At 62.9% G+C, this 57671-nt stretch carries 50 protein-coding genes (2 of these 50 cut by a window edge); 12 read left to right on the top strand and 38 right to left on the bottom strand.

Going from position 1 to position 57671, the window contains the following annotated elements:
- Both BC443_RS14785 and BC443_RS14780 read left to right on the top strand, forming a co-directional pair.
- On the top strand, positions 1-34 hold the 3' portion of the coding sequence (locus tag BC443_RS14785; protein ID WP_071232599.1) for a TRAP transporter small permease. 530 nt of this gene lie to the left of the window's left edge; only the last 34 of its 564 coding nucleotides appear in the window; the start codon falls outside the window, past its left edge; its stop codon occupies positions 32-34.
- 55 nt (positions 35-89) lie between these two features.
- Positions 90-1391, top strand: a complete 1302-nt coding sequence (locus BC443_RS14780; RefSeq protein ID WP_071232598.1) for a TRAP transporter large permease subunit — start codon at positions 90-92, stop codon at positions 1389-1391.
- A gap of 115 nt (positions 1392-1506) precedes the next feature.
- On the opposite strand, the gene BC443_RS14775 is transcribed toward BC443_RS14780, so the two are convergent.
- The 3 genes from BC443_RS14775 to BC443_RS14765 all read right to left on the bottom strand — a co-directional run bounded on the left by BC443_RS14775 (position 1507) and on the right by BC443_RS14765 (position 7012).
- Positions 1507-2436: a Gfo/Idh/MocA family oxidoreductase gene (locus tag BC443_RS14775; RefSeq protein ID WP_071232597.1), complete on the bottom strand. Its 930-nt coding sequence runs from the start codon at positions 2434-2436 to the stop codon at positions 1507-1509.
- A 214-nt stretch (positions 2437-2650) separates the two neighbouring features.
- A complete protein-coding gene (locus BC443_RS14770) occupies positions 2651-5629 on the bottom strand; it encodes an FAD-binding and (Fe-S)-binding domain-containing protein (RefSeq protein ID WP_071232596.1) in 2979 nt (992 codons plus the stop codon).
- A 111-nt stretch (positions 5630-5740) separates the two neighbouring features.
- Entirely contained in the window at positions 5741-7012 is a 1272-nt protein-coding gene (locus tag BC443_RS14765; protein WP_071232595.1) for an aminotransferase class V-fold PLP-dependent enzyme, read from the bottom strand.
- Between the two features lie 221 nt (positions 7013-7233).
- Between BC443_RS14765 and BC443_RS14760 the strand changes: the two genes are divergently transcribed.
- Positions 7234-7932 (top strand): GntR family transcriptional regulator, encoded by a 699-nt coding sequence (locus tag BC443_RS14760; RefSeq protein ID WP_071232594.1) that lies wholly within the window; start codon positions 7234-7236, stop codon positions 7930-7932.
- A gap of 10 nt (positions 7933-7942) precedes the next feature.
- Here BC443_RS14760 and mtgA read toward each other — a convergent pair whose 3' ends face one another.
- Positions 7943-8650 carry a monofunctional biosynthetic peptidoglycan transglycosylase gene (gene mtgA, locus BC443_RS14755; RefSeq protein ID WP_071232593.1) on the bottom strand — a complete coding sequence of 236 codons (708 nt, stop codon included), beginning with the start codon at positions 8648-8650 and terminating at the stop codon, positions 7943-7945.
- A 140-nt stretch (positions 8651-8790) separates the two neighbouring features.
- On the opposite strand from mtgA, the gene BC443_RS14750 reads away from it, so the two are divergent.
- Positions 8791-9612: an alpha/beta hydrolase fold domain-containing protein gene (locus tag BC443_RS14750; RefSeq protein WP_071232592.1), complete on the top strand. Its 822-nt coding sequence runs from the start codon at positions 8791-8793 to the stop codon at positions 9610-9612.
- A gap of 48 nt (positions 9613-9660) precedes the next feature.
- Here BC443_RS14750 and BC443_RS14745 read toward each other — a convergent pair whose 3' ends face one another.
- The 3 genes from BC443_RS14745 to BC443_RS14735 form a co-directional block, all read right to left on the bottom strand.
- A complete protein-coding gene (locus BC443_RS14745) occupies positions 9661-10602 on the bottom strand; it encodes an ABC transporter substrate-binding protein (protein WP_071232591.1) in 942 nt (313 codons plus the stop codon).
- 225 nt (positions 10603-10827) lie between these two features.
- On the bottom strand, positions 10828-11685 hold the full coding sequence (gene fghA / locus BC443_RS14740) for an S-formylglutathione hydrolase (protein ID WP_071232590.1): 858 nt from the start codon (positions 11683-11685) through the stop codon (positions 10828-10830).
- Between the two features lie 135 nt (positions 11686-11820).
- On the bottom strand, positions 11821-12930 hold the full coding sequence (locus BC443_RS14735; RefSeq protein WP_071232589.1) for an S-(hydroxymethyl)glutathione dehydrogenase/class III alcohol dehydrogenase: 1110 nt from the start codon (positions 12928-12930) through the stop codon (positions 11821-11823).
- Between the two features lie 183 nt (positions 12931-13113).
- Between BC443_RS14735 and BC443_RS14730 the strand changes: the two genes are divergently transcribed.
- On the top strand, positions 13114-14088 hold the full coding sequence (locus BC443_RS14730) for a LysR family transcriptional regulator (protein WP_083387434.1): 975 nt from the start codon (positions 13114-13116) through the stop codon (positions 14086-14088).
- A 47-nt stretch (positions 14089-14135) separates the two neighbouring features.
- On the opposite strand, the gene BC443_RS14725 is transcribed toward BC443_RS14730, so the two are convergent.
- The gene (locus BC443_RS14725; RefSeq protein WP_071232588.1) at positions 14136-14870 is read right to left on the bottom strand and encodes a Crp/Fnr family transcriptional regulator; all 735 of its coding nucleotides are present in this window, start codon (positions 14868-14870) and stop codon (positions 14136-14138) included.
- 151 nt (positions 14871-15021) lie between these two features.
- A complete protein-coding gene (locus BC443_RS14720) occupies positions 15022-16401 on the bottom strand; it encodes an L-serine ammonia-lyase (protein WP_071232587.1) in 1380 nt (459 codons plus the stop codon).
- A gap of 141 nt (positions 16402-16542) precedes the next feature.
- Here BC443_RS14720 and BC443_RS14715 point away from each other — a divergent pair, with 141 nt between their 5' ends.
- Positions 16543-17490: a LysR substrate-binding domain-containing protein gene (locus BC443_RS14715; protein WP_071232586.1), complete on the top strand. Its 948-nt coding sequence runs from the start codon at positions 16543-16545 to the stop codon at positions 17488-17490.
- Between the two features lie 39 nt (positions 17491-17529).
- Here the strand turns inward: BC443_RS14715 and BC443_RS14710 are convergent, their stop codons facing one another.
- From BC443_RS14710 to BC443_RS14685, 6 genes are all read right to left on the bottom strand, one after another.
- Positions 17530-18717 (bottom strand): CoA transferase, encoded by a 1188-nt coding sequence (locus BC443_RS14710; protein WP_071232585.1) that lies wholly within the window; start codon positions 18715-18717, stop codon positions 17530-17532.
- 125 nt (positions 18718-18842) lie between these two features.
- Positions 18843-19631, bottom strand: a complete 789-nt coding sequence (locus BC443_RS14705; protein ID WP_071232584.1) for an enoyl-CoA hydratase/isomerase family protein — start codon at positions 19629-19631, stop codon at positions 18843-18845.
- Positions 19632-19674: 43 nt separating this feature from the next.
- A complete protein-coding gene (locus BC443_RS14700) occupies positions 19675-20961 on the bottom strand; it encodes a TRAP transporter large permease (protein ID WP_170835891.1) in 1287 nt (428 codons plus the stop codon).
- Entirely contained in the window at positions 20958-21521 is a 564-nt protein-coding gene (locus BC443_RS14695) for a TRAP transporter small permease (protein ID WP_247643298.1), read from the bottom strand. The genes BC443_RS14700 and BC443_RS14695 overlap by 4 nt, the downstream gene beginning before the upstream one ends.
- Before the next feature lie 63 nt (positions 21522-21584).
- Positions 21585-22565, bottom strand: a complete 981-nt coding sequence (locus tag BC443_RS14690) for a TRAP transporter substrate-binding protein (protein WP_071232583.1) — start codon at positions 22563-22565, stop codon at positions 21585-21587.
- 428 nt (positions 22566-22993) lie between these two features.
- A complete protein-coding gene (locus BC443_RS14685) occupies positions 22994-23665 on the bottom strand; it encodes a GntR family transcriptional regulator (RefSeq protein WP_071232582.1) in 672 nt (223 codons plus the stop codon).
- 101 nt (positions 23666-23766) lie between these two features.
- Between BC443_RS14685 and BC443_RS14680 the strand changes: the two genes are divergently transcribed.
- Together BC443_RS14680 and BC443_RS14675 are read left to right on the top strand one after the other, a co-directional pair.
- Positions 23767-24231 carry a heme-binding protein gene (locus tag BC443_RS14680; RefSeq protein WP_071232581.1) on the top strand — a complete coding sequence of 155 codons (465 nt, stop codon included), beginning with the start codon at positions 23767-23769 and terminating at the stop codon, positions 24229-24231.
- Positions 24232-24322: 91 nt separating this feature from the next.
- On the top strand, positions 24323-24961 hold the full coding sequence (locus BC443_RS14675; RefSeq protein ID WP_071232580.1) for a hypothetical protein: 639 nt from the start codon (positions 24323-24325) through the stop codon (positions 24959-24961).
- A gap of 229 nt (positions 24962-25190) precedes the next feature.
- On the opposite strand, the gene BC443_RS14670 is transcribed toward BC443_RS14675, so the two are convergent.
- From BC443_RS14670 to BC443_RS14660, 3 genes are all read right to left on the bottom strand, one after another.
- A complete protein-coding gene (locus BC443_RS14670) occupies positions 25191-25856 on the bottom strand; it encodes a response regulator transcription factor (RefSeq protein ID WP_071232579.1) in 666 nt (221 codons plus the stop codon).
- Positions 25857-26243: 387 nt separating this feature from the next.
- Entirely contained in the window at positions 26244-28196 is a 1953-nt protein-coding gene (gene acs, locus BC443_RS14665; protein ID WP_071232578.1) for an acetate--CoA ligase, read from the bottom strand.
- Between the two features lie 257 nt (positions 28197-28453).
- A complete protein-coding gene (locus BC443_RS14660; RefSeq protein WP_071232577.1) occupies positions 28454-29032 on the bottom strand; it encodes a SprT-like domain-containing protein in 579 nt (192 codons plus the stop codon).
- A gap of 160 nt (positions 29033-29192) precedes the next feature.
- On the opposite strand from BC443_RS14660, the gene BC443_RS14655 reads away from it, so the two are divergent.
- Entirely contained in the window at positions 29193-29870 is a 678-nt protein-coding gene (locus BC443_RS14655; RefSeq protein ID WP_071232576.1) for a YecA family protein, read from the top strand.
- 27 nt (positions 29871-29897) lie between these two features.
- Here BC443_RS14655 and BC443_RS14650 read toward each other — a convergent pair whose 3' ends face one another.
- Positions 29898-31025: a phosphatidylserine/phosphatidylglycerophosphate/cardiolipin synthase family protein gene (locus tag BC443_RS14650; RefSeq protein ID WP_071232575.1), complete on the bottom strand. Its 1128-nt coding sequence runs from the start codon at positions 31023-31025 to the stop codon at positions 29898-29900.
- A 175-nt stretch (positions 31026-31200) separates the two neighbouring features.
- On the opposite strand from BC443_RS14650, the gene plsB reads away from it, so the two are divergent.
- Positions 31201-33621: a glycerol-3-phosphate 1-O-acyltransferase PlsB gene (plsB, locus tag BC443_RS14645; protein ID WP_071232574.1), complete on the top strand. Its 2421-nt coding sequence runs from the start codon at positions 31201-31203 to the stop codon at positions 33619-33621.
- Between the two features lie 25 nt (positions 33622-33646).
- Here the strand turns inward: plsB and BC443_RS14640 are convergent, their stop codons facing one another.
- From BC443_RS14640 to BC443_RS14595, 10 genes are all read right to left on the bottom strand, one after another.
- Positions 33647-34447, bottom strand: coding sequence for an ABC transporter permease (locus BC443_RS14640; RefSeq protein WP_071232573.1), 801 nt, complete (start codon positions 34445-34447; stop codon positions 33647-33649).
- A 12-nt stretch (positions 34448-34459) separates the two neighbouring features.
- Complete coding sequence (locus BC443_RS14635) at positions 34460-35347, bottom strand: ABC transporter permease (protein WP_071232572.1); 888 nt, start codon at positions 35345-35347, stop codon at positions 34460-34462.
- On the bottom strand, positions 35328-36464 hold the full coding sequence (locus BC443_RS14630; protein WP_071232571.1) for an ABC transporter ATP-binding protein: 1137 nt from the start codon (positions 36462-36464) through the stop codon (positions 35328-35330). The genes BC443_RS14635 and BC443_RS14630 overlap by 20 nt, the downstream gene beginning before the upstream one ends.
- 94 nt (positions 36465-36558) lie before the next feature.
- Positions 36559-37671, bottom strand: coding sequence for an extracellular solute-binding protein (locus tag BC443_RS14625; protein ID WP_071232570.1), 1113 nt, complete (start codon positions 37669-37671; stop codon positions 36559-36561).
- A 334-nt stretch (positions 37672-38005) separates the two neighbouring features.
- The gene (locus BC443_RS14620) at positions 38006-39118 is read right to left on the bottom strand and encodes a porin (protein WP_071232569.1); all 1113 of its coding nucleotides are present in this window, start codon (positions 39116-39118) and stop codon (positions 38006-38008) included.
- Between the two features lie 431 nt (positions 39119-39549).
- A complete protein-coding gene (locus BC443_RS18365) occupies positions 39550-40473 on the bottom strand; it encodes a ProQ/FINO family protein (protein ID WP_247643297.1) in 924 nt (307 codons plus the stop codon).
- Between the two features lie 123 nt (positions 40474-40596).
- Positions 40597-41139 (bottom strand): dihydrofolate reductase, encoded by a 543-nt coding sequence (locus tag BC443_RS14610; protein WP_071232568.1) that lies wholly within the window; start codon positions 41137-41139, stop codon positions 40597-40599.
- Entirely contained in the window at positions 41136-41930 is a 795-nt protein-coding gene (locus BC443_RS14605; protein ID WP_071232567.1) for a thymidylate synthase, read from the bottom strand. The genes BC443_RS14610 and BC443_RS14605 overlap by 4 nt, the downstream gene beginning before the upstream one ends.
- 113 nt (positions 41931-42043) lie before the next feature.
- Positions 42044-42850, bottom strand: coding sequence for a prolipoprotein diacylglyceryl transferase (gene lgt / locus BC443_RS14600; protein ID WP_071232566.1), 807 nt, complete (start codon positions 42848-42850; stop codon positions 42044-42046).
- A 172-nt stretch (positions 42851-43022) separates the two neighbouring features.
- Complete coding sequence (locus tag BC443_RS14595) at positions 43023-43814, bottom strand: sulfite exporter TauE/SafE family protein (RefSeq protein WP_139284336.1); 792 nt, start codon at positions 43812-43814, stop codon at positions 43023-43025.
- Positions 43815-44100: 286 nt separating this feature from the next.
- On the opposite strand from BC443_RS14595, the gene BC443_RS14590 reads away from it, so the two are divergent.
- A complete protein-coding gene (locus BC443_RS14590) occupies positions 44101-44874 on the top strand; it encodes an NRDE family protein (RefSeq protein ID WP_071232565.1) in 774 nt (257 codons plus the stop codon).
- Here the strand turns inward: BC443_RS14590 and ptsP are convergent.
- Positions 44865-47126 (bottom strand): phosphoenolpyruvate--protein phosphotransferase, encoded by a 2262-nt coding sequence (gene ptsP / locus BC443_RS14585; RefSeq protein WP_071232564.1) that lies wholly within the window; start codon positions 47124-47126, stop codon positions 44865-44867. The two genes, BC443_RS14590 and ptsP, sit on opposite strands and share 10 nt — an antisense overlap.
- 150 nt (positions 47127-47276) lie before the next feature.
- The gene (locus BC443_RS14580) at positions 47277-47777 is read right to left on the bottom strand and encodes an RNA pyrophosphohydrolase (RefSeq protein ID WP_071232656.1); all 501 of its coding nucleotides are present in this window, start codon (positions 47775-47777) and stop codon (positions 47277-47279) included.
- Between the two features lie 293 nt (positions 47778-48070).
- Between BC443_RS14580 and BC443_RS14575 the strand changes: the two genes are divergently transcribed.
- Positions 48071-48727 (top strand): HAD family hydrolase, encoded by a 657-nt coding sequence (locus BC443_RS14575; RefSeq protein WP_071232563.1) that lies wholly within the window; start codon positions 48071-48073, stop codon positions 48725-48727.
- A 190-nt stretch (positions 48728-48917) separates the two neighbouring features.
- Here the strand turns inward: BC443_RS14575 and rsd are convergent, their stop codons facing one another.
- The 7 genes from rsd to BC443_RS14540 all read right to left on the bottom strand — a co-directional run.
- Entirely contained in the window at positions 48918-49430 is a 513-nt protein-coding gene (rsd, locus tag BC443_RS14570) for a sigma D regulator (protein ID WP_071232562.1), read from the bottom strand.
- 66 nt (positions 49431-49496) lie between these two features.
- The gene (locus tag BC443_RS14565; RefSeq protein WP_071232561.1) at positions 49497-50051 is read right to left on the bottom strand and encodes a disulfide bond formation protein B; all 555 of its coding nucleotides are present in this window, start codon (positions 50049-50051) and stop codon (positions 49497-49499) included.
- Positions 50052-50169: 118 nt separating this feature from the next.
- Positions 50170-51738 (bottom strand): glutamate--cysteine ligase, encoded by a 1569-nt coding sequence (gene gshA, locus BC443_RS14560; RefSeq protein WP_071232655.1) that lies wholly within the window; start codon positions 51736-51738, stop codon positions 50170-50172.
- Positions 51739-52016: 278 nt separating this feature from the next.
- On the bottom strand, positions 52017-54395 hold the full coding sequence (locus tag BC443_RS14555; protein ID WP_071232654.1) for a Tex family protein: 2379 nt from the start codon (positions 54393-54395) through the stop codon (positions 52017-52019).
- Positions 54396-54636: 241 nt separating this feature from the next.
- Complete coding sequence (locus BC443_RS14550) at positions 54637-56220, bottom strand: phosphoenolpyruvate carboxykinase (protein ID WP_071232560.1); 1584 nt, start codon at positions 56218-56220, stop codon at positions 54637-54639.
- Positions 56221-56405: 185 nt separating this feature from the next.
- The gene (gene hslO / locus BC443_RS14545; RefSeq protein ID WP_071232559.1) at positions 56406-57278 is read right to left on the bottom strand and encodes an Hsp33 family molecular chaperone HslO; all 873 of its coding nucleotides are present in this window, start codon (positions 57276-57278) and stop codon (positions 56406-56408) included.
- Between the two features lie 100 nt (positions 57279-57378).
- Positions 57379-57671: the 3' portion of a S4 domain-containing protein gene (locus BC443_RS14540; protein WP_071232558.1), read on the bottom strand. The gene runs 100 nt beyond the window's last position; the window shows 293 of its 393 coding nt (coding positions 101-393); its start codon lies off the right edge, out of view — the gene reads right to left on this strand; it ends in the stop codon at positions 57379-57381.

Here is a 57671-nt window from a genome sequence, read left to right as displayed (position 1 = left end):
CCCCGGCGATAACGACGACTTCGGTGGCGAGTGATTCCTTCGCCTGCTGATAACGCCTCCAACAAGAATCTGAACCGAGGTATCGACTCTTGCTCACGCTCAGTCTAGTCACCCTGCTTACGCTGGCGCTGCTGCTCGGCGGCGGCGTATGGATCGCCTTCGCCCTGCTCGGCACCGGCTGGATCGCGCTGACCGGCTTCTCGAGCTTCGAGGTCGGCCCCATTCTCGCCTCCGACTTCTGGGGCGCCAGCTACGGCTGGGACCTGACCGCCCTGCCGATGTTCGTGTGGATGGGCGAGATCCTGTTCCGCTCCGGGCTTGCCGACAACATGTTCCGCGCGCTGTCGCCCTGGCTCAATCGCCTTCCCGGACGGCTGCTGCATTCCAATATCATCGGCAGCGGCCTGTTCGCCGCCGTCTGCGGCTCCTCCGCGGCCACCTGCGCCACCGTCGGCAAGATGACGCTGCCGGAACTCGAACGCCGCGGCTACAGCGAGACACTGGCGATCGGTACGCTGGCCAGCGCGTCCACGCTGGGTCTTTTGATCCCGCCTTCGATCATGATGATCGTCTACGGCGTGGTCACCGAGCAGTCGATCTCGCGCCTGTTCATGGCAGGCGTAGGACCGGGCCTTCTGCTGCTGGCGCTGTTCATGCTCTATCTGGTGATCTGGTCGCTGACCGCCGGCAAGCATGGCGGCGCGGGTCACGCCGAAGCCTCGATGCCCTTTCTCGACAAGGTCAGGAACAGCTGGCGCCTGCTGCCGCTACTGGTGCTGATCGGCGGCATTCTCGGCAGTATCTATGGCGGGGTCGCCTCTCCTACCGAAGCCGCCGCTGTGGGTGTAGTGCTGTCGATGGTGATCGCGCGCTGCAACGGTCACTTCGACAAGTCGATCTTCCTGGAGTCGATGTTTGCCGGGCTGCGCACGTCATGCATGATCGCGTTCATCATCGCCGGCGCCTCGTTCCTGTCGTCGGCCATGAGCTTCACTCAACTGCCGACCCAACTGGCCAGCGCCATTGCCGCGATGGGGCTGTCGCCCAACGTGCTGCTGGTGATGCTGACCCTGTTCCTGCTGGTGCTGGGCTGCTTCCTCGACGGAATTTCCCTGATCCTGCTGGTGACCTCGATCATCATGCCGCTGATCAACGCCGCCGGTATCGATCCGATCTGGTTCGGTATCTATCTGGTGATCGTGGTCGAGATCTCGCAGATCACGCCCCCGGTCGGCTTCAACCTGTTCGTGATCCAGGGGCTCACCGGCAAGAACATCTTCACCATCGCCAAGGCGACGCTGCCGTTCTTCCTGCTGATGCTGTTCGCCATCGTGCTGATGCGGGCGTTTCCGGAGATCGTGCTGTACCTGCCACAAGCCATGAACCGCTGACGCCGCGAGCCGCGTGCCGCGTGCCGCGAAGGACACGGTCCCCCGTGACGAAAAATGCCGGCGATAACGTCGCCGGCATTTTTCGCTCGAAGCTCGAAGCTCGAAGCCCGTCAGCCTACTCGACGAAGTCCTCCACCGTGTGCCGGTAGCCCAGCATCAGCGAGTCGGCGACGTGGCGGAACGGGCTGACATCGACATCCGAGCGGCCTTCGGCGATCAGGTCTGCGAAACGTTGGTAAAGCCCGGCGTATTCGGCATCCGGACCTTCTTCCTGCAGTTCGCCATCGATCAGCAGTCGTCTGCCGCCCGCTTCCAGCGTCAGCCGGCCGGCGTCGGTGTCGACATGGATCTCCCAGGTCGGCGGGGTGCCCTGCTGGCGAAAATCGAACTCGGCATGGATCGGTATGTCATCGCTATCGACGAAGTCCAGCGACGCGGCGATCGGCGTCTGGCGGTTCCCCGGCACCTGCAACTGGGCGTCGACCAGATGAAACGGCGTCGGCAGGATCTCGGTCGCGATCGACAGCGCATTGATGCCGGGATCGAACACGCCCATGCCGCCGGGCTGCCAGATCCACGCCTGCCCCGGGTGCCAGACACGCACGTCTTCCTTCCACTCGATATCGACACGGCGAATCCGGCGCTCTGCCAGCCAGCGCTTCGCTCCCGCCACGCCGTGGGCATGCCGGGAGTGCCAGGACGCGAACAGCGTCACGCCGTGGCGTTCGGCATCTTCGCGTAGCGTTTCGATTTCGGCCAGCGTCGCCGCGGGCGGCTTCTCCAGCATCACATGCTTGCCGTGGGCCATGGCCAGACGCGCCTGCGCCGTGCGGACACCGGCAGGGGTGCAGAGCGCAACTGCGTCGATTTCCGGGCCCTGGTCGAGCAGGGCTTCGAGGCTTTCGAAATTCGCCACATCGGGCACGGATGCGTTAGGGCTGGCGACGGCCGTCAGCTGGAGATGGGCGTCGTTATCGATCGCCGGATGATGCTGATCGCGGGCGATCTTGCCGTAGCCCACGATCGCGAGACGAAGGGTATCCATGACAGATCCTTGTAAAAAACAACCTTGAGATATCGCAGCTCGGCGAGACTCCTTCGACATAGCAGATAGACGATGACAGCGATGAGCGCCGAGACGAGGACGATCATGACATCGCGGGGAACCGGCTCCAATCCTTCTTTAGCCATGACGGTGGCCGGACTTGGGCATCCGGCCGATCACTGGCGCCGAGTCGGGCCTTGAAGAACACCTGGCCCTACTTTTTTTGATGGCGCAATGCCGCCTCCAGCACTTTCGCCACGTGCAGCGCTTCCCGTCCGGCGCCATCGAGAATCTGGTGTCGGCAACTGGTGCCGTCCGCCACGATCCAGGCGTCCTCCCCGGCCTCGCGAACCGCCGGCAGCAGCGAAAGCTCCGCCATCTGCTGCGAGGCTTCGATATGCTCCGCCTCGTAACCGAAGCTGCCCGCCATACCGCAACACGAAGAGACGATCGCCTCGACCTCAAGGTCGGGAATCCAGTTCAGCACCGTCATGACCGGCGTAAAGGCATCGAACGCCTTCTGATGGCAGTGACCATGGACCTTGGCTCGGCTGACCGCCAGCGGCTCGAGTGCCAGGTTCAGCCTTCCCGCCTGCTTCTCCGCGACCAGGAACTCCTCGAACAGCATGGCGGCTTCTGCCAGCCGACGAGCTTCGTCGCCAAAGCCCTCGTCATCAAAACCATAGTGCAGGAACTCATCGCGCAGCGTGAGCAGACACGAGGGCTCGAGCCCGACGATCTTTACGCCCCGGGCCACGAACGGCATCAACGCATCCAGGGTGCGACGCGCTTCCTGCCGGGCTCGATCGACACGACCGGCGGCCAGGTAGGTCCTGCCGCAGCACAGCGGTCGTTCGCCCTCACGGACATTGAAATGGACCCGATAATCCGCGGCTTCCAGCACGCGCCGCGCCGCACTAGCGTTATCGGCCTCGAAATAGTTGTTGAAGGTATCGACGAACAGCACCACCTCCCCGGCCGTCACCGAGGCGGGAGTTTCGTGCCGTGCCGCGCGCAGATAGTCACCGCTGAACACCGGTAGCGAGCGCGCCTCGGCGAAGCCCAGCCAGCGCTTGGCGCGCCCGCCGAGCCATGTCACGCGCTCCAGCCGAGAGGCAACACCGCCGACATGACGCATCCAGGGCGCGTAGCGCGGCAGTTCGGATACCAGCTTGTCTCGCCATCCCAGACCACGCTCCTTGGCCCGTGCGGCACGCGCCTCGATCTTGAACTTGGCCATGTCGACGCCGGTCGGGCAGTCGCGCTTGCAGCCCTTGCAGGAGACGCAAAGATCCAGCGCTTCGGCGACTTCGTCGCTGGCCAGGCCCTGATCGCCGATCTTCCCCGACAGCACCAGTCGCAGGGTATTGGCGCGGCCCCGCGTCAGGTGGCGCTCGTCGCGGCTGATCCGATAGCTCGGGCACATGGTGCCGGCGTCGAACTTGCGGCAATGGCCGTTGTTGTTGCACATCTCCACGGCCTTGGCGAGACCGTGGGCCGGATCGCCGCCGCTGCCGGGTTCGCCCAGCTCGCCACTCAGCGGATCGCGGGTCACGTCCCAGGCCGACCAGTCCAGCTCGGTCGCCACCGGAATGATCTGGTGATCGCTGGGAAAACGGAACAGCCGGGCATCGTCCATCTTCGGCGTATCGACGATCTTGTTGGGGTTGAAGCGATTGTCCGGATCGAACAGCCGCTTGATCTCGCCGAAGGCGGCGTTGAGCTCGGCTCCGAACTGCCACGCCACCCACTCGCCGCGACAGATGCCGTCGCCGTGTTCCCCGGAATAGGCCCCCTTGTAGCGGCGGACCAGCTCCGATGCCTCCTCGGCGATGGCGCGCATCTTGGCGGCGCCGCCACGGCGCATGTCGAGAATCGGCCGCACGTGGAGCGTGCCGACGCTGGCATGTGCGTACCAGGTACCCTCGGTGCCGTGGCGATGGAAGACGTCGGTCAGTTGCTCGGTATATTCCGCCAGATGTTCCAGCGGCACGGCGCAATCCTCGATGAACGATACCGGTTTGCCGTCGCCTTTCATGCTCATCATGATGTTGAGGCCGGCCTTGCGCACGTTCCACAGCGCCGACTGTTCGGCGCCGGTTTCCAGCCCGACGACGCTGTCCGGCAAGCTCAGGTCGCCCATCAAGGTCTTGAGCGCTTCCAGCTGGCGCAGCTGCGAGTCGCGCTCTTCGCCAGCGAATTCCACCAGCAACAGCGCGTCCGGACGCCCGATCAGCGACTTCTCCACCGTCGGCCGGAAGGCCGGGTTCTCCAGTGCCAGTTCGATCATGGTGCGATCGACCAGCTCCACCGCGGCGGGACCCAGCTTGACGATATGCTGGGTCATGTCCATCGCCTGGTAGAAGGTCGGGAAGTTGACCACGCCGAGCACCTTGTGCACCGGCAGCGGCGAGAGCTTCAGCTTGAGCCGGCGGGTGAAGGCCAGCGTCCCTTCCGAGCCGATCAGCAGGTGGGCGAAGTTGGCCCGCCCCTCGGCATCGTAGGGAATCGGGTTGCGGCAGTCGAACAGGTCCAGGTTGTAACCACCGACCCGGCGCAGCACCTGAGGATAGTGCTCGCGGATCGCTGCCGCCTCGCGATGGATAATGGCCGACACCGAATCGGCCAGACCCGCCAGCGTCGAGCCGGGTCCGATCTCGTCGAGAAAGCCGAAATTCGCCTCTCGCCCGTCCGCCAGCGTCGCCTCGAGCCCCAGCACGTTGTGGACCATGTTGCCGTAGCGGATCGAGCGCGAACCGCAGGAGTTGTTGCCGGCCATGCCGCCGAGCGTACACTGCGCCGAGGTGGAAACGTCCACCGGGAACCAGAGCCCGTGGGGCTTGAGCCAGGCGTTGAGATGGTCGAGCACCACGCCGGGCTCGACCGTGACGGTGCGCGCTTCGACGTCGAGATCGCCGATGCCGGTCAGCCAGCGGCTGGTATCGATCACCAGCGCCTCGTTGACCGTCTGCCCGCACTGGCTGGTGCCGCCGCCCCGCGGCAGCACCGGCGCGCCGACGTCCCGCGCAATATCCAGTGCCAGCGCCAGATCCTCCTGATCTTTCGGCACGACGACGCCCAGCGGCATGATCTGATAGATCGAGGCGTCGGTGGCATAGCGTCCTCTGGACCCGGCATCGAACGCCACTTCGCCTTTCAGTTCACGACGCAGCCGACTCTCGAATTCACTCATGGCGGCGGTTCTGGGCTGCCGCGTCGTTCTCCGTCGCGGTGCCTCCTTTTGCCGTGGCTCCTTTTGCCCTCCAACAGGGCTTTTCGGCATCACGCTCATGGCGATCTCCTCTCAGGCGCGAACGGCACCAGCCTGTGATTGAGCCATCGATGCACCAGCCGCCAGCTTGCGAGCCGCCGGCGTGCCGGGGGCCGGATTGTCGGCGAAGAAGTCCAGCGCGGCCTGCACGCCACTGCCGAACAGCTCGACCCCGCAGAGCTTGAGCCCCGCTTCGCAGCCGCCGAGGGTGGCGATCAGGGTCAGATCGTTGCAGTCGCCGAGATGGCCGATACGGAACATGCGCCCCTTGGCCTTGCCGAGCCCGGTGCCCAGCGACAGGTCGAAGCGATCGTAAATGGTTCGACGGACCTCGTCGGCATCGATCCCTTCCGGCACCACGACTCCCGTCAATACCGGCGAATAGAGCGCCGGCTCCTGGCACTGGATTTCCAGCCCCCAGGCGTTGACCGCGCGACGCACGCCTTCGCCCCAGCGCTCGTGGCGGGCGAAGACCTGATCCAGGCCTTCTTCCAGCAGCATGTCCAGCGCTTCGTTGAGGCCGTAGAGCAGGTTGGTGTTGGGCGTGTAGGGCCAGTAACCGTTGGCGTTGCCGGTGAGAATCTCGTCCCAGGCCCAGAAGCTCCTAGGCATGGTCGAGCGGCGGCTGGCCTCGATTGCCTTGGGCGACAGCGCGTTGAAACTGATCCCGGGCGGCAGCATCAACCCTTTCTGCGAGCCGGACACGGTGACATCGACGCCCCACTCGTCGTGGCGATAGTCGGCGCTCGCCAATCCCGAGATGGTATCGACCATCAGCAGCGCCGGGTGTCCGGCGGCGTCGATGGCCCGGCGCACGGCGGCGATATCGCTGGTGACCCCGGTGGACGTTTCGTTGTGTACCACGCACACCGCCTTGATCCGGTGCTCGCCGTCATTGCGCAAGCGCTCTTCGATGAGCTGCGGTTGCACGCCGCATCGCCAGCTCTGCGACGCGGGCAAAGTCAGGAATTCCGGCTCGAGCCCGAGTCGAAGCGCCATCTGCTTCCACAGCGTGGCGAAGTGCCCGGTCTCGAACATCAATACCGAGTCGCCTGGGCTCAAGGTATTGGAAAGCGCCGCCTCCCATGCGCCCGTCCCCGAGGCCGGGTAGATGATGACCGGGTGTTCGGTCTTGAAGATCTTCTTGATTTTTCCCAGCACCTCGAGCCCCAACTCGCCAAATTCCGGGCCTCGGTGATCGATGGTGGGCAGACTCATTGCCCGCAGGATGCGATCCGGTACGGGGGACGGCCCCGGGATCTGCAGAAAATGGCGGCCGGAGGGATGTTGGTCGAGCTTGAGCATGGCGGCATCTCCAGGAGTGAAGCGACAGGCCGCTTCACATGGTTTTTTGCATTCATTACGCAATATGCCGGATAATCGCCCGCTGACAAACCTCGACATAAGTCGCAGCTCATCGCGCCAAACGTTGTTGAAGTCGCTTTCCAATAGCCGCCGCTACGGCGCAGTAGCCAGCGCCGAACGCTTGCGATAGAAAGAAGAGAAGACCGAACAGGGTTCAATGCATGCAAACATCCGATGACACCGAGCTCGATACCCAGACGCGGCCATTGCGAATCCAGCGCGCCGCCCTGCACGACAAGATCGTGGAGCGTCTCCACGACCTGATTACCGAAGGTGGCCTCGAGCCCGGCGAGCGTATCAACGAACGTGAACTGGCGGACCGGCTGGCGGTTTCGCGCACGCCCTTGAGGGAAGCATTGCGCGTGCTGGCCGCCGAAAAGCTGGTGACGATCTCCCCCAACTATGGCACTTTCGTGACCCGCATGACACGCCAGGAAATCTGCGACACCTTCGAGCTGATGAGCGCGCTGGAGCGCTTTTCCGGGGAACTGGCCTGTCTCAGGATCACTGCGGAAGAGCTGGCCGAGGTCCGCGCGGCCCACGAGGCGATGCTCGGCCACTGGCAGCGCCAGGATCTATCGGCTTACTACCATGCCAACCAGCGCATTCACGACCTGATCAACCGTGCGGCGCGCAACGATGCCCTGCGTCAGACCTATCTCTCGCTCAATCGGCGCCTTCACCCGCTGCGGCTCTCCTCCAACCGCTCGGAAGCCAAGTGGCGCAAGGCAGTGGAGGAACATCGCGAGATGATGGCCGCGCTGGGCGCTCGCGACGGAACACGGCTCGGCACGCTGATGGAGCGTCACCTGCTGGAAAAGCGAGACGCCGTGCTGGCCGACTGGAAAGACGCGGAATAGAACGACGGAATCACTCCAGCCGTCGCAGAAAGGCAGTACCGCCGAGGTTGCGCATCTGGCGCTGGATCCAGGCTGCACGCTGCTGAACGTAAGCGGAGGGCTGGGAAGCGCTCCAGCCGCGCGGGTTGGGCAGAATCGCGGCGAGCCGGCTGGCCTGGGAAACGCTGAGGTTGGCCGCGGAGGTGCCGAAATAGTGCTGCGCCGCCGCCTCCAGCCCGAACACGCCGGTATCCCATTCGGCAATGTTGAGATAGACCTCCAGAATGCGCTGCTTGGGCCACAGCGCTTCGAGCAGCAGCGTGAACCACGCCTCGAGCCCCTTGCGGATCCAGCTGCGCCCCGTCCACAGGAAGAGGTTGCGGGCCGTCTGCTGGGTCAGCGTGCTGGCGCCACGAAGATCGCCGCCGTCCGACCAGTTGGCGAGCGAACGCTTGATCTGCGCCACATCGAAACCCCAGTGGTCCGGGAAGCGCTGATCCTCCCCCGCCATCACTGCCACCTTGGCGTTGTCGGAGAGCCGGGACCACGGCTCCCACTGCTGCTCGATGGTCAGGTTCTCGCCCTGGAACCAGGAGCTCACCTTGCGCTCCGCCATCACCATGGAGCCGAACACCGGCACGAAGCGGAACACCAGCACGAAAAATACCGATAGCCCGACGAAAGCCGCGATGGCGATCAATGAATAGCGGAGGAACGTGCGCGGCCAACCTGAGGGCATGGACAAGAGCTCTTGGTCGAAAGACTAGGAGCCTAGTATAACAAGGGCCTGCCGGCATGGGTCCGGTAAGCGCAAGACTACTAAGCGCAAGACTACGGTCATAGACAAACACGCTCGCAGACAACCACGGAGGAAGCGACATGACCATCGAAGACTTCATCCGCGAATTCAGCCAGCGCGACGGCAGCGATTCGTCGCTGTCGTCGCGACGCCGGGCGTATGAGGCGCTACATGCGCGGCGGCGCGTGGCCGATCCGGCCGGCATGCAGATCTCCGACGAAGGCATCGGCGGGGTCGATGTGCGCCGCTTCCGCCCTGCCGGCTGCGTCGAAGGCAATGTCGTCTACCTGCACGGCGGCGGATGGAGCCTGGGCTCGATCGACAGCCATCACGGCATTACCGCGAGCCTGGCCGAACGCCTACGGCGGGAGGTGATCAGCGTCGATTACCGGCTGCTGCCGGAGGCCACCTACGCCGAAGCGCTGGCCGACTGCCGTGCGGTCGTCGAGGCCGTTGGCCCGGTGGCGGTGATCGGCGACAGCGCCGGCGGCAGGTTGGCGATCGATGTCGCCCACACCAGCGAATGGAAAGGGTTGCTCGGATTGATCTACCCGGTCGTGGGTACGCCCACCGTCGAGACGCTGGGGGAAGACGGGCCGCTGCTGTCGCGAGCGGACATTCTGTCGCTGTGGCAGATGGCGGCGCCTGACGCGCCCGATGTCGACGCCGCCGTACCTCCGGCCAAGGTCATCGAGGCACTGGCCGTGGAGCGCGATCCGCTGACGCGACCGCTTGAGCAGGCGATCGAATCCTGGCGCCGGAATGGCGCTTCGGTCGGCTATCGTTGCGCGCCGGACATGGTACACGCCGCCCTGCACGGACATGGCGATCTGCCGGAAATGCAAACCGCCTGGCAGGACTTCTGCCAGGCGGTCGAAAAGCGACTCAGCGCCGATTCATAGAAGGTGCCAGTCGTAGAAGATGCCAATCACAGAGGGTGCCAGAGGCGTTCAGCTACCCAGCTGCGCCTTGACCGCGTCGATGGCCGGCTCGCCATCCCTGGTGGTGACGCCATCCAGCCACTGGGCAACGGTATCGTAGTGATCGCGAATCCACTCGCTGGCAACCTCGTCGGCCGGGCGCTCCTCGTGACTGTACTCGTAGACCCAGTCGTTCTGAGCTTCGATATCGACCTGATACTGGGAAAGGAAGCGATAGAGGTTGGCATCCTTCGATTTCAGATCAGCTGGCACTACGGTCCACACCGTGCTGAGAATATCCGCCGTGCCGCTATCGTCAGAATCCTCCAGATAGTAGAGATCATAGCTGACGTTCATCCAGTGCGGTTCCCAGCCGACGAACGTGACCCACTGCTTGTCGCTGATCTTCTGGTCGGCGTACGCCAGCATGGCAGATGTCGAACTTTCCCGTAGCTGCCAGTCGCCCAGCCCGGCCGCGTCTTCGTCGATCGCGGCGAGGATCGCATCGTTGATGCCGGTACCGGCCTCGATGCCCTGGATCTCGCCGTTGAAGCGATCCTTGTAGCGATCGAGATCGGCCACGCTGTTCACGCCCGCCTCGTGAACGTACTCCGGCACCACCAGCCCGGAATTGGCGTTGCTGATGTTCTTGGCTACCTTGTCGACCTTGTCGTCGGCCACCAGCGGCTCGATCATCTCCTCCTCGATCGGATACCAGCCGCCCAGGTAGACATCCAGGTCATCGTTGGCCAGACCGTTGAGAATGACGCCGACGGCCAGCTCGTTCTGCTGGATCTGGTAACCCATCGCCTCGAGGATCTGCGAGGCGACTTCGGACTTCACCGTCACCCCCGGCCACGGCGGCACGCCAAAGCGTACGGTATCGAGATCGGCCTGCGCCGATCCGGCTGCCAGCAGCGTCAGCGGCAGTGCGGCAGCCATGACCCGGCGTTTCACGTTCGAATGACCCATGAAGCGTCTCCTTGAAGTTGTTATCGAATGGAACTCCTCTACTACTCTGCCGATTCAGGAGACAATGAATTGACCGGAAGCGACGCAAAATACGCACCAATCGTCATCGGTAGCCGGTAAGCGCTGTCATCGCATCCGCCGCGCTCGAAGCGCAAAGACAAAAAAGCCCGCCTGCGCATCGGCCAGGCGGGCCAGGATTCGATCGATATCGCGATTGACGCCCCGTCACCGCTTGGCGTACAGCCGCTCGGCGTGATAACGCAGGTGGTCGTCGATGAAGCTGGCGATGAAGAAATAGCTGTGGTCATAGCCGGGATGCCGGCGCAGCGTCAGCGGATGGTCGTGCTCTTCACAGACCGCCTCCAGCCGCTCGGGCTTGAGCTGCTCCTCGAGGAAGTTGTCCGCCTCGCCCTGATCGATGAACAGCGGCTGACGCGACGACCCCTTGGCAACGAGCTCGCAGGTATCGTACTGCGTGCGCAGGCCGACATCGTCGCCCAGATAGTTCTCGAACGCCTTCTGGCCCCACGGCACCTGGCTCGGATTGACGATCGGCGCGAATGCCGAGACCGCGGCATAGCGGCCCGGCTGGCGCAGCGCCAGCACCAGCGCACCGTGTCCGCCCATCGAATGCCCGCTGATCGATTCGCGGCCATTGACCGGGAAGTGCAGCCGCACCACCGAGGGCAGCTCTTCGGTGACGTAATCGTACATCCGGTAGTGCTTCGACCACGGTTCCCGCTTCGCGTTGAGATAGAAGCCGGCGCCGGAGCCGAAATCGTAGCTGTCGTGTTCGCCGGGCAGATCCAGGCCGCGCGGGCTGGTATCCGGACACACGATCGCGATGCCGAGCTCGGCAGCCATCCTCTGCGCGCCGGCCTTCTGCATGAAGTTCTCGTCGTTGCAGGTCAGACCGGAGAGCCACCACATCAGCGGCACCCGGCCCTCTTCGGCCTGCGGCGGCAGATAGATCGCGAAAATCATGTCGCAATCCAGCGCCCGCGAGTAATGCTTGTAGCGCTTGACCCAGCCACCGAAGCTCTTGGTTGCCGAGACCAGTTCCAACTGTTCGCTCATCGACATGACGCTCTCCTTGGCTTTCTATCCATGCGCCCCGAAACCGGCGCCTACTCTCCATGCGCCCCAAAACCGGGCTTTTGCGCTTTTGATCTGCGCTCGTAGCTCGTAGCTCGTGGCTCGTGGCTCGTGGCTCGTGGCTCAAAAATGCAGAACGGTACGGATGCTCTTGCCCGCATGCAGCAGCTCGAAGGCTTCGTTGATCCGATCGAACGGCATGTCGTGGGTCACGAACTCGTCGATCTTGATCTCGCCGTCCATGTAGCGCTGGACGTAACCCGGCAGCTCGGTGCGGCCCTTGACGCCACCGAAGGCAGAACCCTTCCAGACACGGCCGGTCACCAGCTGGAACGGGCGGGTAGAGATCTCCTCGCCGGCACCGGCGACACCGATGATGATCGATTCGCCCCAGCCCTTGTGGCAGCACTCCAGTGCCGAACGCATCACGTTGACGTTGCCGATGCACTCGAACGAATAGTCGACGCCACCGTCAGTGAGATCGACGATCACCTGCTGGATCGGATCGCTGTAATCCTTGGGATTGACGAATTCGGTCGCCCCGAACTGGCGCGCCAGCTCGAACTTGTCCGGGTTCACGTCGATCGCGATGATGCGCGAGGCCTTGGCCATCTGCGCGCCCTGTATTACCGCCAGGCCGATGGCACCCAGCCCGAACACGGCAACGGTCGCGCCCGGCTCGACCTTGGCGGTGTTGAGAACGGCGCCGATACCGGTGGTGACACCGCAGCCCAGCAGACAGATCTTGTCCAGCGGCGCTTCCTTCGACACCTTGGCCAGCGAGACTTCCGGCAGCACGGTGTACTCGGAGAAGGTCGACGTGCCCATGTAATGGTGCAGCGAGGTGCCATTCTTGGAGAAGCGCGTGGTGCCATCCGGCATCAGGCCCTTGCCCTGGGTCGCGCGGACGGCGCCGCACAGGTTGGTCTTGCCCGAGAGGCAGAACTTGCATTTGCCGCACTCGGCGGTATAGAGCGGGATGACGTGATCGCCGGGTTTCAGGCCGGTGACGCCCTCGCCCACCTCTTCGACGATACCGGCGCCTTCATGGCCCAGCACCGACGGAAACAGACCCTCGGGATCTTTGCCGGAGAGCGTGTAGGCATCGGTATGACAGACGCTGGTGGCAACGATGCGGACCATGACTTCGCCCGCCTTGGGGCCCTGCACATCGATCTCTTCCAGCGAGAGCGGCTTGCCTGCTTCCCAGGCGACTGCGGCACGCGATTTCATCGGGCTATCTCCCTTTGCGCTTGAATGCTTGGATTCGAGGGGTCGCACGTCGTTCGACTGATGACATGGCGACGGGTTTTGCGTCAGTCTAGGCGTTCGCCGCCAGGCAATAAACCTGGCATTCGGCACATGATTATTGCCATGTAGCAACAATCGTTCTCGTAACAGTCGGAAGGAGTCGCCATGTCGCGCTGGGAGGGTATCGAGGCTTTCGTCGCCGTGGTGCGTCTGGGTACGTTCTCTCGCGCCGCCCAGTCGCTGAAGGTTTCCAATTCCCATGTCAGTCGGCTGGTCAGCCAGCTGGAGCAGTCGTTGGGAACGCCACTACTCTATCGGACAACCCGCCAGATTCGGCTGACCGATGGCGGTGCGATCTACTACGAGCACTGCCGGTCGCTGCTCGACGGCTTCGCCGAGGCCGAGGCCGCGCTCAACGAACTGCAGTCCCAGCCCCAGGGAAGACTCGCCATCAGCTGTGCGACCACCTTCGGCGAGCGCTACATCGCACCGCTGGTCAACGATTTCCATTGTCGCTATCCGCAGCTCGATGTACGCCTGCACTTCACCAACCGTACCGTCGAGCTGATCGACGAAGGCTTCGATGTCGCCATTCGCATGGGCGTGCTCAAAGATTCTAGCCTGCTGGCCAGACGGCTCTGCCAGCGCCGCGAGTATGTCGTCGGCGCGCCCGACTACTTCCAGCGGCGACCGACACCGCACAGCCTTTCCGAACTCGCCCACCACAACTGCCTGGTCGGATCGCGGGATAGCTGGCTGTTCCGGGTCGATGGTCAACGCCGCGAAATCCGAGTGTCGGGGAATTGGCGCGGCAATTCCGGTCCGGCGCTGCTGGATGCGGCCTGCAAGGGAATCGGGCTGGCCCAGTTGCCGGATTACTATGTCGAGACGGCGATTCAGCAAGGCCGTCTGATGGCCGTGCTCGATCGCTACCAGTTTACCGATACCGCCGTCTGGGCGGTCTACCCGCGCCACCGCCAGCTCTCGTCCAAGATTCGTCTGTTGGTCGATTTCCTGTCGGCGAGACTGCCCGAGGCGATTGCCGGAGACGGCCGCGATTCGCCGATACCGGACGTCACGGCCGCTGAGCTGCCATCGCCAGAGACGCCATCGTCCAAGACGTCAGAAGCCCAGCGCTAGAAAACAGGGAGATCAGGGATAAGGCAGGTCGGTGGCAGGCAGGTGGATCAATGATTGAAGAAATGATCGATGCCATCGTTGAGATAGGCGTCGCCGAATTCGGCCTCCCGCGCCAGCGCCTCGGGGTCGGGCAGCTCGATACGCTGGCGCGAGCGCAGCAGCAGCCCTTCCTCGCGGAAGGCGGTCAGGGTCCGGCTCACGTGCACCGACGACAGCCCCAGCGCATCGCCGAGATGCTGCTGGGACAGCGGTAGACGAATGCTGTTGCCCTGGCGTGCCTTGGTGCGCTCCAGGCGCACGTACATTTCGTAGATCAGATGAGCCAGACGCTGACGCGCGCTGCGTCGGGCGAGGTTGACGAGACGCTCGGTCAACAGGGCCTGCTGATGAGACGAGATGGCAAAGAAGATGGTCGACAGCATCAGCGATTCGCGGAAGACGTTGATCAGGCGCCGATGGGGAAAATGGCACACGACGCCATCCTCGAGCATGGCGACGCCGGTCAGGCGCTCCTTGAAGGCAAATTCCCGCAGCCCAATGATATCGCCGGGCAGATAGATCTCGAGAATCTGTCGGGAGCCATCTTCCATGTAGCGAAAAGAGTAGGCCCACCCCTTGCTGAGCGTACAGAACTCGCGCGCCGGATCCCCCTCCTGCCACAAAATCTCGTCGGCCTTGACCTCGGTCGGGCTCTGCTCGAGCTCGACCAGCAACGCTTCATCGTTTTTGGAAAGCTCACCGTAATGCTTGAAATGACGGACGATACAACTGTCTTGGCTCATTACCCTTGCCCTTGTTCATGCTTTTAGCGATCGCCAGATTACGGAAATCGATATTGGCATAGCCAGCCAGGATTGTCGTTATCCCGCGTCAGGGATCACGATCCAAGCACAAGACTTGAGACACTTCTGTCAATTTCAAGATTGAAAAGACTCAACATTCGATGATGTTCACCGCCAGTCCGCCGCGGGAAGTCTCCTTGTATTTATCCTGCATGTCGCGCCCGGTCTCGCGCATGGTCCGAATGACCTTGTCGAGAGAGACGAAATGCTCGCCGTCGCCGCAGAGCGCCATCTGCGCGGCGTTGATGGCCTTGACCGCCGCAATCGCGTTGCGCTCGATGCAGGGCACCTGGACCAGCCCGGCGATGGGATCGCAGGTCAGCCCCAGGTTGTGTTCGAGCCCGATTTCGGCGGCGTTCTCGACCTGGGCCGGGGTGCCCCCCATCAACTCCGCCAGTCCGGCGGCAGCCATTGCGCAGGCCGAGCCGACCTCGCCCTGACAGCCTACTTCCGCCCCGGAGATCGAGGCGTTGGTCTTGCACAGAATGCCGATCGCGCCGGCGGTCAGAAGGAAACGCACGACGTCCCGCTCGCAGGCATCCGGCTGGAATTTCATGTAGTAGTGCAGCACGGCAGGCACGATCCCCGCGGCCCCGTTGGTCGGCGCGGTGACCATTCGGCGGCCGGCGGCGTTCTCCTCGTTGACCGCCAGCGCGAACAGGTTGACCCAGTCCATCGCCGAGAAGGTACTGGCGATCAGGCTCTTCTCGTTGTCCAGCGCCATCAGGCGCCGATGCAGCGCCGGGGCGCGACGCCTCACGTTCAGCCCGCCGGGCAGCACGCCCTGCTGGTCCAGCCCGCTATCGACACACGCTTTCATCGCCAGCCATATCTTCCAGAGCCCGTCGCGGACGTCCGACTCGCTGCGCCAGACCTGCTCGTTGGCCAGCATCACGTCGCTGATGGAAAGCTTTTCACGACGGCAGATATCGAGCAGCTCGACGGCATTCCTGAACGGGCATGGCACCTTCACCGTGGAGGTGACGGCATCGCCCTGGGCCGCCTGCTCGGCATCGACGACGAAACCGCCGCCGACCGAGTAATAGGTGTTGTCGTGGATGACGCCGTGATCGTCGGAGGCGACCAGGCGCAAGGCGTTGGTATGGTAGTCGAGAATCTCGTCGCACCATTCGATATCCCGCACCGGATCGAATGCCACCGCGTGCACGCCTGCCAGCTTCAGCTCTCCGCCCCGCGCCATTGCCGCCAGCTTGAGCGCCAGGTCGTCGGGATCGACGGTCAACGGGCGCTCTCCCATGAGGCCCCCGATCACCGCGCTATCCGTGTTGTGCCCCTTGCCAGTGGCCGATAGCGAGCCGTAGAGCGTGACCGACACCCTTGTCACCGCGTGCAGCAGCTCGCGGTCGCGCAGGGTCGCGACGAAATCATGGGCAGCCTGCATCGGTCCGACCGTATGCGAACTGGAAGGCCCGATGCCAATCTTGAACAGATCGAACACGCTGAATGTCATGTGACTACCTCTGATGTCGCTCGGGCGCCAGAATCCGTCGTTCCTGGAACTGGCGCATGATGTAGTTTGACTTCAGTCTGGCCGCCGGTTAAACCGGAAACAATCGATAAAAACTGCCAATACCTATAGCCTTGCTAAACCATGATCCAGTCACTCAATGCTCAGACCCATGCCTGGCTGAAAGTCTTCGCCGTCAGTGCCCGCCTCCTGTCGTTCACCCGGGCAGCAGAGGAGCTTCATGTCACCACCGGCGCGGTCAGCCAGCAGATCAAGCAGCTGGAAGAGCGGCTCGGGTTTCGTCTGTTCAGGCGTCTGCCGCGCCAGCTGGCGTTGACGGAAGAAGGGGAACGGCTGGCCCGGGTCGTCGCCCAGGCTTACGATGCCGTCGGGCTGGAGGTCGATCGCCTGCGCGGCGGGGTCATGAGCGGCGTGCTCAGGCTACGCTGCCTGCCGTCGTTTCTGGCCAAGTGGCTGATGCCGAGACTGCCGCGGCTGCAGGCCCGCTTCCCCGATATCGAGCTGCACGTCACGGCGGAAGACAGCAATCTTTCGTTGCTTGACGGCGGCTACGATCTGGCCATCGATCTCAACGACGGCCACTATCCGGGCCTCCAGACCACGCCGTTGATCGACGAGAAGATCTTCGCCGTCTGCTCGCCGCAACTGCTCAGGCGGCGCCCGCCGCTCACCACCCCCGAGGCGCTGGGCTACTATCCGCTGCTGCACGACGTCACGGCCTGGCGAGGCAGTCACGATTATGCGGAGTGGGAGCACTATCTGCGGGCGATTGGCGGTGAACAGGTCAACGTACGCCGAGGCTACACGTTCAACCGCAACCAGCTGACGGTGGAGGCGGCGATCGCCGGCATGGGCGTGGCGATCGCGCGCCGGACGCTGATCGGCGACGAGTTGGACAGCGGACGCCTGATCGCGCCGTTCGCCGGCTCGGTGGCGACCGGCAAGCGCTACGGCCTGGTCTATCAGCAAGGAGCGCTGGACGACCGCCGCGTACGAGCGGTTCACGACTGGCTGGAGGAGGAAGCGCGGCGATCCGTGGAGACCGCCCCGCTCGTCGATCCCGACGAATGAGTCAGGCTTCGAGCCACACCCAGGCTTTTCTGAAAGCGTCTAGCGCACGACCCCGCGCTCGCGCAGCGCCGCCAGACGCTCTCCCTCGACGCCCAGCGTCGCCAGCACCTCGTCGGTATGCTGGGCAAAGACCGGCGCCGGCCGGCGAATTTGAGACGGCGTCTGGGATAGTTTGCTGGCGAAGCCGATGGTCTGCATGCGCCCGATCACCGGGTGGTCCAACTCCTGCACCATGCCCCGCTCCCGGTAGTGCGGATCGTCCATCGCCTGGGCGAAGTCGTTGATCGGCCCGGCCGGTACGCCGGCTTCATCGCACAGTGCCAGCCAGTGCTGCCGGTCTGCCGTGCACATCAGTTCTTCCAGCAGCGCCTCCAGCGCATCGACGTTCTTTCCCCGGTCGCTATTGGTGACGAAGCGAGGATCGGCGGTCAGATCAGGCCGTTGCAGCACGTCGTTGCAGAACCGCTCCCAGGTGCGCTGGTTGGCGCATCCCAGCATCATGTAGCCGTCGCGAACCTTGACCGCCTGGTAAGGCGCGGAGACCCGGTGCCGCCATCCGGTCGGCTGCGGGACGCGCCCTTCGGCGAAGTAGGCCGCCGCTTCCCAGGTGAACCAGGGCAGGCCGCACTCGGCGATCGCCACGTCCACCAGTTGCCCCTCCCCTGTCTTCTGCTTGTGAATGTAGGCCGCCAGTATCGAGTAGATCGCGGTGATCCCGGCGCCGATATCGTAGACCGCCACGCCGGTCTTCAACGGCCGCCGGCCGGGCTCGCCGGTCATCGACATCAAGCCGGTCATGCCCTGGGCGACCAGGTCGAACCCGCCCTTGCGCCGATACGGCCCCGTCTGGCCGTAGCCGGAGATCGAGCAGTAGACCAGGCCGGGATTGATGCCCTTGAGCGTCTCGTAGTCGATCTTCAACGACTGGGTAACGCCGGGCCGATAGTTCTCGACCACCACATCCGCTTCCCGCGCCAGTTCATAGAAGAGCGCCAGCCCGTCGGGCTCCTTGAGATTGAGCGAGATGCTGCGCTTGTTGCGGTTGATCTGCGCGAAGCAGGTGGACTCGTCGTTGATGTATGGCCCCATCTGACGGCTGTCGTCGCCGCCCTGGGTCTTCTCGACCTTGATCACGTCGGCGCCCATGTCTCCCAGCACCATGGTGCAGTATGGCCCGGCCATGATCTGCGAGATATCGAGTACCTTCATGCCTTCCAGCGGTAACATGGCGATTCTCCTTGCCTGTCTTCGAAACGGCGAATAGAGCGATTGATCGACGCACGCCCCGCCGTGAACTCGACAGCGAGTCCACGCCAGTCACCGATGGGAGCGAGGCGGCGACGGTTGGCGGGCTAGCGGCCCTGCCAGGTATACGGGGTCTTGTCGACGAATCGCCTGACGGCGCCCCTGAAATCTTCGCTGGTGTAGCACAGCGCGATCAGGTCGTCGGCAGCCTCATGGCCGGGGCGGCGCCGATCCAGAATCCGGTTGATGCAGGCCTTGGTCGCGCGCATCGTCAGCGGGGCATGTCCGGCCAGCGTCTCGGCGAGCTTCGCCGCTGTCTCGTCGAGGGTTTCGCTGTCGACAATCTCGTCGATAAGGCCCACGGACAACGCTTCCTCGGCTCCGATCATCTTCGCCAGCATCAGCATGCGCTTGGTGCGCGCGATTCCGATCAGATCGACCAGCCGCGAGACGTTGGTGATCGACAGGCAGTTGCCCAGCGTCCTGGCGATGGGAATGCCGAACTTGAAAGCGCCATTGGCGTAGCGGAAGTCGCAGGCCATCGCGATGGCCGCGCCCCCACCGACACAGTAGCCGTCGATCAGCGCGACCGTCGGCGTTTCCAGTCGCTCGATCCCGCCGATCACCGCATCGATCCGGCGTTCATAGTCGATGCCGTCGCCGCGCTCGCGGAAGTCGACGAACTGCTTGATATCGGTGCCCGCGACGAACGCTTCGCCGCCCTCGCCGCGAAAGGCGATCAACTTGATCTCCTCGTCTTCGTCGAATCGTTGGCAGGCCTGGATCATGGTTTCGTACATGTGCCAGGTCATCGCGTTGCGGGCCTCGGGTCGATTGAAGCGAATCCAGCCGATCGCGCCACGCTGGTAGCAATGAATCTCGTCATCCTGGGTCATGGTAGGGGGTTCTCCTGGTCGATGCCGGGTCGGGTTTCCGGCATCAGGTGCCGTAGATCAGATTCACTAGCAGCAGCGCGAAGTCGGGCACGTAGGTGTTGAACAGCAGCACCACGAACAGCACCCCCAGGAACCAGAGGTTGGTTCGCGTCGTACGCCAGATATCCGCCTTGGCGATCGAGCACGAGGCGATCAGTACGCTCGCCACGGGCGGGGTCTGCTGGCCGATGGCCAGGTTGAGCGTGACGATCAGGCCGAAGTGCAGCGGATCGATACCCACCTGGATAATCAGCGGCAGCACGATCGGCACCACCAGAATGATCGCCGCCGCCGAGTGCAGGAACACGCCAAGAATCAGGAAGATGATATTGAGCAGCGCCAGGATGACGTACTTGTTGTCGGTCAAGCCGGCGATCGAATTGGCCAGTTGTTGCGGCAGTTGGGATTCGGTGAGATAGAGCCCCACCAGTGCGGAACTGGCGACCAGCAGCATCACCACGGCAGTCTGGATGCCGGCATCCAGGCAGGACTTCCACAGGGTCTTGAGCGAGAACTCCCGATAGATCACGGCACTGATGAAGATCGCGACCACGACCGCCAGCGCCGCGCCTTCGGTGGCGGTGACGATGCCGCCGAAGATGCCGCCGAGAATGATCACCGGAATCATCAGCGCCCAGATCGCCTCCTTGAACGACTTCCAGACTCGGCTGGCCTGGAAACGCCCTTCGGAAGGAAAGTTGTTCTTGCGCGCCAAAAAGTAGCAGACCACGGCCAGGCCCAGGGCGCCCAGCAGCCCCGGGAAGATGCCCGCGACGAACATCTTGACCACCGACTCTCCCGACATGACCGCGTACAGGATCATCGGGATCGATGGCGGCAGGATGATCGCCAGGCTGGCAGCGGACGACGAGATCGCCGCAGCGAACTCTTTCGAGTAGCCGCGGTTCTTCATCGCCGGAATCAGCAGGCTGCCCAGCGCGGAAACACCCGCCACGGCGGAGCCGGAAATCTCGGCGAAGAAGATCGAGGAACCGATGGTCACCATTGCCAGGCCGCCCTTGACGAAGCCGACCAGCGACGCCGCGAAGTCGATCAGGCGCCGCGAGATGCTAGAGGCGTTCATGATCGCCCCGGCGAGGATGAACAGCGGGATGGCGATCAACGGAAAGTTGGTCGCGCCCTCGAACATGGTCAGCCCGATATTGGGCAGCGCATAGGCGCCGTAGCTGGAGTAGACGGCGACGGCGCCGACCAGGCCCAGCGCGATGGCGATCGGCACGTTGAGCACGATCAACAGCAGCAGTCCTACGAACATCAGTGCCAGAATCATCGTGTCACACTCCCTGCATCGGACTGACTGGCCATGTTCGAGCCGAGACCCACCTCCTCGAGCTCATGATCGACGAAGCCGTCTCCCCTCGCCTGCCGAATCACTTCCGGCAATCGCAGGAGCTCGGCGATGATGAACAGCACCGAAGCGATCGGCAGCGCCGACTGCGTAAATTGCAGCGAGACAGTGGTCAGGCTGATCATGGTCGACCCCGCAAGGATCTGGACGACCTGCCAGCCGGTCACCGTCAGCAGGACGAAGAACGCGATCGTCACAGCCTCGCCCAGCAGCGCGATCGGCAGCCGCACGCTCGGCGGAAACGCATTGACGATACTGGGACAGGCGATGTGCGCCCCCTTGGCCGCGGCCAGGGCCGCACCGTAGTAGGTCAGCCAGGCCAGGCTGATCGAGGCCGCCTCGTCGTACCAGGTGAAGGGAGACCCCACCAGGCGCGAGAGGAAACCCACGATGACGATGCCTGCCAGCACCAGCATATTGATGACCACGATGATCTCGAGCAGTCGGCTGAAGCCATCGCGCAGCGTATTCAGAGTTTTCACAGGTGGCTCCTTCGTTCACAGCCCGGCCACACCCTGACCATCGGGCGTGACCGGACATGCGAGTTAGCTGGCGGATTGCAGTTCACGCACCTTGTCGAGCATCTCCTGGCCGCCGTCGACATCCTTGATGAACTTGTCGTAGACCGGCTTGGAGGCGTCGATGAAGGCCTGGCGATCGACCTTGTTGATCTTGAGACCGGCGTCACGCATCTTGGCCAGCGTCTCTTCGTCGAGCTTCGCGCCCTGCTCCAGTGCGTAGGACTCCATCTCCATGGCCGTCTGCTTGAGCACGTCGCGCACGTGCTCGGGCAGCCGGTTCCAGCTCATGCCTGCCGTCACGAAGGCCGGGGTGTAGATGTGATCCGACAGCGAGAGGTACTCCTGAACCTCCTGCAGACGCGAGGCGTAGGTCTGGACCAGCGGGTTCTCCTGGCCATCCATCGCGCCGGTCTGCAGCGCGACGAACACCTCGGAAAGCGCCATGGGCGATGGGTTCGCGCCATAGCTCTTGAACATCTCGACACGCCAGACGCCCTGCGGCACACGCAGCTTGATCCCGGAGAGATCGGCAGGCGTATTGATCGGATGGACGTTGTTGGTGATCTGGCGGAAGCCGTTCTCCCACACACCGATGATGTGGTAACCGCGGCTTGCAGCGATGGGATAGAGCTGGGGCCTCACGACTTCGTCGCGCACCTTGGCCATATGGTCACGATCCGCGATCAGATAAGGCATTTCGAACAGCGCGAACTGGGGCGCGACGCTACTCATGACGGTCGAAGGCAGCGCCAGATCGACCGTGCCCAGCTTGAGTTTTTTCAGCAGTTCCGAGTCGCCGCCCAACTGGCTCGAGCCGTAGACGACCACCTTGGCTTCACCCGCCAGCTTTTCGTTGGCGCGTTTGGCGAATTCCTGGGACACATCGGCGAACAGCGAATCCGGCTCACCGACATGGGCGAATTTGATCTGCACTTCCTGAGCACTGGCGTGGTTGATACCGGCCATCAGCGCTAGTGCCAACAATCCTGCTTTGAAACTTTTCATCACTGGCGTCCTTCCGTCTTTTTTATATTGGCTCGCCTGAACGATGGACCGGAGGCAATCGCCTGCACTTTCGTGCTGCCCCCGATCGTTACCCCGCAGTGCGAGCACCTCGGGATCTTGCCAGTGGATTATGAATTCATAATTCAAATAGAACCAATTCACCCTTTGTCTATTGGCGTAAAGTCTCAACGTGAAGCATTTAAAATTAGCCGGTTACCGAAAAACGAGTGGGGTCATGTCGCCAACACAATGAATTCATTTTGAATTATCGGGCGCGACGACGCTGGCGTCCGATGACACCGGGAGCAGACGGCAATGTCAGGACGACATCGCCGTGAAAAGAATACGTATCGAAGCGGGGTATAACGAGTCGCTGCAGCGAACGCCAGCGAGAGGGTTCCAGAGTCGGAAGGACGAAGACGGGACGTTCAGCCAGCCGCCGCTCGTTCGTCCCCGATCACGCCGCTCGCGGCCGCCACGACCAGCTTATGGCGCAGATGCTCTCGCAGGATGCTGCCGAGCCGTTCTCCGTCCCGGGCCAGCAGGCATTCGATCATGGCTTCATGGTCGGCCACGGCCTGGTCCCAGTACTCATCGATCATGCTGGAATAGCGCACCCGCTGAATGCGGTAGTTCAAGCTGCTGTGGGTCTCCCGCAGTACCTCGTTGCGAGCTGCCAGCATGATGGCATCGTGAATGCGGTGATTGAGCTCGAAGTAAGGTCCAATTTCCTTGCGCTTGTAGTGCGCCATCATCTGGTAGTGCAGCGCCTGGATGTCGGCGACCTCCTCTTCGGTAATGTAGCGACACGCCAATTCGCCGGACAGCCCTTCCAGCGCGCCCATCACGCTGTAGGTTTCCTCCAGCATCTGGCGCGTCAATCGCACGACACGCGCCCCCCGATTGGGCAGGAGTTCGACCATGCCCTCGGACGCCAGTACCTTGAGCGCTTCCCGAAGCGGCGTCCGCGAGACACCGAACTGCTCGCATAGCTGCTTTTCCGGGATCCGCGTGCCGGGGAGCAGGGTTCCATCGTTGATCATGTCCCGGATGCGGGCGGCTGCCTCGCCGTACAGGGTGTTTTGCTGAATCTTGTTCATGAAGCACTCATAACAGGTTCGATGTTGCCATTCTCCCAATGGCGCATGGATGACGCCACCGGAAATGAATTATGAATACAGAATAGAGAATGGAGATCAAAATGGCTCGTAACGTCTATCTCACTCACCAGACATTGTCGCTGAAGCAAGCCCGCACCATCATCGAGGCCGCCATGGCCCATGCGGTAGCGCAGGCGATGAACCCCATCACCGTGACGGTCATGGATACCAGCGGGTATCCGATCAGCAGCGACAGAGCCGATGGCTGCGCCACTTTACGGTTGGCCGTCTCGCATGGCAAAGCCAAGGCCGCCCTGGGCTACGGCTTGTCCAGCGGCACGATCGGTGAACGGAATCAGGCACGGCCGGCATTCCTGTCGGCGGTCGCCTCGGCGTCCCAGGGCGAATTCATCCCCGTGGCCGGCGGCGTGCTGATTCTCGATGAGCAGGAGCGCGTCATCGGTGCCGTCGGTGTCAGCGGTGACAGTTCCGACAACGATGAGCGAGCGGCGATTGCTGGAATCGAAGCGGCCAGCCTGAAGGCCGGTCTTGCGCCGGAAAATTAAGAAAATCTTAAATCTTTTACGAAACAGCGTTTCTTAAGAACATTAAGGCTGATATTCTTAGCCAGCTATCAATAGCTGTCAGGAATTCATCATGCCTATTCTCTCCTTTCGCGCAGTCGCCTTGAGGGCCGGCATCTACGTCCTGATCCTGGCCGGGCTCATGCAGATAGTGATGACGGTGGACGCCAGACATGCGGGCGCCCCCGATTTCAGCGAGACTTCGCTGACGGAACTCACCCAGGCTGCGCTGCTACTGCTTTGTACGATTCTGATGCTGGTCATTCGCCAGCGTTACAGAGTCCTGCGCAGCGTCAGCCTGCTGATGGCTGCATTCTTCGCGATATCCTTCGTGCGGGAGAACGACCAGTGGCTGGATGCCTACGCCTTCGATGGCGCCTGGGAATGCCTGGTGGTACTTCTGGCGCTACCGGCCCTGGCGCTGGTGATACGGGCAAGACGCGACTTTCTCGAAGAGTTTTCGCTGATTGCCAACAGCCTGGGATTCGGGCTGTTCGCGGGCGGGTTTCTCACGACCTATGTGTTCTCGCGCCTCTATGGGCGTAGTGAACTGTGGCAAGCCCTGATGGGCGAACATTACCTGCGCATCGTCAAGGACGCCGCGGAAGAGATCACGGAACTGGCCGGTTACAGTCTGCTGCTTTTTGCCAGCTTGGAACTGCTGCTGCTGGCCAGGCGGCTTCGCGACAACCGGCGTTCGCCCCCCGCTTGAGTTCCGGCCGGCCTTTCGGGTCGGTCACGTTCACCAAGGCAGTCAATTCACGCCAAAGCCCGTTTTGAAAGCCCGTTTCGAAAGCCCGCGTCAGGGCATTTCCTGAACGAGAAAGCCGCCCATGCTTCGTCGAGCATGGGCGGCTTTTTTTGATGGCTTTCGTTGATGGCTTTCGACCGGCTTTCGCTATCCGGATCGAAGGCGCCTTGAGTCGTCGGGTAGTTGCCGGTTAGTTGTCGGTCACCTTGGGCGGTTCGATTTCCAGTTTCTGTGCGGCAATGACCGCCTGGGTACGGGAGTGAACCCCCAGCTTGCGCAGGATCGCGGTCACGTGGGCCTTGATGGTGGCTTCCGATACGTTGAGCTCGTAGGCGATCTGCTTGTTGAGCAGCCCTTCCGTCAACATGTTGAGCACGCGAAACTGCTGGGGCGTCAGCGAGGCGATCGCCTCCGCGAAGCGCGCATCCTCCTCGCTGCCCTCGCCCATGGCATCCGCCAGTTCGGGGGGCAGCCACACTTCTCCCTTGAGCACTTCTCCAATCGCTTCGGCGATGATGTCGAGAGAAGCGGACTTGGGAATGAAACCCGAAGCGCCATAATCGATGGCACGGCGGACCACATCCACCTCTTCGCTGCCGGACACCACCGTCACCGGAATGTCCGGCATCTGTCCGCGCAGCTGGATCAGCCCCGAAAAGCCGTGGGCGCCAGGCATGTGTAGATCGAGCAGGATCAAATCGGCATCGGGATGTCGAGTGACGACCTCCGTCGTCGCCTCCATGGTGTCCGCCTCGACGATTTCTGCTTGCGGCGACACCTGTCGCAATGCCTGATTGAGCGCCGCCCGGAAGAGTGGGTGGTCATCGGCAACGATGAATTTCTGGGCAAAAGCCATTGATTCTCCTCCGGCGCTGTCGAGATATGTGGCGAGATAGTCGGTCCACTATCGCCATCCAGACAAGATGGTTCAACTATTGATTAACGGCATGTTACCCCATGCACTCGTGGAATCCCAAGTTTCAAATCATCGGGAAAAAAATCCCCGAACAGCCAATGGGAGAATACGCCACGAATACATAAAAAAAGTTCGATCGTCCTGGAAAGCTGGCGTGCTTCCCTCCCTTTGGAGTGGCACGAAAAGTACCAGGAGGAAAGCCTCTTTCAAGACGATCGAACGACAATCATCAATCGGTATGAGTAACGGTCAATCAAATTAACCAGTTATATAACCGCCACCACGATGATTGGCCCAAAGATCCATTTCAAAGTCTGAAATGGCGAATCAGGAACGTACATGACGATTTTCGATCAGTTCCTCCACGACGCCGGGATCGGCGAGTGTAGAGGTATCACCCAGCCCGTCGCACTCATCGGCAGCGATCTTGCGCAGGATACGGCGCATGATCTTGCCGGAGCGGGTTTTCGGAAGTCCCGGTGCCCATTGGATCACATCGGGCGTAGCGATCGGACCGATATCCTTGCGTACCCACTGCTTGAGTTCCTGCTTCAACTCATCGCTGGGTTCGACGTCATCGTTTAGCGTGACATAGACGTAAATTCCCTGACCTTTTATGTCATGCGGATAGCCGACGACAGCCGCTTCGGCCACGAATTGATGAGCGACCAGAGACGACTCGATTTCTGCCGTTCCCATGCGATGTCCGGAAACGTTCAGCACATCATCGATACGCCCGGTGATCCAGTAATCCCCGTCGGCATCGCGTCGACAGCCATCCCCGGTGAAGTAGACCCCTTCGTAGGTGGAAAAGTAGGTCTGAACGAAACGCTCGTGATTGTTCCAGATGGAACGCGCCTGCCCGGGCCAGGAGTCGAGGATGACCAGATTACCCTCGGTCGCGCCTTCCAATCGCTTGCCGTCGTTGTCCAGCAGCGCCGGCTGCACGCCAAAGAATGGCTTGGTGGCGCAGCCCGGCTTGAGATCGGTGGCGCCAGGGAGCGGCGTGATCATGTGCCCGCCGGTTTCCGTCTGCCACCAGGTATCCATGATCGGGCAGCGGGAATTGCCGATGACGCGGTAGAACCAGTCCCACGCTTCCGGATTGATCGGTTCCCCCACCGAGCCGAGGATGCGCAACGAGCTGCGCGTGCTGTCATCCATAATATGTTCGCCATGGGCCATCAGCGAACGGATGGCCGTCGGCGAAGTATAGAGAATCGAGACATTGTGCTTGTCGATGACCTGCCCCATGCGGCCATGACTGGGGTAGGTCGGCACGCCTTCGAACATCAGCGTGGTGGCACCGTTGGCCAGCGGCCCGTAGACGATATAACTGTGCCCGGTGATCCAGCCGACATCGGCGGCACACCAGTAGACTTCGCCATCGTGGTAATCGAAGACCAAGCGATGGGTCAGCGCAGCATAGAGCAGGTAGCCGCCGGAGGTGTGCTTCAACCCTTTCGGTGTCCCCGTCGACCCGGAAGTATAGAGAATGAACAGCGGGTCTTCGGCATTCATCGTCTCGGCCGGGCAGTCGGTGGACTGCGGATCGACGACCTCATCGAACCAGCGATCCCGACCTTCATGCCACTCGATGTCGCCACCGGTGCGCTTGACCACCAGCACGGACTCGACCACGTCGGTTCCCTCTCGGGTCAGTGCCGCATCGACGTTGTCCTTGAGCGGTATCTGCTTGCCACCGCGGACCGACTCGTCGGCAGTGATGACGACGCGGGATCGGGAATCGACGATGCGCCCCGCCAGGGCATCCGGCGAAAAGCCGCCAAACACCACCGAATGCACCGCGCCGATGCGGGCGCACGCGAGCATCGCCATGGCCGCCTCCGGCACCATCGGCATGTAGAGCGTGACCGTGTCGCCCTTGCCGACCCCCAGGGACTTGAGGCCGTTGGCGAGCTGCGAGACACGCTGGTGCAGCTCGCGGTAGGTGATGGTCTTGTGATCGGCGGGATCGTCGCCTTCCCAGATGATGGCCGGCTGATCGCCCCGGGTTTCCAGATGGCGGTCCAGACAGTTGTGGGCGACGTTGAGCTCGCCATCCTCGAACCAGCGGATATCGACATTGTTCGAAGCGAACGAGGTGTTCTTGATGGTAGCCGGTTTCCTGCTCCAGCTCAGGCTTTCGGCCTGCTCGCGCCAGAAGCCTTCGGGATCTTCGACAGACTGGCGATAGAGCGTCTCGTAACGATCGCGATCGACCCAGGCATCGGCTGCCAAGCGCTTATCGACAGGATATACGCGCTGCTGTTCGCTCATGCTCCAGTCTCCCTGTTGATGACTATGTTCTTACCCGTTCGACGGTGAAAGCCCAACTGGCTCAATGCGATAGACCATCGACGCTCGAGTGAGTCAGCATATAACGGCGGCACCGGCCACCCCCTATTAGACCTTCGTATCACCGCGTGTCGCTCGCCTGCCGCGATGATGCCGAACGCGCGCCAATCGAGACGGCAAGGTCGCCAGAGGCCGGCGAAATTCGAACGGGAAAGAGAGCTCGACAGGCTCCGTCGGCGTCATTCCGGCGATTCCCGGTAGGCAAACGTCAGCGTCGTTCGACAGTGACGACAGCGATAGCTCACGCCCTTCTTCGAAGCCTGGGAGTGGCGCCGCCCGGTGAAGCGATGCAGCGTCTCGCAGCGGCAGCGATAGAGATAAGGCGCCGGGCTGGCACGGGCGACATCGAAGCGATGCGTGACGGCCGGCTTCAGACCATAGAGCTTTCGCATCACCGTCTGCCACTCGCGCCCGTGGGGTCGGGCTTTCGGCCCCTCCTCCAGATGAAAGACCAGCCAGTGTGCCATCTCGTGGGGCACGATCTCGTCCATGAAAGCCTGCCGGTTCTCGTGCAGCAGCGTCCGATTGAAACGCAGCCCGCCACGCTGGTAATGCGCCTGCCCGGCGCTCCGGCCCCGCAGATCGAACCAGATCCTGGGCCGGGGTAGCGCCGGGTGCACCTCACAGGCGAGCCGCCAGGCGGCGTCGGCTCGCTGTAGCAGTCGGCTTTCCAGCGACGCCTCGTCGAGCGCCTCTAGCGCCAGGGCATCACTTTCGCCGAGGGCGGGGGAAACGGGGGAAGAACGCAGATCGATCATGGGATGATAGAATGCCGATGACAGGAACGGGCGTCCAGCCCGCTGATCCTTGCCATGGATTCCCGTTGGTCACACGTTCGTATCGGCCGCACGTTCGTATCGATCCCAGATTCGTATCGGCCGCACATTCATTATCTTCGCCTTGATCCGGAGCGCCCTCATGCCTGAACTCTCGTCTGAACGACCGGACGATGCCGTCGAGAGCCAACCGCCGCTGGATGACGACGCGCTGGCGCGCCTCGACGACTACCTGAACGCCGAACGTCTCGGCGAAGAGGCGCCGGATGTCATCAGCGCCCACGGCTACCTGGTGGCGCTTGCCGTCTCGCCTCGGGATATCGCTCCCGAGCAGTGGATCGCCGAGCTTTTCGAGGGGGAGCCTCCTTTCGACGATACCGCCGAGCGCGACGAGATTCTCGGTCTGCTGGAAGCGCTCAAGGCCAACGCCGCCAGCATCCTGGAGCGTGGCCACTGGGTCGAATTGCCCTTCGATGCCGAGCTGGATGAAGCAGGCGAGATGGCCGCCGCCATCGAGGACTGGTGCGCCGGATTCATGCAAGGCGTCTTTCTCGACGAGGCGGCCTGGTTCTCCCAGGACGAATCGCATGTGGCCGCCCTGCTGCTGCCGTTCATGGCGCTGTCCGGCCTGTTCGACGACGAGCCGGAGATCGCGGAGATGGTCGCCGAGGACGCACAGTTCGCCGCCCTGGCAGGCCAGCTTCCCGAGTTGACGCTGGATCTCTACCTGCATTTCCAGGTGCCGCCGGAGCCGCCCAAGGGCAAAGGAAAGAGCGCCGCCAAGACATCCGGCGGGCGCAAGCCTGGGCGTAAGCGCTAGGGTCTGAATCAGCGCCGGATCTCGGCGCTACTTGAGTCGTGTCACCCAGGCATTGAGCGTACCGAACAGCCACTCTCTCGCCCGCTGGCCCCACGAGCGCCGGGCCCAGCTTTCGGCATCGATATGTTCGCTGGCGGCGAAGTTGCGCTCGAAGAGCTGGGCGACCTCGGCCGCGAATTCGGCATCGTCGACTTCCTGGTTGGCTTCGAGATTCCACTGCAGGCTCCAGTGATCGAAGTTGCACGACCCCAGCGACACCCAGTCGTCGACGACGCTGAATTTGGCATGGATGAAATTGGGCTGGAATTCGTAGATTCTGACCCCCGCCTTGAGCAGCCGGCGATAAAACCGCTGCCCGGCGTAGCGCACGCCCGGATGGTCATGGTGCCCGCCACCGGCCAGCAACAGGCGTACGTCGATGCCGCGGCGGGCAGCGCGCGCCAGCGCCCGACGCAGGCTGAGCGTCGGCACGAAGTAAGGCGTGCACAGCCAGAGCCTGCGGCGAGACGTACCGATGCGCCCCTGCAGCGAGAGACGAATCGCCTGATAGCGATGTCCGCGCCCCCAGATGGCCCGCCCTCTCATGCCGTCGGCAAAGGGTGCCGGCACCGACGCCCCTGGAAACGGTCGCGTCAGACGCGTTCTCGTGCCATCCCCGCGCGTCAGCGGCGAGTTCCAGACGTGAGCGAACAGCCGCATCCAGTCCTCGACCACCGGCCCCTGAATACGCACCGCGACCTCGTACCAGGCATCGATGAACTCGTCGACGATACCGAAGCCGCCGGTAAAGGCCGTGACGCCATCGACGATGACGAGCTTGCGATGGTCGCGCATCAGGTTGCCGCCCAGCCGCGTCACCGCCAGCGGGTTGAAGAATCGCAGCTCGACGCCGCCGTCTCGCAGTCGCCGTCGATCGCCATGCGACAGGCCCATGCTGCCGACGCCATCGAGCATCAGCTTGACCTCGACCCCACGCGCTGCCGCCGACGTCAGCGCGTCGATGAAACGTTCGGCCAGCGAACCCGACTCCATCAGATAGAGTTCGATCCACAAATAGTGCCGGGCGTCTTCGATGGCCTCTCTCATGGCCGGCCAGAAACGTTTTCCTTCCGGCAACAGCTCGAAGCGGTTGCCATCTTTCCATGTCGCTCGCATCAACTGCTCTTCTCCTTGCCCGCCAATGATTGACGCACGTTTGCGGCGCCAAGGAAAGCGACCGTTCCGGGTCATCGCTGTCGGCTGGGCTTGTCGCTATACTCGGGGATTTGCAGGGAAATTGCCTCGATGCCAGCACTCCTGGGGCTTCAATGACTATGGGACACCAACGACCGTGACTGAACTTCAACGACTGTGGCACCGTCTGGTCGGTCGCGTGCTCGATCGCTGGCTGGCCTTTCGCCTGGTCGAGCCGGAGCCCTTCCAGCTCGATTCCGCGCTGCCGACATTCTATGTCATCGCTCGCCCTTCGATGACCGACGAACTCGCCGTCGAACGCCTGAGCCGCGATCTCGATCTTCCCGACGCCGACGCATGGCATCCCTTCGGCCACGGCGGGCTACCGGCCTGCTTCGCCCTGCCGCGTCTTCGAGGCAGTCGCGGCAAGGTCCGGGGCCAGCATTCGGCACATCTGCAGCAGCTGCTGGATGCGCTCGAGGCCGATCCCACGCTGGACGCACAACTGGTGCCGGTCAGCGTGTTCTGGAGCCGCGCCCCGGGCAAGGACTTCGGCTTCTGGAAGATGCTGGCCGCGGACGACTGGGCCTGGAGCGGGCGTCTGCGCCGGCTGCTCTCGGTGATCGTCAACGGCCGCCACCTGGAGGCACATTTCGGCGAGCCGATCCGGCTACGGCCGCTGATCGACGATCCCGCCGTCACCTTGACCCAGCGCAAGGTCGCCCGGGTGCTGCGCGTTCACTTCCGCCGCATTCGCGCCCGGGTGCTGGGGCCGGACATCTCGCATCATCGCACACTGGTGCGGGGTGTGGTCGACAGCCAGCCGGTGCGGGCAGCCGTGCTCGAGGCGGCCGAAGCCAATCGCAGCACACCGGCACGCGAGCGCCGGCGCGCCGAGCGTTACGCCCGCGAAATTGCCTCCAACATGTCGTATCCGGTGCTGCGCTTCTTCTATGAAATGCTCAAACGGCTGTGGAACCGTCTCTATGACGGCGTCGATGTCCACGGGCTGGACGCGGTCAAGGCGATCGCCGGCGAGCGCACGCTGATCTACGTCCCCTGCCATCGCAGTCACATCGACTACCTGCTGCTCTCCTACGTGCTCTACCGGGAAGGCCTGATGCCGCCGCACATCGCTGCGGGACGCAATCTCGACATGCCGGTGATCGGCGCGCTGATGCGGCGCGGCGGCGCGTTTTTCATGCGCCGCAGCTTCAAGGACAACCGCCTCTACGCCACCGTCTTCAACGAGTATCTGCACCGGCTGATCGCCCGGGGTCATCCGGTGGAATACTTCATCGAAGGCGGGCGCTCGCGGACCGGGCGGATGCTCTCGCCCCGCCCCGGCATGCTGGCGATGACGCTGCGCTCGTTCGCGCGGGACGCGATCCGGGATGTCGCCTTCGTGCCGGTCTACGTCGGCTACGAAAGCGTGCTGGAGAGCGGCAGCTATCTGCGCGAGCTTCGCGGCGGCCGCAAGAAGAAGGAGTCTCCGCTCGATCTGCTGCGTGTGCTCAAGCATCTCCGCGAGCCTCACGGCCGCGTCACCGTCAGCGTGGGGGAGCCGCTATCGCTGGCCAGTTTCCTGAACGAAACGGTGCCGGACTGGCAAGTCGAGCCCGCTTCGACACGCCCGGCGTGGCTGAATCGCGCTGTTCCGCTGCTGGGCGAAACGCTGGCGCGCCGGATCAACGACGCCGCCAGCCTGAATGCCGTCTCGCTGGTAGCGATGACGCTGCTGGCGACGCCGCACCACACCATCGAATCCGACCTGCTGGCTCACCACATCGGCCTGCTGGTCAGGCTCCAGAAGCACCTGCCCGGCAGCCAGCGCTGCCGGCTGCCGACGGGCGAACCGGCGGAGTGGATCGATCACGCCGTGACTCTGGGCTTCGTCACGCGCCAGCCCCAGGCACTCGGCGAACTGATCACCGCACGCCCGGAGCAGGCGACGTTGCTGACCTGGTATCGCAACAACGTGCTCCATCTGTTCATGCATCTCGGGCTGGTGGCATTCGCCTTCCGCAACAACGCCGCCTTCTCGCTCGACGATCTCGACGCGCTGCTGACACCGGCCTGGCCGCTGCTGGCGCAGGAGCTCTATTTCGCGCCACCGGACGATCCACGACAGCGCCTGGCGGATACCCTCGCCGTATTGACGGAAGAAGGCCTGCTGCAAGCCACCGACAACGGCTGGCGCCGGCAGCCCGGGCATCTCGAATCCAGCGAACACCTGCGACTGCTGGGGCAACCGGTGCAGCCCACGCTGGAGCGCGCCTATCTGCTGCTGGCATCACTGCTGCGCTATCCCAGCGGCGAGCTGACCCGGGAAGTGCTGGAAGAACACAGCCGTCAACTGGCCGAGCGCCTGACCCTGCTGGCTGGGCTCAACGCCCCGGAGTTCTTCGACAAGCGTCTGTTCAGCGGATTGCTGGACACGCTCGAACAGCAAGGCTGGCTACGCGTCGAGAACGAGCATCTCTTCTACGAAGAATCGCTGCCGCGCCTGCAGCGGCGCAGCCGGGCGCTGTTCGATCCGGAGCTGCGCCACCGCCTGGTGCGGCTGACGCGCCAGTAGGCCTCGCTTTTTCTCCGACGGCCTGTCAGACCAGGCGCCGCGCGGCCTCGCGCCGGCGCTTGAGTTCGTAGATCACCGCCATTCCCACCGTGAAAAGAATCATCAGCAGCGCCAGCGCGTTCACCGCCGGGGTCAGCCCCGTGCGAACCTTGGAGGCGATGTAGATCGTCAGCGTCGTGTCGTAGCCGGCGACGAACAGCGTGGTGTTGTAGTTCTCCAGCGATTGCAGGAACGCCAGCACCGCCGCCGACAGAATGGCCGGCTTGAGATACGGCAGCAGGATCCGGCGGAACATCTGCCACTGGCTGGCGCCGAGATCCAGGGCCGCGCGTTCCAGCGTGCGGTCGAAGCGCTGAAGCCGAGCCGCCACCATCAGCATGACGTAGGCGGCGATAAAGGCGCTCTGGGCGATGATGGTCAAGGCGATGCCCCCGTTCACGCCCCAGTTCCGCCAGAAGATCAGCGTCGAGATGCCGATGATCACCCCCGGCGTCAACAGCGGCGACAGGATCAGCGCGTAGATGAAGGACTTGCCACGCCCCTCGACCGTGGTCAGGAACAGCGCGCTCGCCACGCCGATGGGCAGCGCCAGGCACAGCACGCCGACGGCTACCAGCAGGCTGTTGACCAGCGAGCTCCACATCCCGCCATCGGCCCACAGCGCCGAAAACCACTGCAGCGTGGTGCCGGTCCAGGGCGTGACGGTCGGAAAGCGGCTTTCGTTGAACGTCGCCGCCGCCATGATCACCAGCGGCAGGAACAGATAGACGAAGAAAACCAGCAGGTAGGCCTTGAGCGCCCAGGAGAAGAATCGCGATGAACTCATGAAGCGCTTTTCCTATTTGGCAATGTCGCCGAGCCCGACCTTGAAAATCCGCATGATGACGGTGACGAAGACGATACACAGCACCAGCAGCAGGAAGGCGTAGGCGGCTCCCTGATTCCAGTCACCGCCTTCGAAGAACCAGTTGTAGATGATCTGCGTGAACCAGCGGCTGCCCGGCGAACCCAGCAACGCCGGTACCGCATAACTGCCGGCCGCCAGCATGAACGTCATGATGCAGCCTGTGGCGATGCCCGGTTTGGCGTGGGGAATCACGATTCGCCGATGGGTGCGGCCCCAGCCTGCGCCCAGGTCCCGCGCGGCCCGAATCTGGTTGGAATCCAGGCTTTCGATGGCGTTATAGAGGGGAAAGACCATGAACAGGATGTAGGCGTAGACCATACCCACCAGCACGCCGATATCGCCATTCAGAAAACGGATCGGCCGATCGATCAGGCCCAGTGCGAACAGCAGCTCGTTGAGCGGGCCGCGAAAGGCGAAGATGATGTACCAGGCAAAGGTGCGAAGAATCTCGTTGATCCAGAACGGGATGATCAACAAGAGCAGGCACAGCGCCGCCTGCCCCGGTGTCGCGACCTTGGCGAGATAATAGGCCAGCGGGTAGCTGACGATCAGCGTCAGCGCGGTGACGAGAACGCTCGACCAGATCGTCTTGAAGAAGATCGCGAGGTGGATGTCGTTGTTGAAGAAGGTCGCGTAGTTGGTCAGCGACCAGACGTCCTTCACCCCGCCACGCTCGGCCGGCAGCAGCGATGGGTGGAACGAATAATCGATCATCTGCCATTGCGGCAGCAGCACCAACACGATCAGCCAGATCCCCAGCAGCGCGACGATGGCCATGGTCAGCGGAACACCAAAGCGATTACGCAGTTGCTGCCACATCGATGGCCTCCTCGCTCGGCTGACCCGCCTCGGCACCCGCCAGCACCACCGCCTGATTCGGCGCATAGTCCAGCCGGCAAACGCTACCGACGGCGAGCTGGCTCTCGAGAGATTCCCCTGCCGCTGCGTGCGGCACCTGGGCTCGGATCATCGGCCCCTGCTCCAGCGCGATTTCCAGCGTCAGCCACGCCCCTTCGAAGTGCTCGGTCCGGATCACCCCGCTGAGCGGCAGGCGCTGGTCGTCGGCTGGCCCCACGCGCCACTGCTCCGGTCGGACATAGAGCGTCGCCTCGTCTCCCGGCTCGAGCGGGTCCATCGCGTGGCCTGCCAACGGTGCCGGCAGCCCCACATCCAGCGTCACCATTCCCTGCTCCCGGGACACGACACGGCCCGGGAACCGGTTGTTCTCGCCCACGAAATTCGCCACGAAGTCGGTCTTCGGCTGGCGATACAGCGTCATCGGGTCGGCGACCTGCTGGATGCGCCCTTCCGACATCACCGCGACCCGATCGGACATGGTCAACGCCTCGCCCTGATCGTGCGTGATGTAGATGAAGGTGATGCCGGTCTTGCGCTGAATCGCCTTGAGCTCGGTACGCATATGCTGGCGCAGCTTGAGATCCAGCGCCGACAGCGGCTCGTCCAGCAGCAATACCCGGGGCTCGACGGCCAGGGCGCGCGCGATCGCGATCCGCTGTTTCTGGCCACCGGAAAGATCGGCGACCGGCTTGTCACCACTGTCGGCCAACGCCACCAGCTCGAGCAGTTCATCCGCTCGCCGGCGACGCGCCTGCCGGTCGATACCCCGCACCTCCAGGCCGAACTCGATGTTCTGGTAAACGCTCATCAGCGGAAAGAGCGCCAGATTCTGGAAGATCATCGCCGTCGGGCGGCGGTTGACCGGCACCCGGGTCATATCCGTGCCGCCGATGGCGACGCTGCCTTCGCTGGGCGTGAGAAACCCGCTAATCATGTTCAGCAGCGTGGTCTTGCCGCAGCCGGAAGGACCGAGAAAGCTGAAGAACTCGCCCGACTCGATCTCCAGCGAAGTCGGCTGAATCGCCGTGAAATCGCCAAATCGCATGGCGACCTGGCGCAAGGATACGCGACCGTCCATGACGTCCTCTTGGAATGATATCGTTACCGGAATCCATGGTATCTCGGCGATTCCCCGCGTCGTCTCGCGCGGGGAATCGTGGCGAGAGCGAAGATTACGCTGACAGATAACGATCCTGATACTCGTTACGCAACGCGACGTACCACGGATCCTGCACCGGCCACCACCAGAGGTTGTCCAGGTCCTGCTGGGTGTAGGAATCCTTGAAGAACTGGCGGGTCGCCTCGGGCAGCAGCTCCTCGGCGCCAACGGCAGTGGAGTTGTAGCCGGTCGACTTGACGAACATCGCCCCCGCTTCCGGGGTGTAGTACCAGTTGATCAACTCGTAGACCGCGTCGATATTCTGCGCATTCCGGGGAATCACGAAGCCTTCCATCCACGCCATGGCACCTTCCTTCGGCGCGCCATACGCGATGGGTTCGCCTTCGCTCTGCAGCCGGAAGGCGGTGCTGTCCCAAGTCTGGCCTATCAGCGCGCCGTTGGTACGGAAGGCACCCTGCGCTTCGTTCTCCGTCGACCAGAACTGGATGACCATGTCCTTGTGCTTGAGCGCTTCGGCCAGGATGACATCGAAATTGGCGCGCATCGCCTCTTCGGTCTTGAACGAGTCGAGCAACGGCCGTGGCAGCTTGCCCTGCCCTTCCAGCCACAGGCCGATGCCGACCAGTGCGGAGTGCGCCCGCACGGTTACCCCGGGGCCGATTTCCGGGTTCCACAGATCGCCATAGCTCAATCGGGATCGGTCGATATCCGTGTATCGGGTATTGTAGGCGATGGCCTCGGTGCCCCAGTCCGATGGTGCAAAATAGCGCTTGCCGTCGACCACGCCACCGACTTCCGAGCCCTTCATCGCGGTTTCCAGGCAGCCATCCCAATGAATACGCGACGTATCCAGCGGCTGGATCAACTGGTAATCCAGGTAGCCCGGCACACGATCCACGGTAGGCATGATGATATCGAAGCCGGAACCATCGGTGGCCCGCAGCGAGTTCATCAGCTCATCGTTGGTGCCGTAGGGCGTGAAGGTTGCCTTGATGCCGGTCTTGGCGGTGAAGTCCGCGAGCATCTCGTCGGAGAAATAACCCGCCCAGGCATAAATACGCAGTGTCTGATCCTGGGCAAAGGCGCGATTGATATAGAAAGGTACCGAAGCGGCGGCACCGGCAGCCGCAGCCCCCTGCAAGAAACGACGACGGGAGAGGGTCATCGAAAGGTCTCCTGTTGTTTGTCAAACGCCGCTCGGATTGACGAAAATACCGGCTAGCGGAAAACGTTGTTATACGACAGACCTGTTACAACAGCGTGACGTTTCATATTGGCATTTCGTGGTTATTGAACGCCCGCTCAAAAAGAGATTACCAGCCTGTCATGGAAAAGACATCTGAACGAAGGTCCAGAACGGAGAGACAAGAGGCAAGAGGCAAGAGGCAAGAGGCAAGTGTCGAAACGTTAATGGACAATCTTCACCCACGAAAAAGCCGGCCCTGAGGCCGGCTTCGTTCGATAGAGTGGCTCAAGCAGCCACTCGAATCGGATTCAGCTTAGAAGCTGTAGACGGCACCGACAGCAACGCCATCACCGATATCGGAGTCCTGGTCGTACATTGCGCCTTCAATGAAGGTGTACATGGCCGGGGAGATGTTGTAAGTCGCGCCGAGGATGACTTCATTAAAGGAATCATCATCGCCTTCAACGACGTAAGAATTCTCTTCAGCGTCGATGTACTGGTAAGCACCGTACAGATCGCCGTAGCCGTAGCCCCAGCGAGCGCCCAGAGCGTAGAAGTCTGCATCAGTATCGCTTTCGTCGCCGTCGAAACGTTCGACCTTGGCGGCCATGCGCAGGGTACCGATGGTGTACTGAGCAGTCACACCGTACTGGTCGCCAGCATCGTAATCTTCACCCGCTACCAGGCCTGAGTCAGCGCCAGCTTCTGTGACGGTACCGTCGTAGATGCCGAGGTTGTCATAGGCAGCGGCGATGGAGAATGCACCAACAGCGTACTTCAGACCGCCGAAGAAAGAGGCATCGTTGTCGCGGTCAACGCTGTAGTTGCTGTTGTCGACTGAACCGTCAGCCGGATCAAAGCTGTAACCGCCGAATTCGGTTTCGTCGCCGTCACCCTTGTACTGGGTACCCAGTGCGAACTGGAATCCGCCCATTACCGGAGACATGTACTGCAGCTTGTCGCCTTCACGATCGTCCGAACCAACCTTGTTGATACCAGAGTTGGAGTCAGAAACGTCGAAGTATTCGTTGTTGGAGATCGGATCCTGGATCCAGTCGTCGATCAGCGGATCCCAGGAACCCAGACGAACGTCACCGAAGTTGCCCTTCAGGCCCAGGTAAGCCTGGTCACCACCATCCAGACCACCGCGGATCTTTTCTTCATCGGCCTGGTGCTCGAACTCGGCCTTGAAGTAGCCGGTCAGACCCGGGTTGATGATGTGCTGACCAGAGAAGCCGACGGTAGAACCGTTGTCGAAAACTTCGTCTTCGGTGCTAGAACCAGCATCGATAGACTTGTAGGCAATCTGGATGTTGCCGTAGATGTCGAGCTGCGTGCCGTCCTGGTTGTAGACAGTCGCCGCCTGGGCAGCAGCGGAGGCGCCCAGGGCACCAGCAATAGCAGTCGCTAAGAGCGTCTTTTTCATCGCGATAGGTTCCTTAACTAGCTTACTGTTCGATCGTGTCTGCAGATGCAGTCGGCTTCGGCACCTTCAACCAGCTTCGTCACGCGAACGAATGACGGCTGCGGAACTTGGAAGCCTTGTTATTGTCCAATGCTCGCCCGGAAACCATATACCGGACGTTGGTGGAACGCAACAAGAAAAAAACACTGTTTTCGTTCCCTGCGTGAACTCCCGTTTCCCCTTCCACGCCACGCATCAGTCGGGGATACCGGGCGCTCGCAGCCTAGCCTCGGGCGATGACAATCCCATGACACCCCACAGTCAGGCAAGTGCAAGCGGTAGAACATCGTACAATTCGCCGCCACATCAAGACTAAAGTTTAACGGCTCATAATGATGCGGCCTGCTTGCCCGGCGGTGCCCTCGCCCCGGTTCACGCTTGCGGGTCCCGGTTCACTCCTGTGGGCGTTGCCCGTGCTTGGCCAGCAGCGCCCCGATCTTTCGATCCAGCTTTTCCGACCGCTGCTGCGTTTCACGCGCTTTCTGTTTCTTCTGCAAGGCTTCCAACTGCCGCTTGGCATGCTTGGCCTCGTCAGCCGTAACGAGTTCGCAATCTTCCCCCGCCATATCGACGCGCCGCGCCCCCTCTCGAACCGACTTCAAATAGCGCGGCAGATGCACGTAGCAAGCCAGGGCGCGACGAACCAGCTTCTCGGGCCAGGGCTCCACCTCGCACAGATCGAGATGGATACCGGTTTTCAGCGGTCGCGTATGGCCCTTGAAGAACGTCCTGGGATAACGCTTGTACCACTGGGCGAGCAATGCATGTGGGGAAGGCGCCTCGTGCTCGGCACCAAATGCCAGCGAATTCTGCGGCTGCTCGGAACGTGTCTCGGCCGGCACCGGGTCATCCGATGAGGCGGGTAAATGCGTAGCGGGCGAGCGTGAAGCGGCGTCATCAGCCGGAGGCTCGGCGCGGGTGGCCGCCGGTTGTTGCGCGACCTCCCCTTCTTCCTGCTGCGCTGGCTCGGAAGGTGAATGATCGAGCGGCGGCGCCGAAGTCAGGCGCTGCAGCGGAGAGACCGGGTGCCCCGAATTCGAACGGGCAGCGGCCTCGCCCTCTTTCGGCCGCGGTCGTCGGAAGGCCAGATTCCCGAGCCCACGCGCGCGGCTTCCGCCATCCGGGTCTTCGCTATGGTCGTGTCCCTTGACCACCATGGGGTCCAGTTCCGCCAGGGCAAGCAACCGCTCCTTGAGCGCCCGGTTTTCGGCCTCTAGGGCGCGGCAACGCTCTTTCTCGGCTTCCAAAGCGGCCTGCCCCGCTTCGACCTGGTGCTCGATGGCAGCCAGGAGCGCCTGTGTTCGATCCGTCAACACGGCACAACTCCTCTCAAGTCCTCTCAATCCACATCGGGACACGCCGTCGCTCATCCTGACGACAGGCACTCCATCCCGCTCGGGCACATGATTTTTCTTGGGCGCAGTGGCCTCTTTGGCGACTCAGCCAGACCCAGGCGTGCGGCGATATTGGACGAAAGCATAATCCGGCCGATCCGGCTGCGACACCATGGGAATGCGCTCCACCTCCTCCCACTCATCCCGCTCGACGTCCGGGAAGAAGGCATCGCCCTCCACCTCGACATCCACCTCGGTGAGATGAAGCCTGTCGGCCACCGCCAGCGCCTGCCGGTAGATCTCGCCTCCGCCCATCACCATGATCTCGTCCGCACCATCGATCAACGCTTGATGATCGGCGAGTTGCAGCGCCTCGTCCAGCGAGTGACACACCCGAATGCCCTCGCGCTGGTAGTGAGGATCGCGCGTTATCACGATATTGAGCCGTCCCGGCAGCGCACGGCCGATCGATTCGAACGTCTTGCGCCCCATCACCAGCGGTTTGCCCAGCGTGAGGGATTTGAAGCGCTTCAGGTCTTCGGGCAAATACCACGGCAGGCGGTTGTCCACGCCGATGACGCGATTGCGCGACATCGCCGCGATCATCGCCACCGGTGTTTCCAGCTTCAGTGATTTCACATCGTTCATACGGCGATCGGGGCCTTGATGGATGGGTGAGACTCGTAGCCCTCGATCGCGATGTCCTCGAAGCGGAAGTCGAACAGACCATCGACCGCCGGATTGAGCTTCAACCTCGGCAGCGGCAATGGCTCGCGGGACAGCTGCAACCGGGCCTGATCGAGATGATTGAGATAGAGATGGGCATCCCCCAGCGTATGCACGAATTCGCCGGGCTTCAGCCCGCAGACCTGCGCCACCATGTGGGTCAGCAGCGCATAGCTGGCGATATTGAACGGCACGCCCAGGAAGATGTCCGCGCTGCGCTGATAGAGCTGGCAGGACAACTCGCCGTTGGCGACATAGAACTGGAACAGCGCGTGACAAGGCGGCAACGCCATCTCGTCGACCAGGGCAGGGTTCCAGGCCGAGACGATGTGGCGGCGAGAGTCCGGGTTACGGCGTATCTGCTCGACCACCTTGGCGATCTGATCGATATGCTCGCCATCGGGTGCCGGCCAGCTGCGCCACTGGTAACCGTAGACAGGCCCCAGATCGCCATCGGCGTCCGCCCACTCGTCCCAGATAGTGACGTTGTGTTCATGCAGGTAGGCGATATTGGTATCGCCCCGCAGGAACCAGAGCAACTCATGGATGATCGAGCGCAAGTGGAGCTTCTTGGTGGTCACCAGCGGGAAGCCCTCGCGCAGATCGAAGCGCATCTGATGGCCGAACACGCTAAGCGTACCGACACCGGTGCGATCGGCTTTTTCAATGCCGCTGTCGAGCACGCGCTGCATCAAGTCGAGATAGGGCCGCATGGGCACGCTCCTTTACGGTGACAGGCCCACCGCGAGAGAAGAGCCTGTCAAAACACTTTATCAAATTCGAAACGGCTGAAGATCGGAGCATTCGCTCACTCGGCGCGCCCCGCTCAGCGGGCGGTTCGATCCTTGCGCGCGTCGTCGACCCCATTGTGCCGCGACCAGACGATCAGCGCGATACCGGCAAGAATCATCGGCAACGACAGCAACTGTCCCATGGTCAGCCAATCGAAGGCGATGAAGCCCAACTGCGGATCCGGGCGACGAAAGAATTCGGACAGGAAGCGAAACGCGCCATAGCAGATCAGGAAGAGCCCAGAGACGAAACCGCGTCGACGTGGTGTCAGCGAGGCGACCCAGAGCACCCCGAACAACACGACGCCTTCGAGAAAGAACTGGTACAACGAAGAAGGGTGACGCCCCTGCCCGCCCATGCCCGGGAAGACCAGCGCCCAGGGAACGTCGGTCACGCGGCCCGGCAGTTCATGATTGATGAAGTTGCCGATGCGCCCGGCACCCAGCCCGATCGGCACCAGCGGCGCGATGAAATCCGTCAGCTGGAAAAACGCCAGGCCGTGCTTGCGCGCGAACAGCAGTGCGGCCACCAGCACCCCCAGCAGGCCGCCATGGAAGCTCATGCCGCCGTCCCAGACCTGGAATATCCACAGCGGGTTTTCCAGCAGGCGGTCCAGGCCGTAGAACAAGGCATAGCCGATACGACCGCCGAGCACGACCCCCAGCGCCCCGTAGAACAGCATGTCGCCGATGTCGTCCGGCTTGAGCCCCAGGCGGTCGGCGCGTCGACGCCCCAACCACCAGGCCCCCACGAAGCCGATGACATACATCAGCCCGTACCAGTGCACCTTGAGCGGGCCCAACGAAATGGCCACCGGGTCGATCTCGGGGTAAGCCAGCATGCTTTCTCCTTGGCTACGAAAGAGTTAGGGGGAACGCTGAATAAATCGGCGAGCAGGATGAAGCGCAAGGCGCACGGAGCGCAGGAACCGGAGCATATGGGTTATATGTGAGGATTCCGAGCACCGCGCAACGAAGCCGATTCACCTGCGCAGACATTTATGCAGTGTTTCCTTAGCCGATCATCAGCTTGATCCCTACCACGATCAGCAGGAGGGCAAAGATACGTCGCAGCGTCCTGGCAGGCAATGCATGAGCCACCTTGACCCCGACTCGGGCCATCGGCACGCTGGTCACCATCAGGCCGAGAAACGCCGGCCACATCACGTAGCCCGTCGCTCCCGCGGGCAGCGTCATCTCGCCCCACCCCACGACGACGTTGGTCACGGTGCCGATCAGCGCGATCGGCAGGCCGATCGCCGAGGAGGTTCCCACCGCTTCCGTCATGCGGCTGGTGAAGCGCGACAGCCAGGGCACCGACATGACGCCGCCGCCGACGCCGAACAGGGTCGAGACGCCGCCGATCACCGTTCCGGCGAGCGTCATCGGCCAGCGACGCGGCACCCGCCCCTGGGTCGCCGGCGGGCGCGTCAACAGCATCCTCAGGGCCATCAACACTGCGAAAAGACCGAACAGACGCGTCAGCGCATGCCCGGGCAACGCCGAGGCCAGCAGCACGCCGAGAATGCCGCCGACGACGAGCCCCGGGATCATCAACCGCAGCCAGTCCTGGCGCACACTGCCCCGGCGCCAGTGACCCCAGGCCGAGGACGCGCCGGTCACGACAATCGTCGCCAGCGACGTACCGACCGCCAGATGCGCGACCACGACAGGATCGAAACCCTGCGCCAGAAAGGTGAAGACCAGCGCGGGAACGATGACGATGCCGCCACCGATACCGAATACGCCCGCCATCAGGCCGGCAGCGGCGCCGACCAGCAGGTAGATCACGATGGCGGTCAGCATTCGATGCTCCCCATCCATGCGATAGCGTCATCGACTGGGGAAAGCGAAGCATCTACCGTCGGCGCGGCAATGGCAGGGAGGGTGAAGACTGGCATGAAGCGGTCCTGTAGAGAGCGAGGCATCGGAAGCAGGATATCGGGTGGCTAGGCATCGCACGAGCGTCGCGCGCGGATCGCTAGCGCGCTTATGTTACGCTGCTGCCAGGGCCGTGTCATGGCAGCGGCCTCCTCGTCCGGATTGCCCCTTTCTCGTCCGGATTGCCCCTTACCCATCGGGAAACCGCTACATGTGCTTGATCGTGTTCGACTGGCAGCCCCGGGCCGCGGTGAAGTTACGCCTCGCGGCCAACCGCGACGAGTTTCATGCCAGACCGGCCGAGGCCCTGCACCGATGGCCGGACGCCGGACTGATCGGCGGTCGTGACCTGGTGGGCGGCGGTACCTGGCTCGCGGCGACGCACGCCCGCGTGGCCGCACTGACCAACGTACGAGACGGCCTGACACCGATACTCCCCGACGCCCCCAGTCGTGGCCAGCTCGTCCGTCAGGCGCTGGAAACCGATGATTTGACGAAGTGGCTGGAGGACCTGGCCGAAGGTGGCGCCGAACCTTATGCCGGTTTCAACCTGCTGGTCATGGCGGAGGATCGACTCTGGACGTTGCACCACAGCCGTCACGAGACTCGCTGGCAACTCGTGGCACCCGGCCTGCACGGGCTCTCCAACGCTACGCTGGATACGCCCTGGCCCAAGCTCGTTCGCGCCCGCGACGCCTTGCAACGATCGCTGAGCGCCCCGGACTGGCGAGTCGGAATGTGGCCGGCCATGCGTGACGTGCGCCCGGCCCCGGACGATGAGCTGCCGGACACCGGTATCGGCCGGGAACGCGAGCGTTTCCTGTCGCCACCGTTCATCGAGGGGCAGGCGTACGGGACACGGGCGACGACCCTGGTCACGGTCAGCGCCGGGAACACGACGCTGGAAGAGCAGCGATTCGGCCCCGGCGGCGAGCCGATGGGCAGGATGACGCGCTTGGCGACGAGCGCGCCGGATCAATCCTGAGGCGGCAGCAGGTGCCCTATCTGCCAGTCCGTCATCCGCTGGCGCAGGTGCGCCCTGACCACTGCCGTGGTGGGCAGGGAGAGCGTCTCCGCCACCAGCGACCGGGCATCCCCGATACTGACGCGGCGGATCGCCGCCCGCACCCGTGGCAGGCTGGGCGCGTTCATCGACAGCGCCTCGAAGCCCATGCCCATCAGCAGCAACGCGCCGGAAGGATCGCCCGCCAGTTCGCCACAGACCGAAGCCGGAACCCCGAGCCGCTGGCTCTCCTCCGCCAGCCGTGCCAGCGCGTTGAGCACCGCCGGATGACAGGCGTCGTAGAGACTGGCCACACGCGCATTGTTGCGATCGACCGCCAGCAGGTACTGGGTCAGGTCGTTGCTTCCCACCGAGAAGAAGTCGACGCGCTCCGCCAGCGCCGAAAGCTGGTAGAGCGTTGCCGGTACTTCGATCATCACGCCAACCTTGGGCGACGCCACCTCGATGCCATCCTCGGCGAGTTCTTCGCGAGCTCGTGCCAACAGGCGCAGTGCGGTGTCGACCTCGTCCACGCTGGTGATCATCGGTAACAGGATTCGCAGGTTATCCAGCTCGCGGGAGGCCATGAGCATGGCCCGCATCTGGACCATCAGCACTTCGGGATGATCGAGGGTAACGCGAATCCCCCGCCAGCCGAGGAACGGGTTGGCTTCGTTGATGGGGAAGTAAGGCAGATCCTTGTCACCGCCGATGTCGAGCGTACGCATCACCACCGGCAGGGGCGCGAAGCTGGAAAGCTGCTCGTGATAGAGCCGCGTCTGCTCCTGCTCGCTGGGGAAGCGTTCGTTCATCATGAACGGCACTTCCGTGCGGTAGAGGCCGACACCGCTGACACGCGGCTTGAGCTGCGCCACCATATCGACCGCCAACCCGGTATTGACCATCAGCGGCATCCGGTGACCATCGGAGGTTTCGCTGGGCAGATGCTGTTCGTGCTCCAGCACTTCCGCCAGCGCCCGTTCCTCCTTGATCAAGCGCTCGTAGCGCTTGGCCAGCTGAGGCTCGGGGCGCACGAACAAGCGCCCCCGGTGGCCGTCGAGAATCGCCTTGGCCCCGTTGATTCGAGGCAACGGCAGATCGACCATGCCCAGCACCGTCGGGATACCCATGGCCCGCGCCAGGATCGCGACATGCGAGTTGCTGGAACCCCGGATCGACACCAGCGCGGCCAGACGCCCCCTGGGCAGTTCGCCCAGCGTTGCCGCACTGATCTCGTCACCCACCAGAATGGTATTGGCCGGGTACGTCGAGGGCGTCAGTTCGTTGCTTTCCTGAAGATGCGCCAGCACTCGCCGCCCCAGATCGCGAATATCCATCGCCCGCTCGCGAAGATAACCGTCATCGACGCGCTCCAGATATTGCGTGTGACGCCGTACCACGTCGGCCAGCGCCCCCGGCGCCCACTGCCCTTCGCGAATCCGCTTTTCGACCTCGTTGCCCAGTGCGGCATCGCCCAGCATCTGCTGGTAGACATCGAAAAGCGCCAGTTCCTGGGTGGAAATACGACTGGCAAGACGCGCGCCCGCCTTGCGAATGTCCTCGCGGACGTGAGCAAGCGCCGCATGCAGGCGCACCACCTCGGCATCCGGATCGGTCGGGATCAGATCGGGAACGCTATCCAGGTCCGCCGGCGGCGCGACCACCACGATCTCGCCGATCGCCATCCCCGGCGATGCCGCCACGCCGGAAAACATCGCCTGCCCATCGGGCTCGGCGGGACGGTTGAGCGTGCCCGACACCAGCGCATGGGCCAGCACGCCGGCCAGCTGCGCCGCCATGGTGACCAGAAAGGCCTCGTCACCTTCGTCGAAGCGGCGTTTTTCCTGCTGCTGAACCACCAGCACACCCAGCATCCGGCGCTGGTGGATGATAGGCACGCCAAGGAAGCTCGAAAAACGCTCCTCTCCGGTCTCGGCAAAATAACGAAACTGTGGATGACCCGGCGCATCCTCGAGATTCAGCGGCTCCTCCCGCTGACCAACGAGACCGACCAGCCCTTCGCCAAGGCGCAATGTCACGATACCCACGGCCTGGGTACGCAAACCGATAGTGTCCATCAACACCAGACGATCGCGTTCGCGGTCGAACAGATAGATGGAGCAGACGTCGGTGCGCATCGCTTTGCGGATGCGGCGCACCATGGTGGCCAGTGCGGCGTCCAGGCTGCGGGCGCCGTTGACTTCCTGAACGATGCGGCGAAGGGTATCGAGCATGAGCCTTTTTCTTGTGGGCGAGGGGGTCCTCGTCGTGGCATCGGGACGGGCATCGCCAGCCGCCCCTGATACGAGCTTCGAAAGCAGGAGCCTCGAAAGCCGGTCTCAGGGGCACGCTGAGCACCCATGGATCCTGTTAGCGGCCTTGCCCTAAAGCCTGGCCATTTCCTCCAGTGACAGTCGATGAAACTCAGGCGCCAGCTCCCGTAGCGCGCGCCGGTAAACCTCGCGCTTGAACGAGACGACCTGACCCAGAGGATACCAGTAACTTACCCATCGCCAGCCATCGAATTCCGGTTTGGGCGTGCTATCGACACAAACCCGACTGTCGTGACAGCGAATTTTCAGTAAAAACCACTTCTGTTTCTGACCAATACAGATCGGTTTCGAGTGCGTTCGGACCATGCGTCGGGGGAGACGGTAACGCAGCCATCCTCGCGTACAGGCCACCACATCGACATCCCTCGAGGTCAACCCGATCTCCTCCTCGAGTTCCCGGAAGAGTGCCTGTTGCGGTGTCTCGCAAGCCTTGATACCTCCCTGCGGAAATTGCCACGCCTCCTGACCCGCCCGACGCGCCCAAAGCAGCTGGCCGTCACAGTTGGCGATGATGATGCCAACGTTCGGCCGAAAGCCATCGGCGTCTATCACAGCGTTCACCTTAGCTCAATCGTCGTTGACATCATTCTTCCACAAAGCGAGAAAGGGCATCAATACGCCTTAAGCCAACCCGCCATAAAACATTGAAAAGAAGGCGTCTTATCCTGTCACCGTTGGTGACGAAGACTCGATCGACCGAAGCCGGCACCCGAGCGCGGCCGGCGTGGGCAAAGCCGCGGGAGTTTGCGATACTGCCGAGCGCTCGGGCCCATGCCCTGAGCAACAAGAATTCCTGATCCACAACTTGATCCACAAAACATGCGGTACGCAAACGGGAGCCAACCTTGAGCCTGGCCATCTTCGATCTCGACAACACCCTGCTGAGCTGTGACAGCGACCATGCCTGGGGCGAATTTCTGGTAGAGCAAGGTGCCGTGGACGGCGACGCCTATCGTCGCGCCAACGATCAATATCTACGGGACTATCAAGCCGGCCAGCTGGATATCATGGCGTATCTGTCGATGGCGCTGAAACCGCTGAGCGAGCATAGCGAAGAGCAACTCAACGCCTGGCATCAACAGTTCATGGCTTGCAAGATCGAACCTCATATCCTGCCGCAGGGCGAAGAATTGCTGGCCTGGCATCGTCAGCGCGGGGATTTTCTGCTGATCGTCACCGCCACCAACCGCTTCATCACCGGCCCTATCGCCCAGCGTCTGGGGGTCGACGACCTCATCGCCATTGAAGCGGAGCGCGAAAACGGGCGCTATACCGGCCGTGTCGAAGGTATCCCCAGCTACCGCGAAGGCAAGGTCACGCGAATCCGGCAATGGCTGGAAGAGCAACCCGCCCTGACGCTGGACGACGCTTGGTTCTACAGCGATTCGATCAATGATCGCTACCTGCTCGAGGAAGTGGCCACCCCCGTGGCGGTCGATCCGGACGACGAGCTCAGAGCACTGGCCAACGAGCGAAACTGGCGCGTGCTTTCGCTGAGATAGCCATCGGCGCCACCCGAGTGGGTGATTCGGCGGACTGAGCCGGTGGTTCGGCGGAAAGGCGAGGCAAGGAACGGAAGGACATAGACCGAGAAGCCCCGGCCAAGGCCGGGGCTTACTGTTAGACCGGGGTTTACTGTTAGACCGAGGTTTACTGTTCGATAGCGGCAAGACGATCGACTTGCCACCGAGGTCACTCCGTCCGTACGGATTGGGCATCCGACGCCTTGGCTACGTCGACAGGCGTGTGCGCCGCATGCAGGCGGCTGATCAGCTGATCCTCGAGATCGAATCGCTCCGTCATGCTTCCGCCGAGCTTCTCCAGCCAGCCGGGGAGACGGTCGGTGTAGCGCTGACAGCGCGACGGCGTGGCGTATTCATTATCGAAATCGAGTACCAGCTGCGTCGAGGCATCGACCCGCGCCAGCAGCTTGTCGGCCACCGCCAGCGCCTCGCGATCCTCGAAGGCCCTGGCCTCTTCTCGCAACTGCGGGTAGATCTCGAAATGCCCGGCGCTGATGTAATCCATCAAGGCTTCACTGAAGGTATCGATGCGCGTCTTGGACACCGCCGAGAGATCGGCATCGCAGAATTCACGCAGGTCGACCAACGTCACGAGCATGTCATAGCGCTGTTCCAGCCATCGATCGATCAGTGCATGAACGCCACCCCAGCGCTCCTGAGCGGTTTTGCAATCTTCCAGCATGATCAGCCTCTCCCTCGTCGCCTCTCTCCCTCATCGCGTGTTTTCCAGGAGACATGGCATCCTGCTTCAGGACGCCTGCCCCGCCGGCTCGCGAACCGTCTTACCACTGTAGCGCACTCGAGATACGATCATCATCACCGGAATGATGCCCAGGACGACGAATCCGGCCAATGTCCACTGCGGCAACGTCACGCCCCACAGGGCCCCCTCGACCGCCGCGCACTCGCCGGAACCATGCAGCACCCGGGACATGACGTCCCACAGCGGCAACATATCCATCATGTAATCCAGGCCAGGCCCGCAGCTGGGCACGCTGTCCGGCGGCAGGGTCTGCAGCCAGACATGCCGCCCTGCCACACCGATTCCGCCCAGCACGGCGAGCAGAGAGAGCCCGGCATAGACGAAGCCACCGCGTCGTCCGGGATTATGGATCGCACCGATCAGGAAGACGATACCCGCGGATATCACGGCGACGCGCTGAAAGATGCACAGCGGGCAGGGTTCGAGACCGACGCCATACTGCAGGTAAAGGGCAACGGCCATCATGAAGCAGCACATCAACAGGCCCAGCACGCACCACTGACGAACGCTTGCCTGCGCTATCCAACGCTTGATTTGCATGTTCCTTCCCACTGCATGCCGGAACGCAATCGCACCGGCGGTTTTCCAACCTCGACGACAGCCGGTTTCGAGGACCTTCGTCGAACGTCATGAATTCGCGATTTACGGGTTCACTGACTCACGCTGCCGAACGAGGTTCCCTCGCCCGCTGGAAATAATCGGCGATGAACTGCGCAAAAGAAACCTGATCCTCGGCCTCGATGTCGTGCTGTTGCTGATGCGAAGTGTCGACCAGTTGGGAAAACAGCTCGGCGCGGGATTCATCCATCGGCGTCGAGCGCCACTGCTCCGCTTGCGCCTTGGCGAGATCGGCAATCAGATCCGCCCACTCGCCGCCATGCGCCTCCATGGCGCGCAGCATCTGTGCCGAGGGCGTCAGTTCCGGATCGTCCAGACGCAAAGCGATGGCATTGATCGCGGCGACATGGAGATCATCTCCCTCGATGGCGTCCAGCAGCTCGGCGACCCTGCGCATGCCATCGATGATCTCGTGCCCGCGGGTGCGCAGCGGCACGCGACGATCGCCGATCTGCAGTTCCAGGTTCGGATCGCGCCCCCGCTCGACCACCAGACGACGATTGTCGTCCAGACGGTCGCACTCCTCGTCCGGAATCCAGGGGCTTTCGGAAAGCAGGCACCAGAGCAGGAAGGTATCCAGGAAGCGCATCTGCGGCTCGTCGATCCCCAGCGGCAGAAACGGGTTCAGGTCGAGGCAGCGTACCTCGATATACTCGACGCCACGCGCCTCCAGAGCCTGGGTCGGCGTCTCGTCGTGCCGCGCCACGCGCTTGGGGCGAATGTCGCTGTAATACTCGTTCTCGATCTGCAGGATATTGGCGTTCAACTGGCGCCAGTCACCGTCGACCTCCACGCCGATGCGACGATAGTCCGGCCATTCGGCGGAGATGGCGTGGCGCAGCGTGCCCACGTAGTTGGAAAGCGAGTTGAAACAGATCTTCAACTGCTCCTGCACCTTGTTCTGGTAGCCGAGATCCGACATGCGCAGGCTGGTCGCGTAGGGTGCGTAGAGCGTTCTCTCACCCAGCGGCTGGAGCTTGTCGCCGCGATCGTCGCCGCCCTCCCCCAGGAAGCTCCGGTCCAGCGCCGGCGAGGCGCCGAACAGATAGAGCAACAGCCAGCTGTTGCGCCGGAAGTTGCGGATCAGGTCGAAGTAGCGGGTCGAGCGGTAGCCCTGCAACGACTCGTCCTGGCGGCCTTCCAGCTTCTGCAGCAGCGGCCAGATGTCGTCCGGCAACGACACGTTGTAGTGGATACCCGCAATCGACTGCATGATGCGTCCATAGCGCGCATCCAGCCCCTTGCGATAGACATGCTTCATGGTGCCGATGTTGGAGGTGCCGTAGTCGGCGATCGGAATGCTGTCGTTGCCCTGGAGTCGCGCCGGCATGCTGGCCGGCCAGATCCACTCGCCATCGAGCTGGCGATAGGTGAAACGCACCAGGTCGCCCAGAAACGAGAGCGCATCGGCAGGACGACAGTAGACCGGGGTAATGTACTCGAGCAGTGCCTCGGAGTAGTCGGTCGTGATATGCGGGTGGGTCAGCTTGGAGCCGAGCCCGTGCGGGTGAGCGGTCTGGACGATGGAACCCTCCGCGTCGACTCGCAGACCTTCCTTTTCGATGCCCCGCCGTAGACGACCAAGCAATCCCTTCTGGGCCGGCGCCATCAAGTGGCCGACGTTCGTGGCGAGTTGATCAGACACGCTCAACACCTTATCTCGTTGGAGGAGCGCTGCTCCCCCGTTTGTCCGTGCGTTGACGATGCCGAAAGGAAATCGCTCCCATCCGGTCCGCCTCGAGCAAAACCTCATTATGGAGCCGACGGTAGCGCTTTCAAGGCTAATGACTTTCCAGACCGATGGCTTTCAAGACCGATGGCTTTCAAGACCGATGGCTTTCAAGACCAGAAGCCGACAGAGACTAGCGGCTTCGCCTCCGTTCGTCGTTACGTCCGCCGCTGTGCCTTCAACAGCGCTTCGGCCATCGCGCCGCCGGGCTGCGCGGATTGCCGGTCACCGCCACCCTGACGGGGCTGCCGCCCTCGCCCTGCGTCGCCACGGCGAGACTTGCCGCCACCGGCGCGACGCTCGCCCGGAGACGTTTTCTCGCCGGCCGTGTCACCGAGTCGCATCGTCAGGCCGATGCGCTGGCGCGCCACGTCGACCTCCATCACCTTGACCTTGACGATGTCGCCGGCCTTCACCACCTGACGCGGATCGTCGACGAACTTGTCGGCCAGCGCGGAAATGTGCACCAGCCCATCCTGATGCACGCCGATATCGACGAACGCTCCGAAATGGGTCACGTTGGTGACGACCCCTTCCAGCAGCATGTCGGGTTCGAGATCGCCGATCTTCTCGACGCCTTCGCGGAACGTCGCCGCCTTGAATTCGGGACGCGGATCGCGGCCTGGCTTGTCGAGTTCCGCCAGGATGTCGATCACCGTCGGCACCCCGAACGCGTCATCGACTGCTAGCGCATCTTGTAGATAGTCCGAGGGCTTGAGCGACTTCAGATAGCGGCTGTCGCCGATCAGGCCGCCCAGCTCGCGGCCGTTGCGCTCGGCGATGCGCGCCACCAGCGGGTAGGCTTCCGGGTGCACGGCACTGGCGTCGAGCGGATTGTCACCGCCCATGATGCGCAGGAACCCGGCGCACTGCTCGAAGGTCTTGGGCCCCAGCCGGTCGACGCTCAGCAGCTCCTGGCGGGTGCGAAATGGCCCTTCGCGGTCGCGCCGGGCGACGATGTTGTCGGCGAGCATCTTGCTCAGCCCGGACACCCGAGACAGCAGCGCGCTGGAGGCGGTGTTGAGATCCACGCCCACGGCATTGACGCAATCTTCGACCACCGCCTCGAGACTGCGGGACAGATTGACCTGGGAAACATCGTGCTGATACTGGCCGACGCCGATCGACTTGGGATCGATCTTGACCAGCTCGGCCTGCGGATCCTGCAGGCGCCGGGCAATCGAGACCGCGCCACGAATCGAGACATCGAGATCGGGAAACTCCCGTGCCGCCAGCTCCGACGCGGAATAGACCGAGGCGCCGGCCTCGCTGACCATGACCTTGGCAACCTGGCGCGGCGCCACGCGCTTGACCAGCTCGGCGGCGAGCTTATCGGTCTCGCGGCTGGCCGTGCCGTTGCCGATCGCGACCAGCGATACCTCGTGGCGCTCGACCAGATCGGCCAGCGTCGCCAGCGCTTCGTCCCAGCGTTTCTGCGGCGCATGCGGGTAGATGACCGCCTGCTCGAGAAAGCGACCGGTGGCATCGACCACCGCGACCTTGCATCCGGTGCGCTGACCGGGATCGATCCCCAGCGTGGTGCGCGGTCCGGCCGGCGCCGCCAGCAGCAGATCCTTGAGGTTGGCAGCGAACACATCGATCGCCTCCTGCTCGGCCCGCTCCCGCAGCCGCCCCATCAATTCGGTTTCGAGATGGGTGTAGAGCTTGACGCGCCAGCTCCAGCGAACCACCTCCTTCAACCAGCGCGAAGCGGGCTGCTCGGCGCCGAGATCAATGCCGACATGGCGCGCGATCGCCACCTCGGCGGGGTGGATCGGTGCCTCGTCTTCTCCCGCCATCGCCAGCGAGAGCGACAGCACGCCCTCCTTGCGTCCGCGGAACATCGCCAGCGCCCGGTGCGACGGCGTCCTGGCGAGATTTTCGTCATGCTCGAAGTAGTCGGAGAACTTGGCGCCTTCGGTCTCCTTGCCCTTGACCACCCGGGCGCGAAGCTGGCCGTCTTCCCACAATCGTTCGCGCAGCCGGCCGACCAGCTCGGCCTCTTCGCTGAAGCGCTCCATCAGGATCTGCTTGGCCCCGTCCAGCGCGCTCCTGGCATCCTCGATGCCATGGCTCTCGCCGGTGGCGCTATCGATGAACGCCGCCGCTTCGCCATCCGGGTCGAGGCCGGGATCGGCCAACAGCCGGTCCGCCAACGGCTCCAGCCCCGCCTCCCGGGCGATCTGCGCCTTGGTCCGGCGCTTCTTGCGATAGGGCAGATAGAGATCTTCCAGCCGCTGCTTGGTAGTGGCTGCCTTTAGCTCGGCGCGCAGCGCATCGGTCATCTGCCCCTGCTCGTCGATCGCCTGCAGGATCGCCTCGCGACGCTCCTCCATCTCGCGCAGATAGCGCAAGCGCTCTTCGAGCGCACGCAGCTGACCATCGTCGAGACCGCCGGTGGCCTCCTTGCGGTAACGGGAGATGAACGGAACGGTGGCGCCGCCATCCAGCAGCTCGACGGCGGCATTGACCTGATTGGAGCGAACGCCGAGCTCATCGGCGATCAACGCAATGATTGCGGTTTGAGTCTTGGACATGAAAACCATCACGATAGGTAGGATCGCGCCACGTTAGCACACCGGCGCGAGAGGCTCACACTCCAGAGGTATCGAAGTCGCACAAACCAGACGGGGATGGCCGATGGCCATCCCCGTCAGATACCGCACGGCTCGCGGCAGCAGCTCGACGAATCCGTCTCGAACAGGCGCCGGCGTGTCTACAGGCGCCAGAGTATCTACAGGCGCCAGAACGTCTACAGCTCCAGATAGACGACAGACGTCAGAGCGTCTGCGGGCCGGCCGCCAGGATCACGGCATCGACATCGTCGAACTTGGTGAAGTTGGCGATGAACTTGGCCACCAGCGCATTCATCTGTTCACGGTACGCCTCCTGGTCGCTCCAGGCATCACGCGGATCGAGCAGCTTGGCGTCGACCCCGTCCACCGCCAGCGGCACGTCGAGATTGAGCCCTTCGATATGCCGGGTCTCGATATCCTTCAGGTCGCCTTCCTGGATGGCGCGAATGATGGCGCGAGTCGTCGGAATGCTGAAGCGGCTGCCGCCCTGGCCGTAAGCCCCGCCACTCCAGCCGGTATTGACCAGGTAGACACGAGACTCGAAGGCCTCGATGCGCTTGATCAGCAGGTCGGCGTACTCATGTGCCGGGCGCGGGAAGAACGGTGCCCCGAAGCAGGTCGAGAACGTCGCCTCGAGGCCGCTGGCGGAGCCCATCTCGGTCGAGCCGACCTTGGCGGTGTAGCCGGACAGGAAGTGATAGGCCGCCGCTTCCTTGGAGAGCAGCGAAACCGGCGGCAGCACGCCGCTCATGTCGCAGGTCAGGAAGATGATCGCGCTCGGCTCGCCGGCGCGGTTTTCCTCGACCCGCTTCTCGACGAACTCCAGCGGATAGCCGGCGCGTCCGTTCTGGGTCAGGCTGTCGTCGGCATAGTCAGGCACCCGATCCTCTGCCAGCACCACGTTTTCCAGCACGGTGCCGAAACGGATGGCGTCCCAGATGATCGGCTCGTTCTTGCGCGACAGATCGATGGTCTTGGCATAGCAGCCGCCTTCGAAGTTGAAGACGGTGCCTTCGCCCCAGCCATGCTCGTCGTCGCCGATGAGATAGCGTTCCGGATCCGCCGACAACGTCGTCTTGCCGGTGCCGGACAGCCCGAAGAACAGCGTGGTTTCCCCATCCTCGCCGACATTGGCGCTGCAGTGCATCGGCAGCACGTCCTTCTCCGGCAACAGGAAGTTCTGCACCGAGAACATCGCCTTCTTCATCTCGCCCGCATAACGCATGCCGGCCAGCAGCACCCGACGACGCGCGAAATTGATCATCACCGTGCTTTCGGAACGCGTACCGTCGCGCTGCGGGTCGCAGACGAAATCGGGCGCGCTCAGCACCGTCCACTCGCTCTTGTCCTTCGGATTCCAGTTGTCGGGGCGCACGAAAAGGTTGCGACCGTAGAGGTTGTGCCAGGCCTTCTGCGTGATGACACGAATCGGCAGGTAGTACTCCGGATCGGCGCCGACATGTAGCTCGGAGACGAAGGTATCGCCACCCGCCAGATAGTCCTCGACCCGCTCCCACAGCGCATCGAATACGCTCGGTCCGACCGGGCGATTGACCTGCCCCCAGTCGATCAGATCCGACGTGGAGGGCTCGTCGACGATGAAGCGATCCAGGGTGGACCGGCCGGTGCGCTCGCCTGTCTCCACCACCAATGCACCATTGGCGGCCAGCACGCCTTCTCCTCTTGCGAGGGCATATTCGACCAGCTCGGCCGTGGTCAAATTGGTATGCGCTTTCGCGTGGCGGGAATCATTGGCAGCCTGGAACGAGGCTTGAGAGGTGGTCATTATCCGGTCCTGGGCCCTGAGGCCTCTGTTTTCGTGTCGTTTCACAGCGTCGAAGGCCCGCCGCTGCGACGCCTGGCGGGCGAAAAAGGATCGTCATTATGGCAAAAAGCGCCCGACGCGCAAACGCAGGACGCTCGATGCCAATGCCGCCTTGATCGAAGCCCGGGCCTCGGCGAACGGCAGAATCAGTGAAGTGTCGGCGATGGCGCCTGTGGCGAGTCGATGATCGCCTCGATTTCTGCCGCACTAAAATGGTACCGGGTATGACAAAAATGGCACTGCGTATCGATCGCCTTCTGCTCGTCCAGAATGCTGCGCAGCTCATCGGCGCCAAAGGTATGCAGGGCATTGGCGATCCGCTCCCGCGAGCAGGTGCAGCCGAACGCCAGCGCCTTGGGCGCGAAGACCCGCGTGGTTTCTTCATGGAACAGCCGATACAGCACGTCCTGGGCCGGCAACGTCAGCATTTCGTCGTCGGTGATCGTGGAGGCCAGATGAACGACACGCTCCCAGGCATCGGGATCCTTGTTGGAGGTATCGTCCGGCAGCTGCTGCAGCAGCAGACCGGCGCTGCGCTGGCCGTCGGCGCTCAGCCACAGGCGCGTCGCCAGCTGCTCCGACTGCGCGAAGTAGGCTTCCAGGCAGCTCGCCAGGTGATCGTGTTCCAGCGCCACGATGCCCTGATAGCGATTGCCCTCGGCAGGATCGAGGGTGATCACGATCTGGCCGTCGCCGACCAGCTGTCGCAGCGTGGCGTTGTCGGCGAATACCTGATTCTCGTCATAGCGGGCGATGGCCCGCAGCTGACCGCCCGGATTGGATTCGGCCATCAGCACATCGACGCCCTGCTTGCCCCGGATTTCCAGGCTGACGGTGCCATCGAGCTTGACCGTCTCGGTCAGCAGGGCCACGGCGCTCAACAGCTCTCCCAGCTGATAGCGGATCGGCTCGGGGTAATCCTGGCGCTCGAGCACTTCCCGGTAGGCGGACTCCAGTTGCACGATCTCGCCGCGTACATTGGTATCGTCGAATAGAAAACGCTGGATTTCATCGTTCATGAATCATGTCTCGTCGGATGCCGGGCGAATCGCTGAGGATCGCCCGGCAATGGCAGATAGGGGGTTGGCAGGCAGCTCACGGCGCCAGTGCGCCAGACGTTCAGTCGTCGGTCTGTTGACGCTGGAAGCGGTGGATATCGCGACGCTGGCGCTTGTCCGGTCGCTTGATCGGTGGCTGCATCACCTGATTGGCCAGCTTTCGCTGATGCGCTTCCCGCGCGCGACGGTCGATGCTGTCGGGGGTTTCGGCATAGAGTTGCTGCGCCTCGGGCGCGCCGCGGCGCTGGTCGGACAGCGCCAGGACCTCGACGGTCGCGTTGTCCCAGCCTTGCGGCACCTCGATCAGCGCCCCGACCTCGACATTCCTGCTGGTCTTGACGCGATTGCCGTTGT

It is taken from the genome of Salinicola sp. MIT1003 (assembly GCF_001858555.1).
Lineage (GTDB): Bacteria > Pseudomonadota > Gammaproteobacteria > Pseudomonadales > Halomonadaceae > Salinicola > Salinicola salarius.
The sequence above is the reverse complement of the archived record's forward strand: the minus strand, read 5'-3'. Positions and strand labels throughout refer to the sequence as shown.

Excerpts from the sequence above, each read along its gene's own strand:
- BC443_RS14675 (WP_071232580.1), top strand. The coding sequence starts at position 24,323 with ATGCCTATTCTCTCCTTTCGCGCAGTCGCCTTGAGGGCCGGCATCTAC.
- BC443_RS14595 (WP_139284336.1), bottom strand. The coding sequence starts at position 43,814 with ATGCTGACCGCCATCGTGATCTACCTGCTGGTCGGCGCCGCTGCCGGC.
- BC443_RS14650 (WP_071232575.1), bottom strand. The coding sequence starts at position 31,025 with ATGCGAGCGACATGGAAAGATGGCAACCGCTTCGAGCTGTTGCCGGAA.
- BC443_RS14760 (WP_071232594.1), top strand. The coding sequence starts at position 7,234 with ATGCAAACATCCGATGACACCGAGCTCGATACCCAGACGCGGCCATTG.
- BC443_RS14605 (WP_071232567.1), bottom strand. The coding sequence starts at position 41,930 with ATGCGGCCCTATCTCGACTTGATGCAGCGCGTGCTCGACAGCGGCATT.
- BC443_RS14565 (WP_071232561.1), bottom strand. The coding sequence starts at position 50,051 with ATGCAAATCAAGCGTTGGATAGCGCAGGCAAGCGTTCGTCAGTGGTGC.
- BC443_RS14635 (WP_071232572.1), bottom strand. The coding sequence starts at position 35,347 with ATGTGGCAGCAACTGCGTAATCGCTTTGGTGTTCCGCTGACCATGGCC.
- BC443_RS14630 (WP_071232571.1), bottom strand. The coding sequence starts at position 36,464 with ATGGACGGTCGCGTATCCTTGCGCCAGGTCGCCATGCGATTTGGCGAT.
- mtgA (WP_071232593.1), bottom strand. The coding sequence starts at position 8,650 with ATGCCCTCAGGTTGGCCGCGCACGTTCCTCCGCTATTCATTGATCGCC.
- rsd (WP_071232562.1), bottom strand. The coding sequence starts at position 49,430 with ATGCTGGAAGATTGCAAAACCGCTCAGGAGCGCTGGGGTGGCGTTCAT.
- BC443_RS14610 (WP_071232568.1), bottom strand. The coding sequence starts at position 41,139 with ATGAACGATGTGAAATCACTGAAGCTGGAAACACCGGTGGCGATGATC.
- BC443_RS14730 (WP_083387434.1), top strand. The coding sequence starts at position 13,114 with ATGTCGCGCTGGGAGGGTATCGAGGCTTTCGTCGCCGTGGTGCGTCTG.
- hslO (WP_071232559.1), bottom strand. The coding sequence starts at position 57,278 with ATGAACGATGAAATCCAGCGTTTTCTATTCGACGATACCAATGTACGC.
- BC443_RS14670 (WP_071232579.1), bottom strand. The coding sequence starts at position 25,856 with ATGGCTTTTGCCCAGAAATTCATCGTTGCCGATGACCACCCACTCTTC.
- BC443_RS14710 (WP_071232585.1), bottom strand. The coding sequence starts at position 18,717 with ATGTTACCGCTGGAAGGCATGAAGGTACTCGATATCTCGCAGATCATG.
- BC443_RS14735 (WP_071232589.1), bottom strand. The coding sequence starts at position 12,930 with ATGAAATCGCGTGCCGCAGTCGCCTGGGAAGCAGGCAAGCCGCTCTCG.
- BC443_RS14765 (WP_071232595.1), bottom strand. The coding sequence starts at position 7,012 with ATGCTCAAGCTCGACCAACATCCCTCCGGCCGCCATTTTCTGCAGATC.
- BC443_RS14715 (WP_071232586.1), top strand. The coding sequence starts at position 16,543 with ATGATCCAGTCACTCAATGCTCAGACCCATGCCTGGCTGAAAGTCTTC.
- fghA (WP_071232590.1), bottom strand. The coding sequence starts at position 11,685 with ATGTCGATGAGCGAACAGTTGGAACTGGTCTCGGCAACCAAGAGCTTC.
- BC443_RS14705 (WP_071232584.1), bottom strand. The coding sequence starts at position 19,631 with ATGACCCAGGATGACGAGATTCATTGCTACCAGCGTGGCGCGATCGGC.
- BC443_RS14550 (WP_071232560.1), bottom strand. The coding sequence starts at position 56,220 with ATGACCACCTCTCAAGCCTCGTTCCAGGCTGCCAATGATTCCCGCCAC.
- BC443_RS14770 (WP_071232596.1), bottom strand. The coding sequence starts at position 5,629 with ATGAGTGAATTCGAGAGTCGGCTGCGTCGTGAACTGAAAGGCGAAGTG.
- BC443_RS14555 (WP_071232654.1), bottom strand. The coding sequence starts at position 54,395 with ATGTCCAAGACTCAAACCGCAATCATTGCGTTGATCGCCGATGAGCTC.
- BC443_RS14775 (WP_071232597.1), bottom strand. The coding sequence starts at position 2,436 with ATGGATACCCTTCGTCTCGCGATCGTGGGCTACGGCAAGATCGCCCGC.
- BC443_RS14690 (WP_071232583.1), bottom strand. The coding sequence starts at position 22,565 with ATGAAAAGTTTCAAAGCAGGATTGTTGGCACTAGCGCTGATGGCCGGT.
- BC443_RS14625 (WP_071232570.1), bottom strand. The coding sequence starts at position 37,671 with ATGACCCTCTCCCGTCGTCGTTTCTTGCAGGGGGCTGCGGCTGCCGGT.
- BC443_RS14700 (WP_170835891.1), bottom strand. The coding sequence starts at position 20,961 with ATGATTCTGGCACTGATGTTCGTAGGACTGCTGCTGTTGATCGTGCTC.
- gshA (WP_071232655.1), bottom strand. The coding sequence starts at position 51,738 with ATGGCGCCGGCCCAGAAGGGATTGCTTGGTCGTCTACGGCGGGGCATC.
- BC443_RS14720 (WP_071232587.1), bottom strand. The coding sequence starts at position 16,401 with ATGACATTCAGCGTGTTCGATCTGTTCAAGATTGGCATCGGGCCTTCC.
- BC443_RS14750 (WP_071232592.1), top strand. The coding sequence starts at position 8,791 with ATGACCATCGAAGACTTCATCCGCGAATTCAGCCAGCGCGACGGCAGC.
- BC443_RS14680 (WP_071232581.1), top strand. The coding sequence starts at position 23,767 with ATGGCTCGTAACGTCTATCTCACTCACCAGACATTGTCGCTGAAGCAA.
- BC443_RS14660 (WP_071232577.1), bottom strand. The coding sequence starts at position 29,032 with ATGATCGATCTGCGTTCTTCCCCCGTTTCCCCCGCCCTCGGCGAAAGT.
- BC443_RS14620 (WP_071232569.1), bottom strand. The coding sequence starts at position 39,118 with ATGAAAAAGACGCTCTTAGCGACTGCTATTGCTGGTGCCCTGGGCGCC.
- BC443_RS14655 (WP_071232576.1), top strand. The coding sequence starts at position 29,193 with ATGCCTGAACTCTCGTCTGAACGACCGGACGATGCCGTCGAGAGCCAA.
- BC443_RS14725 (WP_071232588.1), bottom strand. The coding sequence starts at position 14,870 with ATGAGCCAAGACAGTTGTATCGTCCGTCATTTCAAGCATTACGGTGAG.
- ptsP (WP_071232564.1), bottom strand. The coding sequence starts at position 47,126 with ATGCTCGATACCCTTCGCCGCATCGTTCAGGAAGTCAACGGCGCCCGC.
- BC443_RS14640 (WP_071232573.1), bottom strand. The coding sequence starts at position 34,447 with ATGAGTTCATCGCGATTCTTCTCCTGGGCGCTCAAGGCCTACCTGCTG.
- BC443_RS14745 (WP_071232591.1), bottom strand. The coding sequence starts at position 10,602 with ATGGGTCATTCGAACGTGAAACGCCGGGTCATGGCTGCCGCACTGCCG.
- BC443_RS14590 (WP_071232565.1), top strand. The coding sequence starts at position 44,101 with ATGTGCTTGATCGTGTTCGACTGGCAGCCCCGGGCCGCGGTGAAGTTA.
- lgt (WP_071232566.1), bottom strand. The coding sequence starts at position 42,850 with ATGCTGGCTTACCCCGAGATCGACCCGGTGGCCATTTCGTTGGGCCCG.
- BC443_RS14685 (WP_071232582.1), bottom strand. The coding sequence starts at position 23,665 with ATGAACAAGATTCAGCAAAACACCCTGTACGGCGAGGCAGCCGCCCGC.
- acs (WP_071232578.1), bottom strand. The coding sequence starts at position 28,196 with ATGAGCGAACAGCAGCGCGTATATCCTGTCGATAAGCGCTTGGCAGCC.